This window comes from Phaeobacter cretensis (genome assembly GCF_047372505.1).
In the GTDB taxonomy this organism is placed as follows: domain Bacteria; phylum Pseudomonadota; class Alphaproteobacteria; order Rhodobacterales; family Rhodobacteraceae; genus Phaeobacter; species Phaeobacter cretensis.
This window is the reverse complement of record NZ_JBKBEU010000001.1, coordinates 3072752-3127821: the sequence shown is the minus strand read 5'-3', so window position 1 is coordinate 3127821 and position 55070 is coordinate 3072752. Positions and strand designations below refer to the sequence as shown.

Genomic DNA, 55070 nt, shown 5'->3' with positions numbered 1-55070 from the left:
ATATGCGTGTCGCCATGGATGCGGTCGTTGAATCAGGCAAGATCTGTGAAGGAACAATCTGCTACACGGGTGACATCCTCGATCCTAGCCGTGCGAAATACGACCTGAAGTACTATGTCAGCATGGCCAAAGAGCTGGAAGCCGCAGGGGCGCATATACTGGGCCTCAAGGACATGGCGGGTCTGTTGAAACCTGCAGCTGCCCGCCAACTGGTGAAAGCACTAAAGGAAGAGGTCGGCTTGCCCGTCCATTTCCACACCCATGACACATCCGGCATTGCGGGGGCCACCATTCTGGCGGCCGCAGATGCGGGTGTAGATGCGGTTGATGCAGCGATGGACGCCTTCAGTGGCGGCACGTCGCAGCCCTGCCTTGGCTCAATTGTCGAAGGCCTGCGAAATACCGATCGCGACACCGGACTGGATATCGCCAAAGTACGCGAGATTTCGGACTACTGGGAACAGGTGCGGATGCAATATGCCGCATTCGAATCCGGCCTGCAAGCACCCGCCTCAGAGGTATATCTGCATGAAATGCCCGGTGGTCAGTTCACCAACCTCAAGGCGCAAGCGCGGTCCCTAGGACTGGAAGATCGCTGGCATGAGGTGGCCCAGACCTATTCGGACGTCAACCAGATGTTCGGCGATATTGTGAAGGTGACGCCATCATCCAAGGTGGTTGGCGACATGGCACTGATGATGGTCAGCCAGGGGCTGACGCGGACTGAGGTCGAAGACCCCTCCACAGATGTTGCCTTCCCGGATTCGGTGGTCGACATGATGCGCGGCAATCTGGGCCAGCCTCCCGGTGGGTTCCCCGAAAGCATCGTCGCCAAGGTGTTGAAGGGTGATGCGCCAAATCTGGAGCGCCCCGGTGCCCATCTCGCCCCTGTGGATCTAGAAGCAACCCGTGCAGAAGTGTCCAAAGAACTGGAAGGTAAAGAGGTCGATGACGAGGATCTGAACGGCTATCTGATGTATCCAAAGGTGTTCTTGGATTACATGGGCCGCCACCGTCAATATGGCCCGGTGCGCAGCCTGCCCACCCGCGCCTTCTTCTACGGCATGGAACCGGGTGAAGAAATCACGGCGGAAATCGATCCCGGCAAGACTCTGGAAATCCGCCTGCAGGCCATCGGTGATACCGACGACATGGGAGAGGTCAAAGTCTTCTTCGAGCTGAACGGCCAACCGCGTGTGATCCGCGTGCCAAACCGTTTGGTTAAAGCCACCACCCAAGCCAACCCAAAGGCTGAACAGGGCAACCTGAACCACATCGGCGCTCCTATGCCTGGTGTTGTGGCAACTGTTGCGGTTCAACCCGGACAACAGGTGCATGAAGGTGACATGTTGCTGACCATCGAAGCCATGAAGATGGAAACCGGCATCCATGCGGAACGCGATGCAGTGGTTAAGGCAGTAAACGTACAGCCCGGTGGCCAGATTGATGCCAAAGACCTGCTGATCGAATTGGAGTGATCTGGCTTACTTAAGATTAAAAGGCCCTGCCCAAGCGGGGCCTTTTATGTGTTTTGGGAACGAATGCCCCAGCAAGGCCACTAGTGACTTGTCCCTTATTTTCATGCTCTACCTGTTGCTAGATTGCATTTGTTGGCCAAAGGGAATCCCATGGACTTCACTTTCACCCCTCTCAGCGCTGCTGCGTTGGTGCCGCTCTATATTTGGATGACCTTTCGCATCGTGAATCATCGCAGGAGCGAGAAAATCAGCTTTGGCGATGGCGAAGACCAAGACCTGCTGCGAAAAATGCGCGCCCATGGCAATTTTGCGGAATATGCCCCTTTGGGATTGGTTTTATTGGCTCTAATGGAGATTTGCGGCACGCCAAATCTCATCATGGCGCTCTTGATGGGGATGTTGGTGGTTGGGCGCTACGCGCACGCTTATTCATTTATTAGACAACCGATGAATTTTCGCGCCCGTGTGTTCGGCATGTTTTTAACCATTGCTACAATGGGTATTTGCGCCTTTGGGCTTCTGATCCATGCGACTATTTAGGGGGTGAAATGAGAAAAGTTTCACTTTCTTTACTGAGCCCTCTTGCGGCTCAAATACAGTAGGTTTATATCCGCCCTCACCCAAGGAAGCGGGCGTAGCTCAGGGGTAGAGCATAACCTTGCCAAGGTTAGGGTCGGGCGTTCGAATCGCCTCGCCCGCTCCATTTGGACACATGAAAAGGCCACCGATTGCAGACGCAACGGTGGCCTTTCGTGTTTCTCAGATCCGGCATAGCCTCTGGCTTGCGTGGAATCATTTGAGCGCCTAAGAACAGAGCGAGAACGGCTGCATCGGCAGCACTAGAATAGGTGATACGGCAGTATGCTCACATCGGTAGAACTCTGCGCTGGCGCAGGCGGCCAGGCGCTCGGGCTGGAGAACGCCGGTTTTGACCACACTGCGCTGGTAGAGATCGACAAACATTGCTGCGCCACATTGCGCCATAACAGGCCACAGTGGAACGTGCTGGAAGAGGATGTGCGCGCCTTCAAAGAAGATGCCGACGCCTATCACGGTATTGATCTTCTGGCGGGAGGCCTTCCCTGCCCACCGTTCTCCGTAGCAGGCAAACAACTGGGCGAAAAGGACGAGCGCAATCTCTTTGACGATGCGATCGAAATCGTCGCCGCAACCCGTCCCCGTGCAGTTATGATCGAAAACGTGCGTGGATTTCTGGATGCGGTCTTTCATGACTACCGCGAGAAGTTGAAAACACAACTGGCCAAGCTTGGTTATGAGACCGACTGGAGGCTGCTGAATGCCTCCGACTTTGGTGTGCCTCAGTTGCGGCCGCGTGTGGCTATCGTTGCCCTGCGCAAGGAATTCTCCGGTCAGTTCAGCTGGCCCGAACCGCTGCCGCATAATCCGCGCAATGTGGGTGAAACACTGCTGGACCTGATGAAGGAACGAGGCTGGCGCGGTGCTGAAGACTGGGCTGCCAAGGCGGATGAGATTGCGCCAACCATCGTGGGCGGTTCGAAGAAACACGGCGGACCCGACCTGGGCCCCACTCGTGCACGGCGGGCCTGGGCCGCATTGGGCGTCGAAGGGCGCACCATCGCCTATGAGGCACCTGACCCGTTCCATAATGACATGCCACGCCTGACGGTGCGGATGGTCGCGCGCATTCAGGGCTTCCCCGACAACTGGCATTTCACTGGCGCAAAGACCAATGCCTATCGCCAGGTTGGCAACGCATTCCCGCCACCTGTGGCCGAGGCGGTCGCGCGCCAGATCCGTCAGGCCATCGCCCGACCAAGCCTGCGGGTTGTCTCAACCCCGGCCTCCAGGCGTTGATGTGCTGCTAGGGATCAAAACCCGCGCCATTGAAGCACGCCTCGCATCGGCAGCCGTCCAAAGGCGCTCAAATTCCCAGATCATCCGAACGCAGGGCATGCAATGAAACAAAAACTGCCGCCCGACCTTATCTGTCCCGGTCATCCTGATCATCCGTTGCTAAGCAGCCTTGCACAGGACATCACCACCCGCGCCGGTGGTATGTTTGAGCTGGCAGACAGGTTCCCGGCCATGCTGCGCAATTGCATCGACGATGTGATCCTGACCGCCAAGACCGGTCGACGCGCCTATGAGGATCTGGAAAAGACCGAAAAAACCTACATCGGCACCCGCGTAGAGATTGAACTGCGCGCGATGCTGCGCTTGCCGAAGGGGCGATTAGACACTGAAATTCTTGGCCATGATGTGGATATCAAGCACACCATGGGTAGCAACTGGATGATCCCGACCGAAGCCGTGGATCAGCCCTGTATACTGGTCGCCGCTGATGAACCGCGTGCGCGTTGCTATCTTGGTCTGATCGTCGCGCGGCAAGCCTATCTGACAGCAGGTCAGAACAAGGATGCCAAGCGCTCAGTCTCGGCTGAGGGGTTTGGCCATATCCTCTGGCTGCTTTGTGATCAGCCCTACCCGGCCAATTTTTGGCGCTTGCTTCCAGAGGCTACGGTGGCGCGTATTTTTTCAGGCGACAGTGGTAACGCGCGCATGGCATCCCTGTTCAAGGAGATCCAGCGTCAGCCGATCCCCCGTGACGTTGTTGAGGCGGTGGCCGCACAGAAGGATTTCATGCGCAGGATTCGTTCAGACGGGGGGCATGGCACGCGAGACCTACTTGCCAAGACCGGCATTGTGATCCTCGAAGGACGCAAGGACGCTCAGCTGATGCGCGCATTGAACCTACCTCACTGCAGTGGATCCGAGTTTATTTCCACACAGCTGAACACAACAGAAGAGATGCGGCTGGCCTCGAGTGCCGGCCACGCGGTGAGCGAAGATTTTTTTGATCCGGAGTAAAATACCGTTGTTTTTCTGTTGCAGCCATCGGCGCAATTGCCTATTGACCGCTTCACCGGATGGTAGCGCGGGCGTAGCTCAGGGGTAGAGCATAACCTTGCCAAGGTTAGGGTCGGGCGTTCGAATCGCCTCGCCCGCTCCATCAGGACAAGAAAGGCCGCTCTTTTGAGCGGCTTTTTCTTTTTCTACTGAAACCATTGGCTTACCAGGAATACTCCGGGTGTGTTTCGTATATATTGCCCGTACCCAGGACCGGATACCACGGCGAAACCTTGAAGGTTTTTCTTCCAAATACCGTTCTTTTTCCTCTTGCAGGCCGAGTGGCAATTTCCTAAACACCGCTTCACCAAATGGCAGCGCGGGCGTAGCTCAGGGGTAGAGCATAACCTTGCCAAGGTTAGGGTCGGGCGTTCGAATCGCCTCGCCCGCTCCATTTGGACTGCAAAGGCCGCTCTTCTGAGCGGCCTTTTGCGCATCTGGCCTCAAATCATCATCAATGCTGACCCTTCTGTACAGCGCCCGAATATTTGATCAAATTCCTTTGACGCGACTCTCAAAACCCGCCAATGCTGTGCAAAAGGGGTGCAAGCCTCTGGATCAAATGCGCCGATCACATACGGCGCCTCAGCTTACGAGGACATAAGCCCATGGCCCCGGTCATCTATCCAACCACCAATTTCACCGCCACCGAGCAACTCTGCCTTGAGCGGGGCGAAGGCATCTATGTGTTCGACAGTGAGGGGCGCAAATACATCGAAGGGCTGGCGGGTCTATGGTGCACCTCGCTTGGGTACAGCAATACAGAAGTGATGGATGCGATCACTGAGCAGCTGCATAAACTGCCATTCACTCATACTTTCGGCGGGAAAACACACAAACCGATTCAGGATCTAGCGGACAAGCTGGCCGCTATGGTGCCGGTGGAGGATGCCTATGTTTTCTTCGGCAACTCCGGTTCAGACGCCAACGACACGCACTACAAGATGCTGCGCTATTACTTCAACGCCATCGGTAAGCCAGAAAAGCGCAAAATCATCACACGCGAGCGAGGCTATCACGGAGTGACCGTTGCAGCCGGTTCGATGACTTCTTTGCCTGCGAATCTCGCCCATTTTGATGCTCCGCTTGAGGCGTTGAGCATCCTGCGCGCTGACTCGCCGCATTACTACACCGCCCGCAAGGGGAACGAGACCGAAGCACAATTTGTCGAGCGAATTCTGCATAACCTAGAAGATCTGATCCTGGCCGAAGATCCCGATACGATTGCGGCAATGATCGTCGAGCCGATTACCGGCGCGTCGGGCGTCATCGTACCGCCCGAAGGCTATTATGAGGGACTACAGGCGCTGCTCCGCAAATACGGGATCCTGATCTGGGCGGATGAGGTGATCTGTGGCTTTGGTCGCACTGGCGCGGATTTTGGCTGTACCACTATGGGAATCAAGCCGGATCTGATGACCTTTGCCAAACAACTGTCGTCAGCCTATTTCCCGATTTCGGCCTCGGTTATTCCAGGTTGGATGTATGAGGCGATGATCGATCAGACCAACGAAGTTGGTGTGTTTGGCCATGGCTACACCTATTCCGGCCACCCAGCGGCCTGTGCTGCTGCGCTGAAAACACTGGAGATTTATGAGCGCGATAGTCTCTTTGATCATGCTGCCGAGGTCGGCGCCTATTTGCAGAGCCAATTGCGCGAGATTTTCACGGATCACCCACTGGTAGGAGAGGTCCGTGGCAAAGGTCTGATCGCCGCGCTGGAGCTGGTATCGAACAAAACCACCGGTGCCAGTTTCGACAAGGGCATTGCCGGTGCAACCGCGCAGAAGCTTTGTCAGGAGAATGGCTTGATCTTACGAGCCGTGGCCGGGAACGCGGTAGCGCTCTGCCCGCCCCTGATCATCACCAAGGACGAGGCCGATGAGATGCTGCGCCGGTTGAAAACTGCGATCGACGCAAGCTTTGAGCAGCTGAAAGCACAGGGCCACCTCGCCCACTGATACCGGTTGCCTTGGCAGGTATCGCGGAAGCAGCGTCCGTTTCAGGCGCTGCTTTTTGCATGCTGTTGTGACAGCTGTGGAGCACAAGCGGTCCAAATATCCAGTCCAATGCCGCGTCTCAGCGATTATTCCCCGTGAATAAATCAATAATAAAAGTAAATATCGACTAAATCTAAGTCTGCTTTTAGCACTAGATGTTTCCACACTTTCGCGCGCCTATGACCAAATGGTTTCGGGGGGAATCAAATGATCAAAGACCTGCGAGCCAGTGGATCCGGGGACCGCTCTACCCGGGCTCTACCCGGTAGGTCGGGGAAACCGGGGCAGGGAACGGCGCAGCACTGATCGCGCCGTTCCCTGCCGCCGAATTCAGGCTGTCTCTTATCAAAACACCTTGAAAGTCATCGTTGTTAGCGAGCGCTCGATACCGTCAATGTCGAGCAGCTGATCGTTGATATATTTCCCGACGTCCTGATCGCTGGGAATATAGAGCTTCATCAAGAGGTCGAAATCTCCGCTGGTGGAGTAAAGCTCTGAATGAATTTCGCGCAGCGCAATTTCTTCGGCGACCTTGTATGTGGTGCCGGGTTTGCAGCGGATCTGGATAAAGACGCAGGTGGACATTGAGCCCCTCAAAGGTTGGAAATGCGAATGTTGCCTGCCAAGCTGACACGCAGCGCGCGGCGAGGCAATCCCCGGAAACACCAGCAGTCTGAGGGAGCCGCTGAGGATGACCGGGGCATCGATCAGACATCGCCCGAGAAAATACCGGAAATCAGCCGTCGCACAGGCAACAGTTTTGCGCCAATTGACGCGGCAGGCTTGAGCGCGGGCCCGCCCTGCCCCTATAAGCAGCGCAGGATATCAAGGACATGCCGACCATGCGTACCGCTCAGATCACCCGCCAGACCGCCGAAACCGAGATCACTGTCGAAATCAACCTCGACGGAACCGGCAGCTATGACAATCAAACTGGTGTTGGTTTCTTTGACCATATGCTGGACCAGTTGTCGCGCCATTCGCTGATCGATATGACCATTCGCGCCAAGGGGGATTATCACATTGATGATCACCACACAGTTGAGGACACCGGCATCGCACTGGGCCAGGCGCTAGTGGCTGCACTTGGCGACAAGAAGGGGATCAACCGCTATGGCGCGTGTCACCTGCCAATGGATGACGCTCAGGTGCGCTGTGCGCTGGACCTATCTGCGCGCCCCTTCCTGATTTGGAACGTAGACCTTCCGACGCAGAAGATCGGCGCGTTTGATACCGAGCTGGTGCGGGAATTCTTTCAGGCGCTAAGTACCCATGGCGGCATCACCCTACATATTGACCAGCTGCATGGGTTCAACAGCCACCATATTGCCGAGGCCGCATTCAAAGCTGTCGCGCGCGCCTTGCGTACAGCAGTAGAGACTGATCTGCGCAAGGCAGATGCGATCCCGTCGACCAAGGGCGCGCTCTGAAATGCTGACCGCGATTATTGACTACGAATCCGGCAATTTGCACTCTGCCGAGAAAGCCTTTCAGCGCATGGCCCGAGAGCTGGATGCCGGAGACGTTGTTGTCACATCAGATGCCGACGTCGTGGCGCAGGCCGACCGGTTGGTGCTGCCCGGCGATGGTGCGTTTCCCGCCTGCGCCGAGGAACTCCGTGGCCACCGCGGCATCTACGAGGCAATGGTAGAGGCGGTCGAGCAGAACGGTCGCCCCTTTTTGGGTATCTGTGTCGGCATGCAATTGATGGCCACCGCAGGCCATGAATACCGCGACACGCCAGGTCTTGGCTGGGTCGGCGGCGATGTGGTTAAGATTACACCCGGCGATGACGCACTGAAAGTGCCGCATATGGGATGGAATGATCTGGTTATCGACAATGATCACGCGATTTTTGCGGGCATAACATCGGGTGACCATTGTTATTTTGTCCACTCCTACCATTTTCGCGTTAACAACCCCGCTGAGCGACTGGCCCATGTGGATTATGGGTGCGATGTCACTGCGGTGATCGGGCGCGACACGATACTTGGTATGCAGTTCCACCCAGAAAAAAGCCAAGACATCGGTCTGCGTATGATCGGCAATTTCCTGACCTGGTCCCCCTGAGACGGCGTACCTTCGACAAGCAGTTCAGGCAGCGGCCATGCGCAGAGATACCGGTGCAATGCCGTAAGCTTTCCGGAACGCGCGGGTGAAACCCTCTGGACTGGTGTAGGCATAGCGGCGAGCCACGGATTCGACCCGGTCACCACGCCTAAGGTCCTGATGTGCGAGGGTAAGCCGCCAGCGGCGCAAATAGCCCATCGGGGTTTCCCCGACCTCTGTCCCAAAGAGTTGGGCAAAGCGGGATAGAGACAAGCCCGCCGTCTCAGCGAGATCCCCATTGGTCCAAAGTCTGCCGGGGTGATCGTGCATAGCCACAATGGCACGGCTGAGACGCGAGTCGGCAAGCCCCGCAAGAAGTCCCGGTTCCGTCGCTCCGTTTTGAATCTGGTTACGCAGAAGGCGCACCATTAGCACCTCTCCGAGCCGGTTTATTACTGATTGCGCACCACAATGCTGCCCCTCGGCCTCGTCCCGCATCAGACGAACAAGGCCATGCGCTTCTGGATTGCCAGTGATGTCATACTCCACCACATCCGGCAGGGCGGCGAGGAAAGGGTTCCTGCGCCCCGACCATTCCACACGCGCGGCCCACATAACCGTGGTCGACGGAAGCTCAGGTGCGTTGTCAGTGGTGCAATAGAGAATACGCACCGGTTCTCCTGCCGGATCCTCAAGAGCGATCAGATTGGCCTCACCCGGTCCGGCTGCGCGTACGGCCAACTGGAAGCGATCCATCAATGTGGTCAGACGGTCCATGTTTTCGGTGTTTCCATCAGGTTTTTCGGATTTATAAAACCGTAATCTGCACGATAGTAAGCGGCAAGCCAAAATACATTCTCAGCTCTTAAGGATCCCTATCATGCTTATGCCCCGTCAAAAGACACCAGACCTAACCCTGCCAACATTGGACCACGGACAATTCGACCTAACCTCCGAAGAGAGCCAGCGCGGCACCGTGATCTGCTTTTATCGCGGCCTGCACTGCCCGATCTGTGCGAATTATCTGAAAGAGTTGGAAAAGCGCGTTGCTGATTTTGCGAGCCGGGGTGTGAACTGCATCGCTATCAGCAGCGACGGTGAGGAGCGTACACGTGCCATGGCCGACAAGATCGAAGCCCAAAATCTTCGGTTTGGTTATGATCTACCGTTGAATGTAGCCCGTCAGTGGGGGCTATATCTGTCGACGTCGCGCGGAAAGACGTCCATCGGGATCGAAGAGCCAGCGCTGTTTTCCGAGCCTGGCCTGTTCATGGTGACGCCAGAACAGACCCTGTACTATGGATCCGTACAGACCATGCCATTTGTTCGCCCGCACTTCTCGGAGCTGGTCTCAGCCCTGGATTTTGCTATCGCCAATGACTACCCGGCACGCGGCGAGTACAACGGCGACGTTTGATAACCCTACCCGCTCAAGCAATACCACTCTGGCCGCAGCAATGCTTGCGGCCAGATGTGTCTTCGACCAACCAAAGACCAGAGCAGTCGCGATCGTAGAAACAGGTCGCATGAAAACTGACAGAGAATGGATGGACAGCAGGGATGCACGCGGGCATACACCGCAGACTAAAATATCCCCACCCCGTCTCTTGCAGGTCACCGCCCGGTGCAGATCCGTCTTGAAAAATTCGACTACCACGAAGGTCAGCATCGTTACTGCGTGCTGAACCTAAGCCAGACGTTGTTCGGAGAGTGGTGTGTCGAGCAAACCAACGGTCCATTGGGGGAGCCCGGGGGACAGCTGCGGCGAAGCTATTATTGTTCGCAGGAAACTGCGCTAGCGGCTGCAGAACAACACCGTGACCGCCAGATAAAGCGCGGCTTCGTACCGATCCCGGTACAGCTCGGCCTGTTTTAACTGACCTTGACCCGTACGAAGAGATAAAGGGCAGGCCCGAAGCCCTGCCCCCAAATAGTTACCTGCGTCACCGTTGTCTGTTTCACAGAACGTCGCCTAGCAGTATTAGGCTCACTTGATACGGCTCCACGTCTGCTTGGAGCAGATGAGCCCGCCTGCAACGCACCCGCGCAGAGCCAGCGATCTACCGGACAGGTTCATCTTTCCGGTGTAAATCTTGTTGTTGGACGGGCGCCAGACCTTGCCCGCGTATGAGCCATCGCCATTGGAGACCATATCAATCACCAGCGTTTTGCCGATATTGGGGGATTTATACTCTCCGTCAGCGTTAAACGTCCGGCTGATCTTGCCACACACGGCTGCGCCACAGGGCGCCATGGTAACATGCGCATAGGAGCCGTCATCGGGCTGGGTCTTCCACGTGCCGTGCACAGGGTCCGCTGAGGCCACGCCTGCCAGACCCAATGCAAATGCGATGCCAATTGCCAGTTTCTTCATGTTTCATCCTCCCTTTTGAAGGCAGTCTGGCCGCCAAGAGGTATTTCAGGCAAGGTTGACCTCGGGTCGCGTTGCATTCGTGAGCGGGCTTGTGCAAAAGGGGCCAAACTACGATCTCCCCGCGTTGCAGCTGTGCGCCTTGCACCTGTGACGCGGTCCGAGACCCGGTTTCCGACAGCACTGGCAGTTCTGATAAGGGCACGCGATATGATCCTCTACCCCGCAATCGACCTCAAAGATGGGCAAGCCGTACGCCTGCTGCATGGCGATATGGACAAGACCACCGTCTTTAATGACAACCCAGCCGCACAGGCACTGGAGTTTGTAGAAGCCGGTTGCGAGTGGTTGCATCTGGTGGATCTGAATGGTGCCTTTGCAGGCGAGCCGGTCAATGCCGCCCCGGTTGAAGAGATCCTGAAACAATGCGAGGTGCCTGCACAATTGGGTGGCGGCATTCGAGACATGACAACCATCGCAAACTGGATCGACAAAGGTCTGGCGCGGGTCATTCTAGGCACTGTGGCCGTAGAGAACCCTGATCTGGTCCGTGAAGCCGCGCGTGAATTCCCCGGCAAGGTCGCAGTGGGGATTGATGCCCGCAATGGCCGGGTCGCCACCAAAGGCTGGGCTGAAGAAACCGACGTTATGGTCAGCGACCTGGCAAAATCCTTTGAGGACGCGGGTGTCGCAGCAATTATCTACACCGACATTCTACGCGACGGCGCCATGAAAGGTCCAAATGTCACCGCAACGGCCGATCTGGCAAACGCCGTCAGCATCCCAGTGATCGCCTCCGGCGGCGTGTCTTCTCTGGAGGATCTACAGGCGCTGAAATCCTGCGGTGCAGCACTGAACGGTGCGATTTCAGGCCGCGCGCTGTATGATGGGGCCATCGACCTGCAACAGGCTCTCAAGACGCTAAAAGCGTAACACCCATACCTCCTCTAGTCTGGAGGTATTCGAAGTAGACCACCCGAAAGCCAGAAGGGGGCAGCCCCCCTTCGGCATGATATATTCGCCTTTTTTGCAGGCCCTGTGACTACTGTGTTGCCGCGCCAGTCAGTTTGCCAATCGCGCCTTGCATCTTGGCAATAACAGCGGCGTCTGCCGGAATATCCAACCCACCAAGCATCTCTGCGGGATCTTCATAGGTCAGCCAGACCTGCCCATCAGCATCCTCATAGGCCAGAACCTTGAGAGGTAGATAAAGCCCCGCCCGCGGATCGGCTTGCATTGCCGGCGTGCCCAACTTGGGGTTCCCAAAAATCAACAGCTCCGCATCCCCGAGCTCTAGATCTACCTTCTGTGCACCGGCCGCATGATCGATACGAGCAAAAACGGTCGCACCCGCACGCTCAACAGCGGCCTGCAGCGCATCCATGGTCTCGGCCACGGGTTTCTGGCTAGGTATTTTCATCAGCTCGGCGGCGGCAGGCAGGACAGACATGGCAGCAATGGCTCCAGCGAGGGCAAGGGATTTCAACATAATGACAGCTCCGAACTATGAATGATCCATCCGAGAACAAGCCACCCAAGCCGCGCAGGCAATTCACATCTTTGGCATCGGCAAGGCTGCGCCGCAGTTCTGATAACTTTCGGAAGCGTTAGGTCATTCGGGCAAACACAACACAGAACAGGCGTATTAATACCTGCGGCACCGCGCCCGGTTACATTCTGTCGTTTTTTGACGTTTATTGCGTCGCAATAACGCAGTTGAGCCTTCAGGCTGCGACATCATCAAGGAAGCCACCCCATGCCCCGTGTCAGCAAGATCCGCCTGCCCGATAGCGCCCGATTGTGGCAGATGGTATCGCCGGGCGACTTCGTAGATGGATACGCAGTTGAAAGCCCCCTGTCCCCGCGTGACGCTGCCGACATCGGGCTAAGCCTTCCGGGGTGGGCAGCGGCGCTACTTCGTTTGCGAAATATGATTGTGCGCCCGTTTGGCCTGAAGACAGAGATTAGCGATAGTGGCAAAGGCGCAATCTTCCCTGTCACGTTTGAAGATACCAGAGAGCTGATCCTCGGCGCGGATGACAATCATCTGGATTTCCGCATCACTGTTCTGCGGCACGAGGGGCGCATTCATATGGCAACCTGGGTGCACCGCCACAATCTGATCGGGCGGATTTATCTGGTGTTGGTCATGCCCTTTCACATCCTGATCATGCGCGATAGCATGCGCCGCATCGCGCGGCACCGCCCCACGATTGCATCCAACCCTTCCGCACAGTAAAGACGGGACAACCCCAGCGGCAAAGGGATCCGTTCATGCTGAAAACCCGCATTATCCCCTGTCTCGACGTGGCTGATGGTCGCGTCGTCAAAGGTGTCAATTTTGTTGGTCTGCGCGATGCCGGTGATCCGGTTGAGGCCGCCAAAGCCTATGATGCCGCTGGCGCTGATGAGATCTGCTTTCTCGACATTCATGCGACCCACGAGAACCGTGGCACTATGTTTGACATGGTGCGCCGCACCGCCGAGCAGTGTTTCGTGCCGCTCACCGTGGGGGGAGGCGTTCGTACCAAGGACGATGTGCGCGCGCTTCTGCTGTCTGGCGCTGACAAAGTGTCGTTCAACTCCGCCGCTGTGGCTAACCCGGATGTTATCCGCGAGGCCGCTGATCAGTTTGGAAGCCAGTGTATAGTCTGTGCAATTGACGCCAAGACTGTTGCAACGGGCAAATGGGAGATTTTCACCCATGGTGGGCGGCGCGAAACCGGCATTGATGCGGTAGAATTTGCCCGACTGGTAGTCGCCAAAGGCGCAGGTGAGATCCTGCTGACCTCAATGGATCGTGACGGGACCAAATCAGGATTTAACCTGCCACTTACGCGCGCAATTTCCGACGCAGTTGAGGTACCGGTCATTGCCTCCGGCGGCGTTGGCACGCTTGATCATCTGGTCGAAGGCGTCACCGAAGGTGGAGCCAGCGCGGTTCTGGCGGCGTCGATCTTCCACTTTGGTGAATACAGCGTGCAGGAAGCAAAACAGCATATGGCGGCTGCAGGCATCCCAATGAGGCTGACATGACAATACTGCACGATCTCGAAACCACCATTCAGTCCCGCAAAGGCAGTGATCCGGAGACCAGCTGGACAGCTAAGCTGCTCTCCAAAGGGCCAGAGAAATGCGCTGAGAAATTTGGTGAAGAAGCCATCGAGGCCATTATTGAAGCCGTGAAAGATGACAAGGCCGGTCTTGCATCGGAAGCTGCCGACGTCCTCTATCATTTTCTGGTTATGCTGGCCGCACGCGATGTCGCCTTGGATGATGTGTTGTCAGTTCTGGCAAAACGTCAGGGTCTGAGTGGCCTTGATGAGAAGGCCAGCAGGCCTAAGGGCTAAACCGCCGCGCAAGCGCTGCATAGCGGCGCTTGGCCCAACCAAAGAGGCCATTCTTCAGGATGGCCGATCTGGGAGGGAGCGCATGCTCTTTGCAGCCAAACAGACGTATCCGTTTACAGCTTCGAAGATATGATACCGGTTGCAAAACCGCCCATCCGAAGCTCACCAAAGAGGCGCTGGTATTCAATCTTGGGACAGCGGTTCTGGATCACGGTAATGCCCGCATTTTCCGCACGTGCGGCAGCCTCCACATGTTCCACGCCGATCTGCATCCAAATCGTTTGCAGCCCGTCACACACCCTCAGGGCTTCCTCTACTATTGCCGGAACAGCCTCGGAGCGGCGGAAAATATCCACCATATGAACAGGTTCCTGAATATCGCTGAGGCTGGCGTGGATTGTCTGGCCAAACAGCGTCTTTCCGGCGTGACCTGGGTTGACCGGCAGCACGCGATAGCCCTTAAGCCCCAGATAGCGGGCGACATAATAGCTGGGACGCACCGAGTTGATTGAAACACCAACCACCGCGATGGTCTTGTTGCGTGTCAGCACATCTTTCAGATGCTGGTCGGAATAGTCGGGCATCAATCCTCCGCTTGCGTCTGCGTTTCATCGCCCTGCCCTGATCACAACGCAACCAGCGGGTCGGCTTGAGCGTATCGGCTGATCTGCAAGGCGCAAGGTAAATTGCACGGTATGGCTCTGTACAAACCATATAGCCCTATCCAACCTGGCAGGTTTCGAGAGGCAACATAAAAAAGCGCCCAGGACAGAACCTGGGCGCAAGGTATGGAACGAGGGACAGTGAAAAAGATCTGCGAGGGTTCCAGTTCGCAGTCTGTTAATAATATGGGGCCATCTCCGCGTTTTGAAAGGGAACCTCTCAAATTCGTGACATTTTCGTGCGCGGCCAACTACATGCGGCCAGTTACGTAGACACAGGCGGGCGCGAGCCATTTACCTTTGCAGTCTCGACCAACTAGGACCTCGGCTTTCCAAATCATTTCCGCAACACTGTCGGCCAGTGCCCTTCCGCCACGGAAATCAAGGCCTGCTGCTCAGCTTCCCAAGCGGCCAGGGCTCCGGGATTGTTCAAGAGATAAAGCCGCCCGTCCGATATCACCCAAAGCGTCGGATTTCCGGGAGCCAGATACCCTTGCGACAACGCATAGGCACAATAGCCACCGAACCGGGGAGCATAGGCCCGGGGGTTGGCTTCAAACTGTTCCTGATTTTGCGCTGACGCAAAGCGCCAAATTGCACCACGCCACTGAATTGCATTGTTCTCTCGGCCCAGCACCGCAGCGCCGGTATCAAAAAACGCCACAACATCATGACCGCCAACTGCCATACCACGAGACACCGACACAAGAGCCGGATCAGCCAGTAGCGCTTGCGGGACGAAGGTACCGGCGTAGAGCGCGATCGCACCACTCGCTCCAAACGCTGCAACCACGGCCCTTGCAGCCGCACATACTACCCCCATACCAACCACGGCGCGGGACCAAAGACTGGTATCAGGTGCTTTGCGGGTCATAGCAACGTGGCAGTTCACAGACAAAGGATCCTCTAGGAGCAAATGAGCGTTGCCCCAGTTTGCCCCGCACGCGCACTACTGCAAAGAGCGGATACGCATTTGTGATATGCCTGTGACCCACGACATCCCGATCTTGAGACCAAAGCGAGGCATAGGCATATCCACAATCATTCTTGCCAACGGCTATTCTAGAACAGACCGCGCTGTTTAGCGAGCGATGGAGGCATAGAGTGCAATTGCCGCCGCATTGGACACATTGAGTGAGCCAAATCCACCGGCCGCATCAATCTTTACAAGGTGATCAACGGTTTCCTTGGTTTTCTGCCGCAGGCCCGGCCCCTCTGCCCCTAGTACCAGGGCAACGGGATCGCCCTTGCGACCGTCTAGCACGGTTTCAATCGTCTCTTCCGCCTCGCCGTCCAGCCCTAGAACAAGGAAGCCCATCCGCTGCAATTCAACAATGGTGTCAGAGAGGTTGCGCATCCGCAGATAGGGCTGGCGTTCCAGCGCACCACTTGCGGTTTTTGCCAAAGCACCGGTTTCTGGCGCGGAATTATGCCGCGTACCGATCACAGCACTTGCACCCAGAACCTCGGCCGAGCGTAAGATAGCCCCGACATTATGCGGATCCGTCACCCGGTCGAGCAGCAAGACACGTGGGCGCTCAGCACCGATGCAATTCTCAGCCAGTCCACCCCAGTTGAGCGGCTTGACCTCCATCGCAGCGCCCTGATGGACCGACTGCTTGTCGATGGGCGGGTTGAATTTACGCGGATCAATCACCTCCGCCTCGATTCCCGCTTGCGCGATAGCATCAGCCAGTTTGGTCTCGGCATTTTGGGTGACCATTAGACGCAGTTTTTCGCGATTGGGATTAAGCAGCGCGTCGCGCACAGCATGCAAGCCAAACAGCCATACCGTTTCAGCTGAAGCCGCCCGTTTTGCTTGTTCTTTTTCGACGACCCATTTGGGTTTCTTGGTCATTTCACTCTCCAGCAGAAAGAAATCAGGACCCGCGCGAAAATCTGGTGATTTTCTTGTTGACGCCCCTTTGGCCTGCTTGTAATCACGCCTCCACATCAGGTGCAACATGCAACTGATAGTGGGCGACAGGCCGCAAGGTGTGGCAGGGGACTGTAACTCCCTCGCGGAGACGCACGCCTGGTTCGATTCCAGGGTCGCCCACCATCCTCCTCTTTTCAAGACAAATCAGGCAGATGGTGACGATCGCGAATGGCGATTATAATGCCCTGATAAATCAGAGATATTTTCCCCACCCCCGGGTACGCTCTGGCGCATACTCCTACAGCTGCTCAGTGCTGCAACCCCAAAAAACCCGCAGAAGATCCGATGTGCGAACCGGCACGAGTCTCGTACCGGTCCATTTTTTCCATCGCGGATCTAGACTTCGTTCTGCGCCTTTTTCACGGCTGAATGCACCCAATCTGCCAGCATATCGAGATCAGGTTTAGCCTCCTGTGCCAGCCCTTCCGAGAAGGTCTGGAAGGCCTCGACATTCATTCGATTGACGCCGGAGACCACCACGGCACCACGGGCCAGTGCTTCGCCTATGACAGGCCGCATTCCGCGCCCGTCTGCTTCGTGTTTGCCGAATTTATTGACCAATAGAACCTGCGGCGCGGGGTCCTGCCCGAGCGCTGCAGTAACTTGGCCTACAGCGCGCTCAAGCGCTTCCGGATTCAGGCGGCAGCCTCGAGACTCCGGACCGAGGGATTGCGAGATACGGATCGTCTCACCTTCGGGCAGAACCCGCACATCCATGTCGCACAGTGCATTGTCGTAGCACTCGGTATTGGTCTGAACGATGCCAGCCAAACGCAGCCCGTCCGCTTGCAACCGATCGGCCAATGCAGTCAGCAGTTTGTCGGTCGCGCCGCGTTCTTGGGTCATGACGTAGGTGAGATGCATGGGCTGCCTCGTGCTGTGGCGTTTCGATTTCGCTGCAGGCTAACGGCAAAGCCCGGGAGGAGCCAGAGGGGGAATTGACGCGGTCTGCTGACTGCGTTTCAGCCAGCGTTGTGGTGCATCCAGCCCGCCCGTTAAGCGCGCTTCAGCGCCGCTCTGCCAGCATCAACACCGGATCATAGGTGAGCGTCACACCCTGCGGTGATGAAAAGCGCTGGCAATAGGCCTCTTCAAATTCCGCGAGCCGTGCTCTCGTCCAGCCACCCTGCGCCATACTGTTCACCCCTGTCGCGCGAAGATGCCGCAATACATCCCGCGGTGTCTCGAAATGGAGTGTGATGGCAGCCTGTACCAGCTCCACCAGATGTAACTCTTCTGGCAGCACATCGGCCCAATCCCCACAGTCCATGTAATTTGGCGCTGCAGCACCCGACCCCAAGGCAGTCAACTCGCGAAAATGGCTGCGGCCATAGCCCGACAACGCAAGCCAGCCACCGGGCTGCAAGGCCGTCGCGCAGCCCTGCATAAGCATCGGCATATCACGCACCCATTGTACCACCGACGAGGCCGCGATCAGGTCGACATCGTGAGGCAAGGCGCAGCTTTCCACCATCCCTGAGGTGAAAGTTGCCGTGCGCCCATGGCCACCAACAAGCTTATGCAATGCGGGTTCGGCCTCCCCCACAAGATCATTGAGCGTAAGCTGATCAATTTCAAACCGCTGCAGCAGAGCCTCTGTCAGGTGTCCAGTGCCCGCGCCAAATTCAAAAACATGCTCGAACCGGCGATCGCCCACAGATTTTTGCAACAGATCAGCAAGATCCATCGCAACGATGGCCTGTGCCGTCGCCTGCCTATGATAGCTGTCCAACCCACGGCGAAAGCTGTTCGCCACACGCCGACTTCCGGTTGGGCATGGTGCGAGGTCCTTCATGTCAACACCTCTTGCCAAGTGCTGAAAGTGGCAAAAGGTGCGTGAGGGGCCTCTCGCTCGCGTACAGTCTGCCCCGCCCAGGCGCGGCGTTGATTTTCGGCAGGGAAGATCCGATCCTGTGCAGAAATCCAGACAAGATCAAAATCCGTATCAGGCCCCGCGCCGCGCATAGCGACAGCCTGCAATTCCGCCCGCCGTGCTGTGACGTCGATGTCTATTGGCGCTTGTCGTGCATTAAAGGCCCGACGCAAAAACTGAGAAAAGCTCGCGCTACTAAGGGTTTCGGCGGTTTTCTCCATGACCTGAACAGGAATCCCAAGGGCATCATCAACAGGTGTCAACGTTCCGTTGACAGCTACTTTACGATGGAAAGGGTCGTCGCGACCGGCCTGCCAATGACCATAGGACGCCACGCCAAAAGACCACGCAAGCAGCGAAACCTCCCTGTATCCGGAGAGATCAGGTAACTCTGCATCGATTTCTGTGTAATCGTTGACAAACACGACGTCCTGCAGGCCATCAAGATGCGGAAACACCTCCGGGCCAATGGCCCAGCCGCCAAAGACGACAATGACGTCAGCGGCGTTGTTTCGTTTCAGCCATCGAATGTCCACCGCTCAAAGCTCCCGTGCCAACCGCAGCATGCCTGCGGTGATTTGGCTCAGCTGATCCGGCGACGTAATGAATGGCGGCATGGTATAGATGTTCTTGCCAAAGGGGCGCAGGAACACCCCCATCTGATGTGCCCGGGCGTGCGCTTCGTCTGCAGAGACCGTATGTGTCATCTCAATAACGCCAATCGCACCCAACACCCGTACATCTGCGACATTGGGCAAATCGCGCGCCGGTGCTAGCTCTGCCTGCATTTGCTCATCAATGGCAGACACTTTGCTACGCCAGTCCTGAGCAGTGAGCAGATCCAGCGAAGCTTTGGCCGCGGCGCAGGCCAGCGGGTTGGCCATGTAGGTTGGCCCATGCATGAAAATGCCGGGATTGCCGTTGCCAACGCCTGTCGCAACCCGGTCATTGGTGATGGTGCAGGCAAAAGAGATATGACCGCCCGTCAACCCTTTACCAAGACAGATGATGTCCGGCTCAATTGCGCAGAGGTCGGTCGCAAACAGTGCGCCTGTGCGGCCGAAACCGGTGGCAATCTCATCAAAGATCAGCAGGATACCAAGTTCATCACAGATGGCACGCGCGTGGTTCAGATACTCCGGGTGGTAGAAATACATACCTCCGGTGCCCTGCACGACAGGTTCCAGTATGAAGCCGGCGATTTCACCCGCATTTGCCTCCAGTGCTCCCCTAAGTTCCGCCAGTCCGTTCTGTGCCGGATCGTCTATCCAGTCTTCGCCGATACGGATCGGCGGGCGCGAGACAAAATGCTGAACACTGAGCGCCCCCTGAAACAAATGGTGCATACCAGTATCTGGGTCACAGACACTCATCGCCTTCCAGGTATCGCCGTGATAGCCGGAACGGATGGTGGCAAACGCCTTGCGGCCCGGCTGGCCAATGGCGTGCTGGTACTGCACCGCCATTTTCATCGCGACTTCGACTGACACCGATCCGCTGTCGCAATAAAAGATGCGGGTCAGGCTGTCAGGCGTAGTGTCCAGCAGCTTGCGGCCAAGATCGATTGCGGGATCGTGGGTCAACCCGCCGAACATCACATGCGGGAGCCTGTCGAGCTGCGCGTGAATTGCCGATGTAATCGCCGGGTTCTTGTGGCCGTGCATCATACACCACCAGGATGACATCGCATCAATCAGCCTTGTGCCGTCATCCAGCGTGATATGCACGCCTTCGCTTTCTTTCACCACGAATGTCGGGCCCGGTTTGGCGACATTGGTGTAGGGATGCCAGAGATGTTGCTGGTCGAATTCGAGCTGGGTGAGATCTGCTGCGCTCATGCCAAAACTTCCTGACCAAGGGCCTGCGTTATGAGGTCCAGCTTAATGTGGTTGGCAAAGGCCTGCGACAGTGGTGCGGACCCTGCTTCGCCGATGGAACCTGGCCCCGTGTTCAATTCTTCGATGATAGGGAGCCGCCCCAGATGAGCGATCTTGCCAAACTGGCAGATTGTCTCCTCCACCTCAGGCTCTGGATCTCCGACGAAGGCGACGCCCACAACGAGACAGCCCGCACCACGCAGCGCATTCAGCGACAAAAGCGTGTGGTTGATCGTACCCAGTTGCGTGCGTGCGCACAGGATCACTGGCGCACCCCAGTGGGCAAAGAGGTCCAGGTACAGAACCTGACGATTGAGAGGGACCATAAGGCCACCCGCCCCTTCCGCGATAAGAACACCCTCAACCTCGGGCAACTGCAACGCATCCGGGTCTATCTCCACACCTTCCGCTTCCGCCGATAGATGGGGTGATGCGGGCAGTTGCAGCAGGTACCTCTCCGGCAACGCGGGGCGGCCCGACAAACGCGACACGATCTGGCTGTCGGTTTCCTCTTCCATTCCGGACTGCACCGGCTTCCAATAAGTCGCCCCCAGTGCCTGAACCAAACCAGCCGAAAAGATGGTTTTCCCAATGCCAGTGTCAGTTCCCGTGATAATCAGCGCAGTCATGACGCACTCTCCATTTCCCGGGCGAGATCTTCGAACATCGCTGTGATGATCACCGGGCCGGTGTTCAACGTGATCGACAACCGCAGCCGCGAGGTGCCACGGGGCACGGTCGGAGGACGGATCCCGCGAATGTCATACCCGTAGTCCTGCATCCGCGCCTCAAGAGCCATGGTGTGTTTGTCATCACCGATCACCACCGGCAGAATCTGACTATGGAACCCCTCCAGCCCGCAGAGGCGTCTGGCTTCAGATTGTGCATGTTCGACACCTTCGCGCGCCTTTTCACGCCTCGCTGGGTTCTGCTGCAACTCCTGCAGAGCCGCCCGCACCAAAGCCGCGTTCAAAGGCGAAGGTGCGGTCGCATAGATAAATCCACGCGCCTTATTGATCAGCGTTTCGATCAGCACCTTTTGGCCGCAGATCAGTGCTCCTGAAGTGCCAAGCGCCTTGCCGCATGTATGCAAGGACAGAACATTCGGACGATGCGCAATCTCACCTGCCAATCCGCGACCACTGTCGCCGAATACGCCTGTTGAATGCGCTTCATCCACCACCAGAACCGCCCCTTGTGCATCCGCGAGTTCCATCAGACTATCCAACGGGGCCAGATCACCGTCCATGGAGTAGACCGCTTCAACCGAGATCCAGATCTGGCCAGCACCGCCCTCGCTACGCCATACGTTCAGCTCGCGTAATGCATCGGCTGTATCACTATGGGCAAAGCTACGGGTTTCCGCCCTGCCGAGCCGCATCCCATCATGGGTGCTGGCATGGATCAGCGCATCATAAAGGACTAGGTCCCCCTTCTGAGGAAGGGTCGAGAAAATCGCCTGATTGGCGTTGAAACCACCCCCCATGAACAGCGCAGATTCTGTTCCGAAGAAGTCCGCCGCCTCGGCTTCCAAGACCTGATGCTCGGCGTCATTGCCGCGCAGCAGACGCGAGCCACCTGCGCCAACTGGCACCCCGCGTGCCAGTGCATCCGCAGCGGCGGCACGCAGAACATCGCTGCCCGCCAACCCAAGGTAGTCGTTTGAGGCAAAGTCATGCCCACCCCGCGGCCGTAGCTGCCGGTAGCGCCCCCGGCTGCGCAGCGCGTCCAGCGATGCCTCATGCCTCGGGAATACGGCTGTCATCAGCGACTGCCGTCACATCCTACCGCCATTGCGGTAATTCCGAGACGATCAAACAGCTGCTGATCCTTGTCCTCTTCAGGGTTGTCTGCCGTCAGCAGCGTATCCCCTACGAAGATTGAATTGGCACCCGCAAATATGCACATCGCCTGCATTTCATCCGACATGTTGGTCCGACCTGCTGACAAGCGCACATGGGATTTTGGCATCAGAATTCGGGCCAGCGCCACGGTGCGGACAAATTCAATCGGATCCAGCGGCTTTACATCCGCCAGCGGCGTATCCGCGATCGGGATCAACATATTGACGGGCACTGAATCGGGATGTTCCTCCAAAGTGGCGAGTGCCAGAAGCATATCGATACGGTCCATCTTCTGTTCACCCATACCGACGATACCGCCGGCACAAACTTTGATCCCTGCCTCGCGCACGCGGTTCAGCGTCTCGATCCGGTCGGCAAAGGTGCGGGTCGTTATTATCTCAGAATAGTACCGCTCGGAGGTGTCGATGTTGTGGTTGTAGTAGTCCAGTCCGGCATCGCGCAGACGGAACACTTGATCGTCCTCCAACATGCCAAGCGTCATGCAGGTTTCCATTCCAAGATCCTTGACCCCCTGCACCATCGCTTCGAGTGCGGCCATATCGCGATCCTTGGGCGAGCGCCAAGCAGCCCCCATGCAATAGCGCGTCGCGCCGCCTTCCTTGGCTTTCTTCGCTTCAGCAATGACCCGCTGCACCTCGATCAGCTTAGACGCCGAAAGCTGCGCCCCATTGCGCGCCGATTGGGAGCAATAGGCGCAGTCTTCGGCGCAGCCACCGGTCTTGATGCTGAGCAGTTTGGATTTCTGCACTTGATTGGGATCGAAGTTCTCACGGTGAATGGTCTGGGCCTGAAACAGGAGATCCATCAGTGGTTGCTTGTAGAGGGCTTCCGCTTCGCTTCGGGTCCAGTCAGTACGGATCGGCGTGGCATCCAGCATGGGAACTCCATTTTATAGATAAAAATACAGGTTCGGCACCTGAAGTTGGCAAATTAATAGATATTAACCCGGTGCACTTGCAAGTGTTTTCGCCAAGCGGTCAAAATCGGGAAGCAATCCAACCTAATACACTGTTACTAAAAGATTAAAAAACTAATCGCGTAGGGTTTGAAATTACAGGTTGACGTTTCAGCCTTACCTCCCCTACCACTAAAGCCACGCAGGGGAGTCCCGCCAAGGGGACTGAGAGGCTGAAATGGCACAGTATCGTGCCGGTGATGCGACCCTTAGAACCTGACCCAGTTGATACTGGCGTAGGAAGCTAGAGCAGGCGCATCATCTTCTATTGGATGAGACTTACGCCCTGTTTCGAACCGGCAGCACCGGTGCATTCGCCCCACTAAGGCCAATGCATACTGCCTGTTTTCCTCCGACCCGGCTCAACTGGTGTTTTTGACCCGTCGACCCGGAGGAACACCAGATGAACGTCCCCAACCCCAAGATTACCACGGGCGCATTGCCTGCATCACGCAAGATTTACATAAATGGCGAAGTTCATGCCGATATTCGCGTACCGATGCGGGAAATCTCAACTCACCCCACCGCCGGAGAACCGCCGCTACCGGTCTATGACAGCTCTGGTCCCTACACGGACCCGGATATCCTAACCGACATCCGCCAAGGGTTACCGCAACTGCGCAAGCGATGGATCGAAGCCCGCGGTGATGTTGAAAGCTACAACGGTCGCGATGTAAAACCCGAAGACAATGGGTTCGTAGCAGGCGACCGGCTGACACCTGAGTTCCCGGTGAAGCCCGCCCCCAAGCGTGGCAAGGATGGCAGTGCACCAACCCAACTCGCCTATGCACGAGCTGGCATAATCACGGCTGAAATGGAATTTGTAGCCATCCGCGAAAACCAACTGCGCGAACTGTCGCCCTGCCATGACAAACGCGACGGTCATGATTTTGGCGCAAATATCCCCGACTACGTGACGCCTGAATTTGTGCGCAGTGAGATCGCCGCCGGCCGCGCTATTATTCCGGCAAACATCAATCACCCCGAAATCGAGCCGATGATCATCGGCCGCAACTTCCTGGTGAAGATCAACGCCAATATGGGGACCTCTGCCGTAACGTCATCGATGGAGGAAGAGGTCGATAAGCTGGTTTGGTCGATCCGCTGGGGCGCCGATACCGTGATGGATCTATCCACGGGCCGAAACATCCACAACACCCGCGAATGGATCATCCGCAACAGTCCGGTGCCGATTGGCACCGTGCCGCTGTATCAAGCGCTGGAAAAGGTCAACGGCATCGCCGAGGACCTGACCTGGGAAGTGTTCCGAGACACGCTGATCGAGCAAGCCGAACAAGGCGTGGACTACTTCACCATCCACGCGGGTGTGCGGCTGCACATGGTGCCAATGACCGTTGAACGCGTAACCGGGATTGTCTCGCGTGGCGGCTCCATTATGGCCAAATGGTGCCTGCATCATCACAAAGAGAGCTTCCTCTACGAGCATTTTGAAGAAATCTGCGATATCTGCCGCCAGTACGATGTCAGCTTCTCGCTGGGGGACGGCTTGCGCCCCGGTTCCATCGCGGATGCCAATGACGAGGCACAGTTTGCCGAGCTCGAAACGCTGGGTGAACTGACCAAGATCGCCTGGGCCAAGGATTGCCAGGTCATGATCGAGGGGCCGGGCCATGTCGCCATGCATAAGATCAAGGAAAACATGGATAAGCAGCTGGAGTGCTGCCATGAGGCGCCATTTTATACTCTCGGCCCTCTGACCACAGATATCGCGCCCGGTTACGACCACATCACCTCGGGCATTGGGGCGGCGATGATCGGTTGGTTTGGCTGCGCCATGCTGTGCTACGTGACACCAAAGGAACACCTTGGCTTACCAGACCGCGACGACGTTAAGGTCGGCGTGATCACCTACAAGATCGCCGCACATGCGGCAGATTTGGCAAAAGGCTTACCCGGTGCGCAACGTCGCGATGATGCGCTAAGCCGTGCGCGTTTTGAATTCCGCTGGGAGGATCAGTTCAACCTGTCTCTGGACCCCGATACAGCCCGCGAATTCCACGATCAGACCTTGCCGAAAGAAGCCCATAAGGTCGCGCATTTTTGCTCCATGTGCGGGCCTAAGTTCTGCTCCATGCGGATCAGCCACGACATCCGCGCCGAGGCCCAGAAAGAAGGCATGGAGGCGATGGCTGCCAAGTTCCGCGAGGGCGGTGAGCTGTATGTGCCTGCACCCGAGAAGGTGGAACCGGCAGAATGATCACCATCGCAGGCGCAGGTCTTGCTGGCCTCGCCTGCGCCTACGAGCTGGCGCAGCGCGGGGCCGAGGTCACGGTATATGAACAAAGTGCAGCAATCGGCGTGACCAGCGCCTCACGCTATGCAGGGGGAATGCTGGCACCATGGTGTGAACGCGAAAGCGCCGAGGAAGACGTGATCACCCTTGGGCGCTGCGCCGCTGACTGGTGGGCCAATGTCACTCCGGTGCACAGTCGCGGCACGCTAGTGGTCGCCCCACCGCGCGACCGCGCAGAGCTGACACGCTTTGCGCGCCGCACCTATGGCCATCGCACCGTGAGCGGAGATGAAATCGCGGCTCTGGAGCCTGATCTTGCCGGGCGTTTCAGCACCGGGTTATTCTTTGCAGACGAGGCACATCTCGATCCACGAAAGGCGATCTGTGATCTGGCCGATGCCGTGAGCGCATGTGGCGCTGACATTCGTCTTGGCGAGAGGGCTCCGCAACAGGTCGATCTGGATTGTCGCGGTATGGCGGCGGCGGATCGCCTTCCTGATCTGCGACCTGTGCGCGGTGAAATGGCTATTCTGCATTGCCCAGAGGTAGAGATCAGCCGGACTATGCGCCTGCTACATCCGCGCATGCCATTATATCTCGTGCCCCGTGGGGATGGGGTTTTCATGATTGGCGGCACCATGATCGAGAGCAGCGCTGACCGTCAGGTCACCCTAAGATCGCTTACCGAACTGCTGAGCGCTGCCTTTGCCCTGCACCCAGCGTTTGCAGAGGCCAGCGTAGTTGAAACAGGCGCAGGCCTTCGCCCCGCATTTACCGACAATCTGCCCCGCCTGGTTCAGAAAACCAGCACGCTTTTTCTCAACGGCCTATTTCGGCACGGCTTCTTGTTGGCACCGGCGCTGGCCTCGCAGGCCGCGCAGCATCTGTTATCGGAGACACCGCATGAACATCACAGTCAACGCCAAACCGCATGAATTGTCGGCCCAGACACTGGACAAGGCACTGCTGCAACTTGGCTATACCAGTTCCGCGATTGCAACCGCAGTAAATGGCCAGTTTATCGCCCGTACAGCGCGCAGCCAGACACGGCTAACTGACGGGGATCGACTTGAGATCCTCACCCCGATGCAGGGAGGCTGATCGATGCAGCTATACGGGATTGAAATCACCAACCGGCTGCTGCTTGGCACCGCGCAATACCCCTCGCCCGCTATACTGCAGGAGGCCATCAGTGCTAGCGGCTGCGAGGTTCTGACGGTTTCCCTGCGCCGCGAAACCGCCCAGGGCAGCGGGGATGCGTTTTGGAGGTTATTGCGCGCCAGCGGCTGCCGCATCCTGCCCAACACCGCCGGGTGCCACAGCGTCCATGACGCAGTAACAACGGCACAAATGGCACGCGATCTGTTTGAAACCAACTGGATCAAGCTTGAGGTCATCGGCCATGGTGACACCTTGCAGCCCGATGTTTTCGCCTTGGTCGAGGCCGCCCGCCTGCTTTCAGACGATGGGTTTCAGATCTTTCCGTACACCACCGAAGACCTGATCGTGGGTGAGAGATTGCTAGAAGCCGGTTGCGAAGTCCTGATGCCTTGGGGCGCGCCGATAGGATCCGGCCAAGGGCTGCGCAACAAAGATGGGCTGCGGGCCATGCGCGCCCATTTTCCAGACACTCCGTTGATTGTCGATGCCGGCATCGGTCGCCCCTCCGATGCGACGCAGGCGATGGAACTGGGCATGGACGCAGTGTTGTTGAACACCGCAGTGGCAAAGGCTGGCGATCCCGTAGTGATGGCCGACGCCATGGCACAGGCGGTGATCGCCGGACAGCTTGGTCATGCCGCCGACCCAATGGAACCGCGCGACATGGCAGTGCCCTCAACCCCGACGCTTGGCCTTGCTCATCTTACCGCATTGGAGCCGTCCTGATGGAACGTTTTTACCTGATTGTCAGCCATGTCAGCGCATTGGAGCTGTTGGTTCCACAAGGCGTGAAACTGATACAGCTGCGCCTAAAAGATCTGCCTGAGGCAGAAATTCGACGCCAGATAGCACGCGCGCGCGATGTTTGCGCCGTGCACCGCTGCCAACTGGTGGTTAATGATCACTGGCAAGCCGCGCTCGATCTCAACTGCGGCTTTGTCCACCTTGGTCAGGAAGACATGGATAGAGCCGACATAGCAGCGCTGCGCCGTTGCGGCGTGCGCCTCGGCCTGTCCACACATGATGAAGATGAACTCGATCGGGCGTTATCACATGGTCCGGACTATGTGGCTTTGGGACCGGTCTATCCAACCGTCCTGAAGAAAATGAAATGGGCTCCGCAGGGGTTGGATCGCCTGTCACGCTGGAAAAATATAGTCGGCGCGACACCGTTGGTGGCCATCGGTGGCCTGACAACCGACCGCCTCCCCGGTGTCTTCGCAGCTGGCGCAGACAGCGCGGCGGTGGTCTCTGATATTCAACTCGCTGCGGACCCAGAGGCCCGGACCCGTGAATGGCTGGAGGCCTGCGCCTGATGTCGCGTTTTGATCGTCAGATCAGCCTGCCGGAGATTGGTCAGATCGGTCAGCAGAAACTGGCCGACGCCCATGTGTTGGTGGTCGGCGCTGGCGGGCTTGGGTGTCCGGTGCTGCAATATCTCGTCGGAGCGGGCATCGGGGAGATCACCCTCATGGATGGCGACACGGTCGAGCTGAGCAATCTGGCCCGCCAACCACTATACGCCCCCGCCGATTGCGGGCGCTACAAAGTCGAGGCGGCGCGTCGACAACTGGTTCGTACCGCGCCAGAGCTCCGCCTGCATCCCCATGCGCGGGATCTTACACCGGACAATGTGGCGGCCGCTGTTGCGCCCGCCGATGTGGTGATTGATGCGGCAGACAGCTACGCGGCGTCCTACACACTCTCTGATTGCTGTCGCCGCCTGGAACGTCCACTGATAAGCGCCTCAGCCTTGGGCCAATCCGGATATGTCGGCGCGTTTTGCGGCGGTGGCCCCTCCTTGCGCGCAGTGTTTCCTGATCCACCAGGCAATGGTGTAACATGCGCCAGCAGCGGGATCATGGGACCGGTTGTTGGGATGATTGGCGCTTTTCAGGCGCAGCTTGCGCTTAAACTGCTGCTTGATCACCAGCCATCGCCACTCGGACGTCTGTTCAGTTTTGACTTCGCCACACTCCAGATGGGTGGGTTCGATTTCAGCACTGCATCTGAGCCCCTTCAAACCTTGCCTTTTGTTGGCACGCAGGCGCTGACGCCAGATGACTATGTGGTGGATTTTAGACCTGAAAGCGAGGCACCCAAACCTGCGACTGAAACGGCCATTCGTATCTTGGCAGAAGCGTTGAATGTCGAAGACCTGCCGATCGATCGCCGCGTGATTTTTGCCTGCCAAAGCGGATTGAGAGCATGGCGCATGGCAGCAGAGATCGCACCCCGATTTGCCGGAGATCTTGCTATCCTGGCAGTGGAACGCGGCGGATGAGCGCGCTGTTGATCATTGCAGGCACTGATAGCAGCGGCGGTGCCGGGCTGACACGCGACGTGGCTGCTGCTACGGAAATGGCAAACACTTGGCCAGTGCTATCGGGACAGACGCTTAACCTGCGGCCTGTTGTGACAGCGGTGACGGTGCAGACGGATCAGGCCCTGCAGCAGATACACCCAATTCCGGTTGAAGCGATCAGAGACCAAATACAGGCCGCAGTAGATACTGGCCCGATCGGAGCGGTAAAAATTGGCATGGTCGGCAGTGCCGCCGCAACCCTGGCAATTGCACGAGCACTTGAAACGCTGCTGCCAAACACTTGTCCTGTGGTGCTGGATCCGGTCCTACGTAGCAGTTCAGGCGGCCAGTTGATGTCACCCCTCGACCTTGCTCCATTGCTTGTGCGGGTGGATCTTATCACCCCCAACATCCCAGAAGCGTCCAAACTATGCCCTGTTCGCTCTGACGACGGCCAACCCGAGCTGGTCACATACGCACGTCAACTGCAGGATACCGGTGTTGGTGCCGTTTTGATCAAGGGCGGGCATGGCACGGGCGCGATGTCAGTAGACCATCTCTTTCAGGGGCGCGGCCATGTTGCCTTCGAACGACCTCGGCTGCCGCAGAGCAAGCGCGGAACCGGCTGCAGTCTGGCAACCGCCATCGCAGTTCAGCTAATGGGCGGCGAAACATTAGAAACAGCCTGCATCCGTGCGGGTGATTTTGTGCATAACTGGTTGAAAGAAGCCGTGGCCTGACCAAGGCGAAGTCTTCGCTTAGGGGCGTAGGGAATGACGCTCAAACGTCCAAGTCCAAAGCAATCTGCCGCCCCAGCATGGTGCGGCGCGGCAGATATTGAGTGATTTGACCGGCCCTAGTTGGGTCGGCGGGATTAGAAGTCCTGCCAGATGTCCTTTGCAGCGCTGCCGTTTGTGGCGGCGCTTGCTGTGGCAGGGGCAGGTTTTGGCGTGACAGCGTCGATATCCCAATCATCGCCATGTGCGCTTGGGGCCGCTGGTGCGGGTTCGCTGTTGGCAGCCGGGCGCGGTGCCGCAGCTGGTGCCGGTGGTGCTTTGCGGGCAGGTGCCGTGGATTGCGCACCACCTGCGGCGACGCGAAAGTGGGCAACGAGCTCGCCGAGTTTGCTGGCATCTGCATTGAGCATGTGACCAGCTGCAGTGGCTTCCTCGACCATCGCAGCATTCTGCTGGGTCACCTGATCCAATTGGGTCACACCGGTGTTGATCTCATGCAGGCCGGTTGACTGTTCTCCGGCACCCGTGGCGATACCAGACACCAATTTTGAGATATGACCAACCCGTTCGACGATGCTTTGCAGCGCGTCGCCGGTCTTGCCAACAAGATCCACCCCGCGCTCCACCTGTTTGGTGCTGTCGCCGATCAGGGTTTTGATCTCCATCGCGGCATCTGACGAGCGCTGCGCGAGGGCACGGACTTCGCTGGCAACCACGGCAAAGCCTTTACCGGCTTCGCCAGCGCGTGCGGCCTCGACTCCGGCGTTCAGCGCCAGAAGGTTGGTCTGGAAGGCGATGTCATCAATCACACCGATAATCTGGGAGATATGGGTCGAGGATTGCTCGATCTCGGTCATCGCAGAAACGGCGCTTTGAACCACCGTGCCGCTGGTTTCGGCCTCTTCCTTGGCCTCTTGCATGATGCTTTCGACACTGCGCGCGCCTTCAGCTGCAGATTTAACGCTCGCGGTCATCTCATCCAAAGCAGCCGCGGTTTCTTCCAACGTGGCGGCCTGGCTCTCGGTGCGGTTCGACAGATCATCCGACGCTTGGCTGATCTCTCCCGCTCCACTGCGGATGCTTTCCGCTGTGTCGATAACCTGCGTCACAGTGGCCCCCAGGGTTTGTGCCGTCTGATTGAAGTCTCGTTGCAGCTGGGCATAGTCTTCTGGCAGTTTCTCATTGATACGTACCGTGAGGTCACCCTTGGACAGCGCAGCCAGCCTGCCCGAGATAATGGACACGACATCTGCACGTTCAGAATCGCGCGTTTCCTGCTGTTCCTTAAGTGCTTCTTGCTGTTGTAGCTTCCCACGGAAGGCCTCCAGCGTGCGGGCCATTTCGCCGATCTCACTGCGGGCGCGTGTGTAAGGCACATCAGTAGCTGTATCGCCATCCGCCATTGAGGACATCCGGGACATCAAGCCATTGATAGGGCCCGTAACGCTACGCAGAAGAACCGTAGAGGCAATCATCAAGAGTACCAGGCTCACCCCCAACGTAATCATCGATTCCATCCGCATCTTGGCAAGATCAGCCTGAATATCAGAGACATAAGACCCAGTCCCGATAACCCAACCCCAAGGCTCAAACGCTTGTACATAGCCGATTTTCTGCTCAGGCGTGGTCTGACCCGGTTTCTGGAACCAATAGCGAACTGATCCGGCGCCTTGCGTGGCTGCTACTTTTCCCAGTTCTTGGAAAACCTTGATGCCTTTGACGTCTTCAAAACCTGATCGGTCGGTGCCAACCCAATCCGGCACTATCGGATGCGCTGTAACAACCAGATTCTGATCGAAAGCAAAGAGATACCCGGAGGTTTCGAAGCGGATTTTCTCAATCACTTCGCGGCCTTCGGCACGTGCCTCTTCGGCTGTCAGTTGGCCGGATTTTACTTGGGATTCCAGATCAGCTAGCAGGCTGATGGAAGTATCGATGATGTTATTTAACTCGCGGTCGCGCATGGCATAGGCATTGTCAACCGCCCGCGATAGCAGCAAGACAGTTAAGAGTACGGAGAGCGCGAGCGCCATCGCCACCACAGCATAAATTCGGATGGGAAGACGGTAAAATATGGACGGCATCGTTTACTTTGTCCTTTGTGGAATATGCCTCCAGACAATATGTCCGCGCGCCTAACAAACAGTTACGTAAGCCCCTCCAGTTACCGTTTTAACAGCCTGCTTTCGTGGCGTTCCAACCGACTTTCTTAGGGCTTTGAAAACGCTATGCCTCTACAGCGCATCCGGGACCGGCACGCGAATCCGAACGCACATCCGGGCAAACGAAAAACGGCCCCCGGAGGGGCCGTTTTACCAAAGAAATCAGCGATGTTTATGCAGAGTTAGTTGCTAACCAACATTCCCTTTTCGGAGGCCAGTTCGCGCATCTTTTTCTGCAGCTTCTCGAACGCGCGCACTTCGATCTGCCTGATACGTTCGCGGCTGACACCGTATTGCGTGCTCAGATCCTCCAGCGTCTTGGCTTGATCTGCCAATCGGCGCTGGGTCAAAATGTCCTTTTCACGGTCATTCAGCACCGCAAGGGCATTGGCGAGCAGTTCGCGGCGCGCCTCAAGCTCATCACGAGCTTCATAGTCGCTTGCTTGATCAGCGTCCTCATCCTCCAGCCAGTCCTGCCACTGCATAGAGCCTTCGCCCTCGCTGCCGACTGTTGCATTCAGCGACGCATCACCACCGGACATGCGCCGGTTCATAGATATCACTTCGGTTTCGGTCACGCCGAGGTCAGTTGCGATCTTCTTGACGCTATCTGGATGCAGATCCCCTTCTTCCAAAGCGCCAATGCGGGCCTTGGCTTTGCGGAGGTTAAAGAACAGTTTTTTCTGCGCCGAAGTCGTACCCAGTTTCACCAGCGACCATGAGCGAAGGATATATTCCTGGATCGAGGCGCGGATCCACCACATGGCATAGGTCGCGAGGCGGAAGCCTTTTTCGGGATCAAAGCGTTTGACCGCCTGCATCAGACCAACGTTGGCTTCCGAGATAACCTCGGCCTGCGGCAGACCGTAGCCGCGATACCCCATGGCGATTTTCGCCGCGAGACGCAGATGAGATGTGACCATCTTATGGGCCGAGGCGCTGTCTTGCTCTTCGACCCAACGCTTTGCCAGCATATATTCCTGCTCCGGTTCCAGCAGCGGGAACTTACGGATTTCCTGAAGATACCGGTTCAGCCCGCCTTCGGGTGTCGGTGCGGGCAGGTTTGCATAATTCGCCATTCTCTGTGTCCCTCCCAATGTATAAGGACTTAACATCTTGTCATATGGGTAACCGCACAACTCGGTTCAAGAGCTGTTAAGTTTATCTCTTTTAGGAATCGTAAAGAAAACGGTCTGTGACGAAGTTCACAGCTAACTGCAGCAAAGAAACACATTCCTGAGAGGCAGCGTGCATCCTGAACGGTCTTAGTAATTCAATATGTTAGGTGGAATCCTGCGAAGCTACGCCGCAGGATCGCTAAGCGCTGCCAGCAAATGAGCCATATCAACTGGCAACGGAGCCTCAAATCGCATGGCGTCACCCGTTACCGGATGAATAAACCCCAGAACAGCCGCATGCAGCGCCTGCCGCGGGAAAGACTGGATTGCGGCGGCGGTTTCAACCGGCAACGATTTGGCCCCCAGCTTGCGCTTGCCACCGTAAACCGGGTCTCCAACCAATCCATGGCCGGCATGCGCCATATGCACACGGATCTGATGGGTGCGACCGGTTTCCAACCAGCATTCGATCAACGCAACAACGGGTGGTGTTCCATAACTCTCGACGATGCGGGCACGGGTGATGGCATGACGCCCCCCCTGAAACAGAACCGCCTGGCGCTGGCGATCGGTTTTATGACGCGCCAATTGCGTCGTCAGTTTCAGGATATTTCCGGTTTCAAAGCTGGTCCCCTTCACCCCGCGCAAACGCGGGTCATTGGCATCCGGCACACCGTAGCAAATGGCCCGGTAATAGCGTTCAACAGTGTGTTTTTCAAACTGCGCAGCCAAGCCCTGATGTGCAACGTCTGATTTTGCCACCACCAATAGACCACTGGTTTCCTTGTCGATACGATGCACAATTCCGGGGCGTTTGATCCCACCGACACCAGACAGATTGTCACCGCAATGATGCAGCAGCGCATTGACCAAAGTGCCCGATGGGGTTCCGGGAGCGGGATGCACCACCATACCGGTGGGCTTGTTGATGACGATCAGATCGTCATCCTCAAAAATCACCTCAAGCGGGATGTCTTCTGGCCCGATATGGCTGTCCTCAGCCTCCTCAATCGTAATCTCGATCAACGCGCCTTCGTCTACCTTTGCCTTGGCATCAGTAACCGCGACACCGTTCACCTGCAGCTGTCCTGCTTCAATCAGACGTGCCAACCGGGTGCGCGACAGCGTGGCTTCCTCTGGCACATCGCGCGAAACCGCTTTATCAAGCCGTTTAGGCGGGTTTTCCGCAATGACAAACTCGATCCGGCGGCGGGCCATGACACATCCTTCTGAAACAGAACATAATAGTGAACCGCCACAGCTGGTGTTTCTGCGACGGATGGTGACCACATTGACCGTGATCATGATTTGCGGGTTCTTAGTGGTTCTGACCCTGCTTGTCATCCGTTTGTCTTCGTCCGGCCCAAACCTACCTGATGCGGTCTCCCTGCCTGACGGGGTCAGCGCGCGCGCTGTGACCTTTGGCGAGGGCTGGATCGCTGTCGTGACGGATGACGACGAGATTTTGATCCTTAACAATCTAAGCGGTGCGATCGAACAGAGGTTGACGATTCAGCCCCTGAAGTGACAGGTTTCATGCCTTACCTAAATAAACCGGTATGTCGTCATCTATCTGAAAATCTACCACAAAATAGAAAATCAGCGGCTCAGCGCAAGCCATCGTTCAATCTCTATTCATGTGAAAAGTGGTACCACCTCCCCGGCTCGAACGGGGGACCTCCTGATCCACAATCAGGCGCTCTAACCTACTGAGCTAAGGCGGCACTAAGGGCGATTTAATACAGGGGCGTTGAGAGCGCAAGAGGAAAGCCGCAAGTTTTTTACCCGCAATGTGAAGAGATTTATCGCCAGCCTCGCAGCCCTCTCCCTGCCCCCGACGCGCCATCTGGAGGCGGCGGGCGCTTGCCTTTAGAGTAGTAGCAGGCTAGCAGAACCAGTCAACGGAAGCACCACGACGGGAGTGCATTATGAGCATCAACACTGAGCGCGACATCGAAGCCAATATGCAGATCGGCCCCACCGACGCTGGCATGGTCCGCATCTTCATCGAAGCAGATGGGGTCGAAATCCCGATGGATTTTGATCCTGATGAGGCCAACGAGATCGCAGAAGAGATCATGGCCGCGGCTCAAGCCGCGCGCAGCCTAAACACATAAGCACACAAAGCCGTCGTCTGGCCCGCACGCCATAAGGTGTGCGATACCGACATCTAGGTTATTCGGGTCTACGGGGCGTTATGCCCCCAGGCCCCATCTGATCCCGGCTGCGGGTCGCGCAGTCGATGTAGTCGGCTGGCGGCATCCATAGCAAATTTCTGGATCAGCTTTTTGCGGCGCGCACCCGGTAGTTTTTGCTCCGGCGCCATGCGCACAATCTCGGCATCATAGTCATCTGCGATGATCAATCCGCTGTCATCAGGTAGTAACTCATTCGGAAACGCCAGATCCACCGCCCAGAAATAGCGATCGCACCACTCCAGGTAGCCTTCCCATTTGTTGTCGGACTGAAAATCAGCGCGGCTGGACTTACATTCCACAACCCATAATTCGCCTTTCGGGCCGAGAGCCATAACATCGACTCGCAAGCCACGGGTCGGTGTAAACTCCTCAACTGTAACGAAGCCAAGCGCTGCCATATGGCGGGCTACGCCGCGCGCAAGGCGTTGGCCGGGGGCGAGGTCATGAATCATTCGCTCAATGTGAACAATTCATGAACATATAGCAAGTCCTAGCCCGTTCTACCCGCTTGGCCCTTTCAGTTTTCGCAGACCTTTCAGTTTTCGCAGACAAGATACCTGCAGAACCGGGCCATTGCGAAAAGACTGCTCCCGCCCCCTTGTCTCTGACCTGCGTGCCCCCTAGTTAGGACAAAGGCGGGTTCTGCCCTTCTTGTGACAGGTAGCATTCCAGTGGCCTTAAGCAATTCCGAGGGAGCTGGCTCTGTTAGGACCCTGGTCTTTTTATCTGGCCCCCACCTGTACATACAGGTCCTCGGGAATCAAAACCGCACGGTTGACTGGTGGTCCCGCCGCATTCCACCACATTCGAGCCTCCAGTTCAGGCTCTACAAAACAAAATGCCGCCCCCCGAAAGGCACAGCATTGGCTTTGGTGTCAGAACCAATCTAACCGGATCAGCGACGTATTTGTTTCCTGGTGGATGTCTTAGCTGGGACCCGCACTGGAACCATTTCAGGTTTTATAATGGGCGTGATCCACATCCCACGACGCGGCGCAGTATCGTTGCCAGTCAATGACATTGACGCATGACCAAACTGCGAACCTGCAAAAACGATGCCAAACATGAACCACAGAAGCCCAACAGCAAACAGGCCGCTGTCCGATGTGCTAACGAGATGCCACAGGTTCATCACATTAAACCACAACAGCATCCCGACAAAAACTGCGGCTATGCCAGAACCGATCACCGCGCTCTGGATATAGAGTATTACCCGCTTCGGCATAAATTGCCCTCCTGTGTTGATATAAAGGCTAGCACTCCCTGCATCCCCGTCCAGCGACAAACAGGGGATCGGCAGGATTTGACCTATGCCTCTCCCGACCAGATAGACGCCAGACCAAAGCAAAAAAGCGCGCCGATATGGCACGCTTTTGTATCAACGGGATGCGCAGTCAGACACTGACCTCGACCGCGGCTGGTCCTAGACATTCAGCAAATCAAAACGCTTCAGGCTTCGCCTCGCGTGCCATGTGATCCAGCACGGCGTTTACGAATTTCGGCTCTTTGCCCTCAGGGAAGAAGGCACGCGCAATGTCAACAAACTCGTTGATGACCACCTTTGGTGGCGTCTTGCCGACAATCATCTCGGCCCCGGAGGCCCGGAACAGGGCGCGCAACGTAGGATCAATCCGCCCGATCGGCCACTTTGCCACCAGCGCACGGTCCGTCATCTGGTCAATCTGCGCCTGATGGCTCACCGCATCCTCTACAAGCTTCCGAAAGCTCTTGGTGTCACCCTCGGCCATCTCATCCCCATCATAGATGGCACCAAACCGGTGGTCTTCGAACTCAATGATCACCTTGTCAAAGGTCAGATTGCTGTGTTCCATCTGAAACAGCGCCTGCACGGCATAAAGCCGGGACGCTGATTTCATCTTGTGTTTGTCACTGCCCTTACGAGCGGCGCCCTGACTGTCCGAAGTGGTCATGCGGTGGTGGGTCCATTATCTGAGGCGGCCAGTTTATAGGCCTCGGAAGGGGCCTTGAAGCCGACTCCCTTGGTTTGGGCGCCCCATTTACGCGTCAGCGCGATCAGATGCAAGGCCGCAGCGGCTGCGCCACCACCCTTGTTCTGATCTTTGGTGTCTGCGCGGACCTCCGCCTGCTTTCGATTTTCCACTGTCAGGATGCCATTGCCGATGCAAAGCCCCTGCAACCCCATCAGCTGAATGGCCCGACTGCTGTCATTGCAGACCGTCTCATAATGCGTCGTCTCACCGCGGATCACGCAGCCAAGCGCCACATATCCATCGAAGTTAGAGCTGCGGTCAGCAATCGCGATGGCGGTTGGTACTTCCAATGCGCCGGGTACCTCGATCAGATCGCATGTCCCACCTGCAGCTTCGATCTCTGCCCGGGCCCCAGCTACCAGATTATCGGCGATATCCTTATAATAGGGCGCGACAACAATCAGCAGCTTGACCGGTTTGTCGAAGCTCGGACGGTCCAGCGTGTAGTGAGTTTCATGTGCAGCCATATCAAGCGTCCTTTAGCAGAGGTTTGGTGCCGACAATGGTCAGCCCGTAAGCGTCCAACCCAACATAGGTGGTCGAAGGCGAATCTGTCAGCAACACCAATTCCTGCAGGCCCATTTTGGAGAGGATCTGCGCGCCAAGACCGGTTTCTTTTATGGTACGCGGACCATCCTCATCCTGAGCATAGAGCGCATTGCGGGGCTGTCGGAACAGACAGACGACACCACGTCCTTCAGCGGCGATCAGCTCCATCGCCTGAGGCAGCTGCTGCGCAGACTTAGGCCCAAGCCCCAACAGATCGGTCGCTTCATGCAGCGCATGTGTACGGGTCAGAACAGGCTCAGACGTGGTGATATCGCCCTTGATCATCACCACATGCTCAATCCCGTGGGTCTGGTCGGTAAACAAGCGCATTTCCCACTTGCCGCCAATCTCTGCGGTGACCATCTCACGTGAGGTTTCCACAACCAGATTGTCGTTACGCGCCCGGTAAGCAATGAGATCGCTGATCGTGCCGATTTTCAAACCATGAGCTCGGCCAAAACTAACCAGCTCTGGCAAGCGCGACATGGTCCCATCATCGTTCATGATCTCGCAAATCACACCAGACGCGTTCAGCCCAGCCAATCGCGAAATATCAACAGCGGCCTCGGTATGGCCGGCACGCACCAGAACGCCGCCCTTCTTCGCACGCAACGGGAAGACATGGCCGGGTGTCGCCAGCGCAGTCATGTCGTTGTCTTCATTGATAGCAGTTGCCACCGTCAGCGCCCGGTCGGCAGCCGAAATCCCGGTTGAGACACCCTCACGGGCTTCGATCGACACGGTGAAAGCTGTTTCGTGGCGCGATGAGTTGTTGACCGCCATCATTGGCAGGCCCAATTCATCGACCCGCTCCGCAGTCATTGGCAGACAGATCAGGCCGCGCCCGTAAGTCGCCATAAAGTTGATTGCTGCCGCATCGGCAAATTCGGCAGCAATCACCAGATCGCCTTCGTTTTCACGATCTTCATGATCGACAAGGATAAACATCCGCCCCTGACGGGCCTCTTCGATGATCTCTTCAATAGGGCTGATGGCGTCACGCAGTTCGGCTTCGACGGGACCGGGCGTTTCATAGCTCATGGGCGGCAGACCTTTCGCGGCATAGGATGCGCGGACGGAAAGGCCCTCCCGCGCCAAGGCTTTGCCAGCGGAGATAGACCACGAGGGGGGCAAATACCAGCCCTGGAAGCGGCAAACGCAAGAACGTCTGCGGCAAAAAGCCAGCCTTGACCTACAGGCAACCTGCGCGTCACTGCACAGGCCTTCGGGCTGACGAGAAGACGGAGCCCTCCCGGAGAGGTTGAGCCCTACCAAGTCTGCACATGACAGAGCACAAGAGGCAGCACCTCCGATGCCGCTCAATTAAAGGTGGCAATGCTCCGATGATTCTTTGGCAAAGCCTATTTGGTGGAGGTCGTTCTCACCGGGCGTCGTTCCATCCTCCAAAATACTCTGCTGCGCTCAGATAAGCCGCCGCACGGCCAGCCGCGCTCCACTCCTGTTCCAAGGGGGCATCTCCGATCACCAACACCGAAGCCGCAGGCAATCCCTGCTTGCGGATCACGGCCTGAACACGCATGCGTATCTGATCCCAGCCTTCCGTAAAGACCGGCGCGGGCCCGACAACATCAAGAAACGGATTTGTCTCTGCAACCCGCACAGGCATGAGCGGGCGATGGACCAGCGCCAAACGTCCCGCTCCGACGACCTGCGCCAACACGGCCCCTTCCGGCCTTGGGACGTCAGGGCTGCCAAACAATCGCAAAGCGTTGGAGGAAAACAGCAGGCCCAGAACGTCCTGCCCCGACGTCTGTCGAACCTTGGCATAGGTCTTATAGTCCATGCCAAGTTCTGCGGCCCGTTTCAGCCGCATCTGCAGCACTAGCTTGGGAATGGTGTTGGGCATCAACTTCTTCTGTGCCGACCGCCAGGCATGTATGCGCCAGGCCCGGCCAGGCTCCATACTGGGCCCACCATTGTGCCCCACCCCCGCAACCGCCATTTCAGAGGCTCTCCTGCAGCCGCGCCACATAACGTGCCAGGGTATCGATCTCTAAATTGATGGAATCGCCAAGGGCCACATCCCCCCAGGTTGTAACTTCTTTGGTGTGCGGAATGAAATTGATCCCAAAATCGCAGCCATCAACATCGTTCACAGTTAGCGACGTGCCATTTAGTGCAACCGAACCTTTGGGAGCAATGAACCGCGCCAGATCCTGTGGTGCGCGCAGTGTGACGCGCGTGCTATCGCCCTCGTCGCGGAGATCGACGACCTCAGCCACACCATCGACATGCCCGGACACAATATGACCGCCCAGCTCATCTCCGACCTTCAGGGCGCGCTCCAGATTAACGCGCTTGCCTACAGTCCAGCCGTTGCCGCCTATATTGGTCTTGGACACTGTCTCTGCCGAAATCTGCACGTCGTACCAGTTGCCACCCAAGGCAATCACTGTCAGACAGACACCGTCGGAGGCAATCGATGCGCCAATATCAATTGATGAGATGTCATAACTGGTTTTGATCCGCGCCCGCAGATCGCCTTGCTGCTCCAGCTCGGTGATGATGCCGATATCGGTGACGATGCCTGTAAACATGGGCGAACTCCTGCAAATGCTGTTATGGCCGTCTCGATCGGCCGGCGCCTCTCTGGTAGCCACTGGTTCACCGCGCGGCAAGCCCTGCTGTTGCTGGATTAACGCGACCAATCGTCAAGACACCTACACATCCGGCTACGGCCTTGCATCGCCATGCCTGATAACTCTACTTTCGCTCTAAAGATGGTTAAACCTCGTTAGTAAGTTAAGCCATTGTTTGTACAGTCGGGATATATACTGCCCATTATGCACAACGCTCATGACCCCAAACGCACATTTCTGTTCCTGCAGGGCCCTCATGGCCCGTTCTTCTCCAGCTTGGCAGAGATGCTGCGCGCGGCAGGTTGCGATGTATGGCGGGTCGGCTTCAACGCCGGAGACAAGGCATTCTGGCATGACCGGAGCAGCTACCTGCCCTACCGTGGCACCCCGGACGAGTGGCCTTTCCATCTCGAACAGCTTCTGGAAGGCCGCCAGGTTACTGATCTCGTGCTTTACGGCGACACACGCCCCATCCATGCCAAGGCTGTCGCCGCTGCGAAGGCCCGCGGCATCCGCGTTCACGTATTCGAGGAGGGGTATCTGCGCCCCTATTGGGTCACATATGAGCGTGACGGTTCCAACGGGCATTCGCGGCTGATGGACATGCCGGTGAGCGCGATGGCCGAAGCCCTTGCCCTATCGGATATGGAAGCACCGCTGCCGCCCTCGCATTGGGGGGACACCCGCCAGCATGTTTTCTATGGTGCGCTTTACCATGGCTGCGTGATGTTTCTAAATCGGGGATACCGTCAGTTCCGCCCCCATAGGGCATTGCCGGTCACCCGCGAATTTCAGCTCTATCTGCGCCGACTTGTGCTGATGCCATTGCAGGCACTAGAACGCCGCCTTGCCACACTGCGTATCCGCAATGGCGGTTTTCCCTATCACTTGGCCTTGCTGCAGCTGGAACATGACAGTGCCTTTCAGGAGCATTCGCCCTTCGACAGTTTAACGGATTTCCTGACGGACGTATTTCGGGACTTTGCCAAAGGTGCCCCGCGCCATCATCATTTGGTCGTCAAGGCTCATCCGCTGGAGGATGGCCGCGTACCAATCCGCTATACCGTGCGACAACTGGCCAAACGCTACGGCCTTGAACGCCGGGTACACTATGTCCGCGGTGGCAAGCTGGCCACCTTGCTGAACGAAGCACGGACTGCGGTCACCGTAAATTCGACCGCAGGCCAGCAAGTGCTCTGGCGCGGCATTCCACTAAAAGTGTTTGGCAAAGCGGTCTATGACAAACCTGAATTTGTTTCGAACCAACCCCTGCCCGACTTCTTTGCGGCCCCGGCACGTCCGGACAATCGTGCCTACAAGGACTATCGTCGTTATTTGCTCGAAACCTCGCAACTGCCTGGCGGATTTTATTCACGCAAAGGCCGCCGCCAGTTGCTTCGGCAGGTGGTCGATATGATGCTCGCATCAGAGGACCCATATGAGGCGCTCCTGCAAGGCACAGCGGCACCCCGGCAACAGTTGCGTGTAGTGAGCTAAACGATCACACGCCCAAGGCTGGATTTCTCCAAGACACTGCGGTAGCTTCACTTCAAAACTTGAGGCAGAACAATAAAACAATAATAGGTCGAGGAGACCGAGCAGTGAAAACCGTTCCCTTTCAATGGGCGCGACCGGTTGCGATGATGGCCGCACTGACGCTGGCAGCGTCCTGTGGCCTGCCGCAGGTTGGTCCAAATAAGCGTCAAATCTACGCAGGCTCCGTGCAAAAAGAGGGCGATGCCTTCGTTGTATCGGTTAATGATCGTGTAACCCGCGCCACCGCCGTGGTACCGGCGCTTGGGTTCTCTGACAGTTTCCGCAATGCCGGAAAACTGACGTCTGACGTGATCCGTCCAGGCGACGTTCTGGGCCTAACAGTCTGGGAAAACGTCGATGATGGCTTGCTGGCGGCAGAAACGACCAATTCCACCATACTGGAAGAAGTGCAGGTCGACAGCGGTGGCTTCATCTTTGTTCCCTACGCCGGCCGACTGCGCGCTTCGGGCAATACGCCTGACCAACTGCGTCGCACCATTACCAAAAAACTCGAAGACCAGACCCCCGATCCGCAGGTTCAGGTCCGCCGCCTTGCAGGCGATGGGGCAACTGTCAGCCTGACAGGGGCCGTTGGTGGGCAGGGCGTCTATCCCATCGAACGCCCGACCCGTACCCTGGCGACCATGCTCGCCCAAGCTGGCGGTGTCGCGATTGAGCCGGAAAACGCTCAAGTGACCATCATTCGGGGCAGTCAACGTGGCACAATCTGGTTCCAGGATCTCTTCAAACACCCCTCGCTGGATATTGCGTTGCGCGGCGGCGACAAGATTCTGGTCGAAGAAGACAGCCGCTCCTTTACCGCACTTGGGGCGACCAGCTCACAAGCACGTGTCCCATTTGAAAGCCAGAACCTGTCCGCACTTGAAGCCATCGCACAGGTTGGCGGACTTGTGTCCACCGCATCAGACCCAACTGGCGTCTTCGTGCTGCGCAATGAGCCTGCCGAGATTGCCAACCAGGTACTGGGGCGCAGTGATCTGATCGGTGCTCAACGCCTAGTCTACGTTCTGAATCTCACCAAACCCAACGGTCTGTTTGTGGCCCGCGACTTTGTGATCCGCGATTCAGACACGCTCTATGTGACAGAAGCACCCTACGCTCAGTGGGTCAAAACGATTTCCCTCCTTGCCAGCCCGCTGGCGCCCATCTCCAGCCTCCGGAGTTTAGGCAGCAGCGGCTGATAGCATGATAGAAACACACCTAACGACAAAAGCCGGGGGCGAACGCTCCCGGCTTTTCTATTTCAACGCTGGTTTTCTGCGCCAACGACGGCTGCGGCGTATCCTGTCACTGGCAGGGTATGAGCTGAAGCTAGGCAAACCTGAGCCCGACGACCTCATTGCGGTTTGGGGCAATGCAGATACCGCACATCGGGCCCATTCGGTTGCAGCAGCGCAGGGTTGCAACCTGTTGCGGGTCGAAGACGCATTTCTGCGCTCTATCCATCCCGGCCGGGACGGAGAACCGCCGTTGGGGCTATTGCTGGACCGGTCCGGTCTGCATTTTGATCCCGAAACGCCCTCAGATTTGGAGCGACTGCTCGCGACCCATCCTCTCGATGACAGCGCGCTGATGCGCCGCGCCCGGAGGGCCATAGCCCGGCTACAAGACGCACATCTGAGCAAATACAACGCCTATTCGCCCGATGCCCCGGCACCGGATCCCGGCTATGTTCTCGTCATTGATCAGGCACGCGGCGATGCTTCGGTTCGTGCCTCTACCCCGTTTGAAGGCACCGATCGCGCGCGATTTCAAGAAATGTTGTTTTACGCGCAGGACGAACATCCCGGCGCACGCATAATCATCAAATCTCACCCCGAGGGCCGCGCAGGCCATCGTCACGGCTACTACACAGAGGCAGATGCGCAAGGCCGAGTAGAGATCCTTGATGCCCCAGTGTCACCATGGGCGCTCCTTGAAGGCGCAATCGCCGTCTACACGGTGTCGTCACAAATGGGGTTCGAAGCAATCCTATGCGGCCACAAGCCGCGAATCTTTGGCCAGCCATTTTATGCCGGATGGGGCCTCAGCGAGGATGAGTTTCCCGTTACTCGCCGCCAGCGACGCCTGACACGCGCGCAATTGTTTGCCGCCGCCATGATCCTCTACCCGACCTGGTACAGCCCCTATAATGACCGCCTTTGCGAACTCGAAGAGGTCATAGACGCGCTAGAGTCTGAAACCCGCGCTTGGCGTCAGGATCGTGCTGGCTGGATTGCCTCCGGAATGAGATTGTGGAAACGGCGCCCGCTGCAGCAGTTTTTTGGTCGGCACCGGCGCATGCGATTCAGCGACAGTCCGAAAACAGCACGGTCCAGCGGCCGCAATTGGATGATCTGGGCTGGGCGGGTCAGTACCGGACAGTCTCCAGGCGCGCATCGTGTTGAAGACGGGTTCCTGCGCTCCCGCGGTTTGGGGGCCGATCTCGTGCCGGCCTTATCCTTGGTCGTGGACAGGCAAGGAATCTACTATGACCCGCACCAGCCCAGCGATCTCGAAGATCTGATCGCTGCTCGGGTCACACTCTCACCAGAGCAAACACGACGCGCCGAAGATTTGACCCGGCGATTGGTGCGAGACAGCCTGTCAAAATACAATCTCGGCGGTTCGGTGCCGGATCTCCCGGAGGGACACCGCGTACTTGTAGTGGGCCAGGTCGCGGATGATGCCTCTGTTCGTCTAGGCTGTGAGAAAATCGCGACCAATGCCGATCTGCTGCGCGCAGCACGCGCAGCGAATCCTGATGCTGTGCTCATTTACAAGCCACACCCGGATGTCGAAGCAGGCCTGCGAGATGGCACTCTTGTTGCAGACCAACTCGCCGATGTCGTGGTCCCGGACAGTGATCCGATGGCGCTGTTGGATATGGTACATGAGGTCTGGACAATGACCTCGCTATTGGGGTTTGAGGCCCTTTTGCGCGGGGTCAAGGTCACCACGGTCGGTGCGCCCTTCTATGCCGGTTGGGGATTGACCAAAGACCTCGGAGCCGTACCCATCGCCAGACGTCGCGCGCGCCCGTCGCTGGTCGGTTTGGTTCATGCAACGCTGATTGACTATCCGCGCTATGTCGACCCGGTTAGTGGCTTACCTTGTCAGGTAGAGCTGGTGGTTGAGCGGCTTGCCAAAGGCGACATTCCTACGCCCGGCACAGTGAATAGAACCCTCGCCAAGCTTCAGGGGCTGCTGTCCACCTACGCCCACATCTGGCGCTAAATTGCGGCACAAATAGAGGCTAACCCAGAGACCGCGCCCACCGGTGCTGAATATCCGCACCAACCGGGCGTACATCGATCAGGTCAAAGCGCGGCGCATCTCCCAGTGCCTCCAGCCCAAGGCTGCCGATAGACGAGAGCCCATCGCCGCCCATACCCAGCCCGGCAGTAAAGCCGACCAGCTCATCGACAAGGTCTTGCGCCAGAAGAGAGGCCGCAAGGGCGCTGCCACCCTCGCAGAAGACCCGCGTCAATCCAGCCTGCCCCAGCTGCTGCAGGACGTCTCCGGCGTCTAGTTGCATTTCATCCTCAGCACAGGACAAGAGTGTCGCCCCTACTCCCTCCCAAGCGCGCAGACGCTCAGCATCTGCACCGGCACCATGGCAGATCCAAAGTGGAATATCGCGGGCACTGCGCGCCAGCTTGCCCATCAATGGCAAATCCAGATGGCGCGAAATCACCACCCGCACCGGCTGCCGCTCCATACCGAGGTCACGCACAGTCAGAGACGGGTCATCCACCCGCGCTGTGCCACCGCCCACCATCACCGCATCATGGCGTGCCCTCATGGCATGAACTGTGCGCCGGGATTGTGGCCCAGTGATCCATTTACTTTCACCACTCGCGGTGGCGATCCGGCCATCAAAACTGCTGGCAAGCTTTAACGTCACAAATGGGCGCCCCTGTTCTGTTCTCAGAAAGAACCCAGCGTGATCCCGTGCGGCATCATCCGAGCAAACCCCGCTGACAACTTCGATCCCGGCATCTCGCAGCATGGTAAACCCATGCCCGGATACACGAGGGTCGCTATCTTCGATCGCTGCGACAACCCGCGCGACACCAGCATCAATCAGTGCTTGGGCACAAGGCGGTGTCTTACCGGTATGGGAGCAGGGTTCGAGAGAGACATAAGCCGTAGCCCCCCGTGCCAGCTTACCGGCCTGACGCAGTGCCACGGGCTCTGCATGGGGGCGACCGCCGGGTTGTGTCCAACCTCTACCAATAATGCGGCCGGCGCTCACAATCACACAACCAACCGCAGGGTTGGGCCAGCATTGCCCCTGCCCCCGCCGCCCGAGCGAAAGGGCAAGCGACATGTATCGCGTATCCTCGGGCCGTACCCGTCCGATGTGGCTCACTCTTCAGGCATCACATCAGGGCGCAACTCGTGGACGAAATCCTCGAAGTCATCTGCCGCCTGGAAGTTTTTATAAACACTGGCAAAGCGCACGTAGGCAACGGTATCGATCCGGGCAAGCGCTTCCATCACGATCTCGCCGATCTTGCTTGATTGAATATCAGTCTCGCCCATGCTTTCCAACCGACGCACGATCCCGGAAATCATCTGATCGATGCGATCTGGCTCAATCGGGCGTTTTTGCATCGAAATTCGGATCGAGCGCTCCAGCTTATCGCGATCAAAATCTTCGCGTTTGCCGTTGGTCTTAATCACAACAAGATCCCGCAGCTGCACGCGTTCATAGGTTGTGAACCGACCTCCGCAGGCAGGACAAAACCGACGCCGCCGGATCGAAACATGATCCTCAGCAGGGCGCGAGTCCTTTACTTGGGTATCGATATTTCCGCAAAACGGGCATCGCATCAGCTGTCCCCCCTGTTCCAGTCCGCCGTTCAACCAGACGCCGAAGCACCCTTATCCACAACTATATGGCAGCCTCTAGGGTTTGGGTAGAGGCGATTTGGAACCACAAGATACCGGGGTCAGACCAAATGTGCGATCAACCTTCGACAATGCTGCGCGTCACGATGCTCGAAGAGATAGATGCCCTGCCATGTGCCCAAAGCAGGGCGGGAGCCGACCACAGGGATCGTCAGACTGACGGGTAATATGGCTGCCTTGATATGTGCCGGCATGTCATCCGGACCCTCATAGGTATGACGCAGATAGGACATGGACGGATCTGATGCAGGCGGAACCAAGCGCGAGAAATAAGCCAATAGATCATCCTTGACCTCCGGGTCGGCATTTTCCTGGATCAGCAAAGAGCAAGAGGTGTGTTGAACGAACAGGGTCAAAACACCAACGTCGACATCTGCCTCCCGCACCCAACTAACTATCTGATCTGTGATTTCATACAGCCCCTGACCGCGGGTGCTAACCGTGAACTGCGCGTGCATGAACAACCTCTGTATATGTGGGTTTGCCTATATGTGGCCAGGCAAATCAACTATCAGTCGCGGCTACGAAAGGGAAAGATCCAATCTTCGCATTTTCCAAAAGCGGAATTAGTGCGCAGCGCATACCCCGGTGTCAGAATGTTCCCTGTCCAGCTCCCGACAAAAGGCGTTACGCCTGCAGCAGCTGGATCCAAAGTGAACCGCACCGCAGAGCGTGCGCCTGTTGTGGTGCCCGCTCCTATGTCTGCTACGGCATAGATCTTCGTCTGCCAAGGCAGCCCCAAGGATTTGCGGACATAGTCACCAGCGGCACACCAATAATCTGATTTCAACGCACCAGCCCGACCGATGACCTCAAACTGACCAGCCGCAGCGGGTACCACCTGAAGACGGTTGATAGCGCGATAGGCAAACACCGGGTTCGATAGAGCTGCGAGGAAAAGGCCAGTCACCAGCGCGATAAGCATCGAGTGACGCCGTTTGACGTCTCCAAATGCGATCAAACGGGAACTGAAAGAAAGAGCGCAGGTCATAACCAAGCCTTCAATTTGTAAAGATGCCTCTTAGAAACGGATAAAGGCGCTGTTGCACTGATAATCAGCCTCTTGGACAGTAAGGTGATCGCCGATGCGATAAGCATTGGTGCGCTTCAACCAGCTCTCACCTTTGTCACTTCCAACCGGGGTCAGCGTGAAATGCACGGTAGATTTGCGGTCTACTGCGACCCCTTTGCCCAAACCCCGTGCGACGTAAATATCCTGCCTCCATCCAGCGCCGAGTGTGCGACGGGCATAGTCGGCAGCGCCACACCAAAAAGCAGAACGCACCGCCCCCTGTCGCGGGGCTACTTCAAAGCCGCCATCGGACAGAGCAAAAACACGGGCGCCATCCACAGTGACATGACTGTTCGGGGCTGCCTCAGCGCAAGCAGATAGCGTCAGCGCCGCCGCGAGGGTCATAGAAAATAGTCGCATGTGCCAATCCCTGATGAGTAATCTGCGAGCAAACACGGCTCTCTGAGGCGGATTGCGCCCACCTAGCGCCCCCGTGGGAGCATGAGTTCCGTGATTTACAGATAGAGAGTCATAGCCAGAATTCCAGATCCAGACGAAAGAAGCTAATCACAACCGTTCACATTCATCTCTGTGACGTAAGTTAAACATCTCTGGAAGTTATGCTGTCGATACCGCGTTAAGCTCCAAATCCTCCTTGGAAAGGAGGTCTCTTCGGCAGCCCTAAAAACACGTTGATCGCCGTCACCCTCATGGATGGCGCAGCGTCAGACCATACCAATACAGCCCGGCCAGACCGTGAATACAGCCTGGCAGGTTTTCTCTGAGCAATGTCCGATGCCGGAACGCGTTGGTTGTCTATTGGTGACGCTCAGAAGGGAACGGAATGACTTCAGCCGTTCGCCCGTCCGTAAGCGAACCCGCCAACACCTCAAGAACATCCGGGTCGGCAGCCTCCCCAGCAGTTTCACCAAATGCCAGGCGCGCGCGTTTCATCAGCATCGCACGAACATCATCGGCCCCCATGTGCTCAAGCAGCGCACGATCTTTGCGCAAAATTTCGACCAGAAAGGAATTCGCCTTTGCCAGCGTGCCCAATGAGCGGAGTTTGTCATCCAACACATTCAGTGCATCGCTCAAGTTCGACTTATGCGGCATTGGGTCCCCTCCAAATTTGCGGAATTAATATGTTGGTAAGATAAGAGTTCGAGGTACGAAAACAAATGCCGACCATACGAAATGGTTAACGAAGCGACCGAAGTGGAAAAGCATATCTAAGAGGATTTGGCGGCAGTACCTAGTGGCGTTGTGTCCGGCAACGTAACCGGTCCAAATAAAAAGGCGCCCCACTGGAGCGCCTTTTATCTGTCTGTGCATGCCAGTCTTATTGGTCGAGGAAAGACCGCAGCTTACGCGACCGGCTTGGGTGCTTCAGCTTGCGCAGCGCCTTGGCTTCAATCTGACGGATCCGCTCACGTGTCACGCTGAACTGCTGACCGACCTCTTCCAATGTGTGGTCGGTGTTCATGCCGATGCCAAAGCGCATCCGCAGAACACGTTCTTCACGTGGCGTAAGTGAAGCCAGAACCCTGGTCGTGGTTTCTTTGAGGTTTTCCTGAATGGCGCTGTCCAGGGGCAGCACGGCATTCTTATCCTCGATGAAATCGCCCAGCTGGCTGTCTTCCTCATCACCGATTGGTGTCTCGAGGCTGATCGGTTCCTTGGCGATTTTCATCACCTTGCGGACTTTCTCAAGCGGCATTTGCAGCTTTTCTGCCAGTTCTTCAGGCGTCGGCTCTCGACCGATCTCGTGAAGCATTTGGCGACCAGTACGAACCAGTTTGTTGATCGTCTCGATCATATGCACAGGGATACGGATCGTCCGCGCCTGATCCGCAATCGAGCGTGTTATCGCCTGACGGATCCACCATGTGGCGTAGGTCGAGAATTTATAGCCGCGACGGTATTCGAATTTGTCCACAGCCTTCATCAGGCCGATGTTGCCTTCCTGAATGAGATCGAGGAACTGCAAGCCGCGGTTGGTGTATTTCTTGGCGATGGAGATCACGAGACGCAAGTTCGCCTCGACCATTTCCTTCTTGGCCTGACGGGCTTCTTTCTCGCCTTTTTGAACCTGCTGCACGATGCGGCGGAATTCCGAGATATCCAAACCGACATATTGGCCCACCTGCGCCATATCGGCGCGCAGCTCTTCGACCTTGTCGGTGGAACGCTCAACAAACATCTGCCAGCCACGGCCGGGCTTATCGCCCATATCGGTTAGCCAGTTCGGATCCAGCTCGCGGCCACGATACGCGTCGACAAACTCGCGTCGGTTGATACGGGCCTGATCGGCTAGTTTCACCATCGAGCTGTCAATCGACATAACACGGCGGTTGATACCGTAAAGCTGGTCAATCAGCGCTTCAATACGATTGTTGTGCAGATGCAGTTCGTTCACCAGCAGCACGATTTCAGCGCGTAGCGATTGGTAGACCTGTTCATCACGTTCGCTGAAGGAGCCATCTTCGTTCAGAGTTGCCGAAATTCGGCTGTCCTGCATTTCGCTCAGCTGTGCATAATCAGACGAAATCTGCTCAAGCGTGGTCAGCACCTTGTCCTTCAGCGCGGCTTCCATCGCGGCAAGGGACATATTGGCCTGATCGTCTTCATCATCCTCGTCGTCTTGCGCGATCGGATTGCCATCGGCGTCCAGCTCCGGGCCGGTATCCTTGGCCACAGGCTTGTTAGAAGCCACGGCAGAAGTATCCACCACCGGCTCACTCACTTCGCCATCTTCGTCCAGCTGATTGCCAAACGTCGCCTCAAGATCAATCACATCACGCAGCAGGATGTCTTCGGACAGAAGTTCGTCATGCCAGATGGTGATCGCCTGAAACGTCAGCGGGCTTTCACACAGCCCGGCGATCATCGTATTGCGGCCAGCTTCGATCCGCTTGGCAATCGCGATTTCGCCCTCACGGCTCAGCAGTTCGACAGAGCCCATTTCGCGCAGGTACATGCGCACAGGGTCATCAGTACGGTCCAGCTTCTCAGCTGCCGCCCCGGCTACCGCGACTTCGCGGTTGCTCTCGGTCGTGACCAGATCAGTTGAGCCCTTCTGCTCTTCCTCTTCGGCTTCCTCGTCCTCGATGATGTTGATGCCCATTTCGGAGAGCATGGACATCACATCCTCGATCTGCTCCGAGCTTACCTGATCCGGCGGCAGGACCTGATTGAGCTGATCATAGGTGATGTAACCCTTCTCACGCGCTTCGGCGATCATCTTCTTGACCTGAGTCTGGCTCATGTCGAGAGAGATTTCGGGTTCCTGATCGTCAGGTTTACGGTCGTCGGTATCTTTGGCGGCCATTCAATGCTCCTCGTAGGGGCTGGGCGATTCGGTTTCGCGAATCATTATCCGAATCCTCTGATTCGTCACCCGGTTTACCCGTTTTTCTTTTGCTCTTCCTTAGCAAAACGACTCACTGCGGCGCAGCGGTCACTTCTTGGAGTAGCCAATTCGTTCCAATAGGGCTCCGAAAGCGTCGCGTTCATCACGATTTAGGCGCGCGCCGTTTTCTCCCACATCATATTGTGCTCGGTCTTCGTTTTCGCTGCGCACGGCTTTGTTGCGGGCTTCTGCAGCCTGCCCCAATCGCCATGTCACGGCTTCGTCCGCAAGCCCGTCCAAATCTTCCTCTGCCTCAGCCAACTCCGCATCGAGACCCCGGCTGGCCTCCAACTTTGCGAATTCCTCAGCGAGGGTCAGGCTGGCGGTCTCCACATCGCCGGGGCGACGCAGACAGGGGCTGATTGCCACATGGCGAAGCGCAAAGAGGTTTTCAAGGGCATGTGCCCCGGCAACATTCGCAATTTCGTCTTTCAGCTGCTCCGGCGCATCAACGCCGTAGCGCAGCACGAGATCGCGCAGCACCGCGTGGTCAGAGCCAATGCAGGCCATGCGCTCCAAATTGACCTCATATTTGGTGATAACAGCCGGTGTGGTGATCACCGTCGCCAAAATGACCGCCTCGCGGACACGAACCAACGACTCATCGCTGCCACCCGCAAGCAGCGAATTCCGAGTGGTCTCGAGTGGCTGCGGTGGAGCGTTCTTGCCCCGCCAGGGCATCCGTGCCCCGTCGCGAAAGCCCCCGCTTTTGCGAGATTTGCCAGCCGAGTAACCACCCTGAATTTTGCCATAACCCTGGCCGCCGGACGGTGACGTTGTCCCTGAGGTTCCGGCCGGAATTTTGTCATACCCCGGATCAAATCCACGATCATAGCCAGGGTCAAACCCACTGTCTGACCCGACATCATAACCAGCGTCAAAACCTGTGTCATAGCCAGGATCACCTGCCGGAGCGAAACCCGCGTCAAAGCTCGGCCCAGGATCAAACCCGGGATCCGGCGCCGGATCAAGGTCGACGCCCAGACCGCCCCCTGCCGCATCGTCACGGCTTCGCCCGCCACGAAACAGCTGCCAACGCAGATCCTGCAAATCCTCGCCGTAATGGCGTCGGATCGACGGGTCGCGGATCAGTCGGACTTTCTCGCGCAAGGCCTTATCCAGTGCCGCCTTACGTTCCGGACTGTCAAAAACCTTACCCTCTGTTTCGCGTTGCCACAGCAACCGCACCATCGGCATGGCCTGATCCAACACGGCCTGCACCGCCTCGGGTCCGTCAGAACGGATCAGATCGTCCGGATCCTTACCTTCCGGCATCACTGCAAAGCGGAGCGATTTCCCCGCTTCCAATAGTGGCAATGCCAGATCAATCAGCCGCATAGCAGCACGTAGGCCAGCCGTATCGCCATCCAGCGCGATGATCGGCTCATCCGCGATGCGCCAGAGCATCTGCAACTGGTTTTCGGTGATCGCCGTGCCCAGGGGGGCAACCGCCGCATCAAAGCCACCCTCGGCCAGCGCGATCACATCCATATAGCCCTCTGCGACGAGCAGTTGGCCAGATTTGCCTGATGCTGTGCGTGCCGGGCCGTGATTGTAGAGGCTGCGCCCCTTGTCAAACAGCGCCGTCTCCGGCGAGTTCAAATACTTCGCATTATCGCGCGGATCCATTGCGCGGCCACCAAATGCAATCGCCCGTCCCCGCGCATCGCGGATCGGGAACATAATCCGATTGCGAAACGTGTCGTATGGTTTGCCACCCTTGTTGGATGGTTTGGCGAGCCCCGCCCCCATAATCAACTCTTCCGGCACACCCTTACCGCGCAGCGCGTCCCAGAGGTTCTGCCAGCCTTCCGGCGCAAAGCCGATCTCCCAACGTTCCAGCGCCGGACCACTCAGGCCCCGTCGTGCAAGATAGCTCCGCGCGCCCTCCCCGGCCCGGGTGTTGAGCTGCAGGCGAAAAAACCGAACCGCCTGTTCCATGACCTCAGCCAGCTGTGTCCGGTGATCTTGTTTTTGTTGAGCCTTGGGATCACGAGCAGGCATTTCCATTCCGGCCTCTTGGGCCAGAATCTGCACGGCTTCCATGAAGCCGACATTCTCGGTTTCCTGCACGAACTTCAGCGCATCGCCTTTGGCGTGGCAGCCAAAACAATAATAGAACCCTTTGCGATCATCGACATGAAAGCTTGCAGATTTTTCGTGATGGAAGGGGCAAGGCGCCCACATGTCGCCTTTGCCTTGGTTCGATTTCCGCTGGTCCCACATGACTTTGCGCCCGACAACCTGCGTGAGACTGACGCGCGTACGCAATTCATCAAGAAAACCGGGGGGGAGCGACATATCAGTTGCTCTGCAGTTGCTTTTTCATGTTCTGAATCTGATCCCAATTGGCCAGGCATTGCTGCTCCAGCAACGCGCCAAAGTCATTGTTTCGCAGATCGCGCTTACGCAGGCTATAAACATGCGCCGTGAGCTGTGGGATCGCCTTATTGTACTGTTCGGGCCAGACCGGCTCGCTGTCCAGAATCGTCTGGGCGACATCTGCCTGCTTGATCTTGTCGAGCCGAGCCTGCTGGACAGCCGCCATGACCTGCCCTTGATATTTGCAGCTTTTTTCTTTCTTTTCAGCCGCATAGGCTGGTGCTGCCAGCAATGCTGCAACAAGGGCAAGACGGATCATACACTTGGTTCCCGGAATCAGTTGGTGATCCAGAGAGATTACCCTCGTGCCGCGACAGCTTCCATCGCTGTTTTCATATCTTCCACAAGTGTTTCCGCAAGCGAGCGAAATACCATGATCTGCAAAGTCTTTGGCCCCAGACGTGTGATCGAAGCCGACATGTGTTTCAACTCGCAACGAACAGTATGGCCACGTTTGAAAACAGCAGGCCGTAAATCCACCGGACAAAGCCGAGCCAGGACATCGTCGCCTTGCACGCCTTCAAGCCGGACAACGGCCCAGCCATCGCTCTGATCCGTCAGGGCTGCGTGCTCCGCGAGGGCCGCATCCGGCTGGACTCCGGTCAGCAGCGCCATGGTGCGACCAAACCAGGCAATCCGCGCCCCGGCCTTGGAATGGCTACGGTTTGGCGCGGGCCAACGCAGCCCATGGGCCTCGCCCAGCAGCTCTGACAGCGCTTGCTCCTGCCCGGCATAAGGCGCCAGCGTGGTCATCAGGCCAGGCTCAACCTCGCTCAGCTCCATTTCCCCCACTTTGCAGGGCAAAATGTCGGCACAGGGTGTCTTCGCAATCAGTTCAATCACGGGCTCGCTCTCCTTCGGGATCAAAGAACACCGGCTCCACGATCTCGCAGAGCGTATCAAGACCTGCCGTGTGATCAACCATGCGGATCGGATCGCCGATCCGGTCAGGACCGTCCTTGATCAATGCCAGTCCAATCATATGCCCCAGCGTGGGGGAATAGCAGACAGAGGTGACATAGCCCTGATCATGCACGCGCTCGACTGAATCCTGCGGATCAAAGAGATGCGCCCCGGCCGTCAGCTGCTGCACCGCACCGCTAGGCCTGATCCCCACGAGCCGCATCCGCGTCTTGTCGGTCAACCCTTCGCGTAGCGCCATTTCGCGACCAACGCAGGAATTGCCAGATTTCAGCATTCCGCCAAAGCCCAGATCATGCAGCGTCGCGGTGCCGTTGATCTCGGCATGGGTTAGAAACCCCTTCTCGATCCGCAGCACATTCAGCGCTTCCAGCCCGTACGCCCCGCCGCCAAGCCCCTCGGCCCGGCGCAACAACTCACCAAACAAGCTCTCTCCATAGCGCGCGGGAACGGCCAGTTCATAAGCTTCCTCGCCAGAGAAAGAGA

The 55070-nt window shown here is 57.2% G+C and carries 60 protein-coding genes, 5 tRNA genes and 1 riboswitch (2 of these 66 running past the window's edge); of the genes, 29 read left to right on the top strand and 36 right to left on the bottom strand.

The features are described 5' to 3' along the window. From ACEWZM_RS14880 to ACEWZM_RS14845, 8 genes are all read left to right on the top strand, one after another. Positions 1–1478 carry the 3' portion of a pyruvate carboxylase gene (locus ACEWZM_RS14880; RefSeq protein WP_414007176.1) on the top strand. Its footprint begins 1963 nt before the window's first position, so 1478 of the gene's 3441 nt are visible here — the last part of the coding sequence; its start codon lies beyond the left edge, outside the window; it ends in the stop codon at positions 1476–1478. A 150-nt stretch (positions 1479–1628) separates the two neighbouring features. Beyond that, on the top strand, positions 1629–2018 hold the full coding sequence (locus ACEWZM_RS14875) for an MAPEG family protein (RefSeq protein WP_414007175.1): 390 nt from the start codon (positions 1629–1631) through the stop codon (positions 2016–2018). An 88-nt stretch (positions 2019–2106) separates the two neighbouring features. Beyond that, a tRNA-Gly gene (locus tag ACEWZM_RS14870) sits at positions 2107–2181 on the top strand. 158 nt (positions 2182–2339) lie between these two features. Continuing rightward, positions 2340–3314, top strand: a complete 975-nt coding sequence (locus ACEWZM_RS14865; RefSeq protein WP_414007174.1) for a DNA cytosine methyltransferase — start codon at positions 2340–2342, stop codon at positions 3312–3314. A gap of 102 nt (positions 3315–3416) precedes the next feature. After that, a complete protein-coding gene (locus ACEWZM_RS14860; protein WP_414007173.1) occupies positions 3417–4328 on the top strand; it encodes a NaeI family type II restriction endonuclease in 912 nt (303 codons plus the stop codon). Between the two features lie 67 nt (positions 4329–4395). Further along, a tRNA-Gly gene (locus ACEWZM_RS14855) sits at positions 4396–4470 on the top strand. A gap of 216 nt (positions 4471–4686) precedes the next feature. Then, positions 4687–4761: transfer RNA gene (locus ACEWZM_RS14850), tRNA-Gly, on the top strand. Between the two features lie 214 nt (positions 4762–4975). After that, on the top strand, positions 4976–6328 hold the full coding sequence (locus tag ACEWZM_RS14845; RefSeq protein WP_414007172.1) for an aminotransferase: 1353 nt from the start codon (positions 4976–4978) through the stop codon (positions 6326–6328). 384 nt (positions 6329–6712) lie between these two features. Here the strand turns inward: ACEWZM_RS14845 and ACEWZM_RS14840 are convergent, their stop codons facing one another. Next, positions 6713–6952 carry an Lrp/AsnC family transcriptional regulator gene (locus ACEWZM_RS14840; RefSeq protein WP_414007171.1) on the bottom strand — a complete coding sequence of 80 codons (240 nt, stop codon included), beginning with the start codon at positions 6950–6952 and terminating at the stop codon, positions 6713–6715. Positions 6953–7209: 257 nt separating this feature from the next. Here ACEWZM_RS14840 and hisB point away from each other — a divergent pair, with 257 nt between their 5' ends. Continuing rightward, the gene (gene hisB / locus ACEWZM_RS14835; RefSeq protein ID WP_414008050.1) at positions 7210–7797 is read left to right on the top strand and encodes an imidazoleglycerol-phosphate dehydratase HisB; all 588 of its coding nucleotides are present in this window, start codon (positions 7210–7212) and stop codon (positions 7795–7797) included. 1 nt (position 7798) lies between these two features. Beyond that, positions 7799–8437, top strand: coding sequence for an imidazole glycerol phosphate synthase subunit HisH (gene hisH / locus ACEWZM_RS14830; RefSeq protein ID WP_414007170.1), 639 nt, complete (start codon positions 7799–7801; stop codon positions 8435–8437). Between the two features lie 24 nt (positions 8438–8461). Here the strand turns inward: hisH and ACEWZM_RS14825 are convergent, their stop codons facing one another. Then, positions 8462–9193: a helix-turn-helix transcriptional regulator gene (locus ACEWZM_RS14825; RefSeq protein WP_414007169.1), complete on the bottom strand. Its 732-nt coding sequence runs from the start codon at positions 9191–9193 to the stop codon at positions 8462–8464. 103 nt (positions 9194–9296) lie between these two features. Between ACEWZM_RS14825 and ACEWZM_RS14820 the strand changes: the two genes are divergently transcribed. Both ACEWZM_RS14820 and ACEWZM_RS14815 read left to right on the top strand, forming a co-directional pair. Beyond that, positions 9297–9833 (top strand): peroxiredoxin-like family protein, encoded by a 537-nt coding sequence (locus tag ACEWZM_RS14820; protein WP_414007168.1) that lies wholly within the window; start codon positions 9297–9299, stop codon positions 9831–9833. Between the two features lie 207 nt (positions 9834–10040). Next, the gene (locus tag ACEWZM_RS14815) at positions 10041–10292 is read left to right on the top strand and encodes a WGR domain-containing protein (protein ID WP_414007167.1); all 252 of its coding nucleotides are present in this window, start codon (positions 10041–10043) and stop codon (positions 10290–10292) included. Positions 10293–10403: 111 nt separating this feature from the next. Here the strand turns inward: ACEWZM_RS14815 and ACEWZM_RS14810 are convergent, their stop codons facing one another. Continuing rightward, positions 10404–10790 (bottom strand): DUF2147 domain-containing protein, encoded by a 387-nt coding sequence (locus ACEWZM_RS14810; protein ID WP_414007166.1) that lies wholly within the window; start codon positions 10788–10790, stop codon positions 10404–10406. Positions 10791–10997: 207 nt separating this feature from the next. On the opposite strand from ACEWZM_RS14810, the gene hisA reads away from it, so the two are divergent. After that, a complete protein-coding gene (gene hisA, locus ACEWZM_RS14805) occupies positions 10998–11720 on the top strand; it encodes a 1-(5-phosphoribosyl)-5-[(5-phosphoribosylamino)methylideneamino]imidazole-4-carboxamide isomerase (RefSeq protein WP_414007165.1) in 723 nt (240 codons plus the stop codon). A 109-nt stretch (positions 11721–11829) separates the two neighbouring features. Here the strand turns inward: hisA and ACEWZM_RS14800 are convergent, their stop codons facing one another. After that, a complete protein-coding gene (locus tag ACEWZM_RS14800; RefSeq protein WP_414007164.1) occupies positions 11830–12276 on the bottom strand; it encodes a DUF302 domain-containing protein in 447 nt (148 codons plus the stop codon). Between the two features lie 267 nt (positions 12277–12543). On the opposite strand from ACEWZM_RS14800, the gene ACEWZM_RS14795 reads away from it, so the two are divergent. Genes ACEWZM_RS14795 through ACEWZM_RS14785 form a run of 3 tightly spaced genes read left to right on the top strand, consistent with a single transcriptional unit; the run spans position 12544 to position 14137 of the window. After that, the gene (locus ACEWZM_RS14795; protein WP_414007163.1) at positions 12544–13026 is read left to right on the top strand and encodes a DUF2867 domain-containing protein; all 483 of its coding nucleotides are present in this window, start codon (positions 12544–12546) and stop codon (positions 13024–13026) included. 35 nt (positions 13027–13061) lie between these two features. After that, positions 13062–13823 carry an imidazole glycerol phosphate synthase subunit HisF gene (gene hisF, locus ACEWZM_RS14790; protein WP_414007162.1) on the top strand — a complete coding sequence of 254 codons (762 nt, stop codon included), beginning with the start codon at positions 13062–13064 and terminating at the stop codon, positions 13821–13823. Continuing rightward, a complete protein-coding gene (locus ACEWZM_RS14785) occupies positions 13820–14137 on the top strand; it encodes a phosphoribosyl-ATP diphosphatase (protein ID WP_414007161.1) in 318 nt (105 codons plus the stop codon). Before hisF ends, ACEWZM_RS14785 begins: the two co-directional genes overlap by 4 nt. Positions 14138–14250: 113 nt before the next feature. Here the strand turns inward: ACEWZM_RS14785 and ACEWZM_RS14780 are convergent, their stop codons facing one another. The 3 genes from ACEWZM_RS14780 to rlmB form a co-directional block, all read right to left on the bottom strand. Then, a complete protein-coding gene (locus ACEWZM_RS14780) occupies positions 14251–14721 on the bottom strand; it encodes a CoA-binding protein (RefSeq protein WP_414007160.1) in 471 nt (156 codons plus the stop codon). Between the two features lie 415 nt (positions 14722–15136). Next, on the bottom strand, positions 15137–15673 hold the full coding sequence (locus tag ACEWZM_RS14775; protein WP_414007159.1) for a YHS domain-containing (seleno)protein: 537 nt from the start codon (positions 15671–15673) through the stop codon (positions 15137–15139). 207 nt (positions 15674–15880) lie between these two features. Beyond that, complete coding sequence (gene rlmB / locus ACEWZM_RS14770; RefSeq protein WP_414007158.1) at positions 15881–16657, bottom strand: 23S rRNA (guanosine(2251)-2'-O)-methyltransferase RlmB; 777 nt, start codon at positions 16655–16657, stop codon at positions 15881–15883. Between the two features lie 120 nt (positions 16658–16777). Here rlmB and ACEWZM_RS14765 point away from each other — a divergent pair. Continuing rightward, positions 16778–16861: transfer RNA gene (locus ACEWZM_RS14765), tRNA-Tyr, on the top strand. Positions 16862–17074: 213 nt separating this feature from the next. On the opposite strand, the gene ACEWZM_RS14760 is transcribed toward ACEWZM_RS14765, so the two are convergent. From ACEWZM_RS14760 to bioB, 7 genes are all read right to left on the bottom strand, one after another. Further along, positions 17075–17602 carry a DUF2478 domain-containing protein gene (locus ACEWZM_RS14760; RefSeq protein WP_414007157.1) on the bottom strand — a complete coding sequence of 176 codons (528 nt, stop codon included), beginning with the start codon at positions 17600–17602 and terminating at the stop codon, positions 17075–17077. 142 nt (positions 17603–17744) lie between these two features. After that, on the bottom strand, positions 17745–18533 hold the full coding sequence (locus ACEWZM_RS14755) for a methyltransferase (protein WP_414007156.1): 789 nt from the start codon (positions 18531–18533) through the stop codon (positions 17745–17747). Then, complete coding sequence (locus tag ACEWZM_RS14750; protein ID WP_414007155.1) at positions 18530–19147, bottom strand: pimeloyl-ACP methyl esterase BioG family protein; 618 nt, start codon at positions 19145–19147, stop codon at positions 18530–18532. The genes ACEWZM_RS14755 and ACEWZM_RS14750 overlap by 4 nt, the downstream gene beginning before the upstream one ends. 3 nt (positions 19148–19150) lie before the next feature. Then, positions 19151–20449 (bottom strand): adenosylmethionine--8-amino-7-oxononanoate transaminase, encoded by a 1299-nt coding sequence (bioA, locus tag ACEWZM_RS14745; protein ID WP_414007154.1) that lies wholly within the window; start codon positions 20447–20449, stop codon positions 19151–19153. Further along, positions 20446–21117 (bottom strand): dethiobiotin synthase, encoded by a 672-nt coding sequence (gene bioD / locus ACEWZM_RS14740; protein WP_414007153.1) that lies wholly within the window; start codon positions 21115–21117, stop codon positions 20446–20448. Before bioD ends, bioA begins: the two co-directional genes overlap by 4 nt. Further along, positions 21114–22253 carry an 8-amino-7-oxononanoate synthase gene (locus ACEWZM_RS14735; RefSeq protein ID WP_414007152.1) on the bottom strand — a complete coding sequence of 380 codons (1140 nt, stop codon included), beginning with the start codon at positions 22251–22253 and terminating at the stop codon, positions 21114–21116. Before ACEWZM_RS14735 ends, bioD begins: the two co-directional genes overlap by 4 nt. Then, the gene (bioB, locus tag ACEWZM_RS14730) at positions 22253–23230 is read right to left on the bottom strand and encodes a biotin synthase BioB (RefSeq protein ID WP_414007151.1); all 978 of its coding nucleotides are present in this window, start codon (positions 23228–23230) and stop codon (positions 22253–22255) included. Before bioB ends, ACEWZM_RS14735 begins: the two co-directional genes overlap by 1 nt. 212 nt (positions 23231–23442) lie before the next feature. After that, positions 23443–23568: riboswitch (TPP riboswitch) on the top strand. Positions 23569–23711: 143 nt separating this feature from the next. On the opposite strand from bioB, the gene thiC reads away from it, so the two are divergent. The 7 genes from thiC to thiD are packed head-to-tail and all read left to right on the top strand — an operon-like array spanning position 23712 to position 29768. Further along, on the top strand, positions 23712–25526 hold the full coding sequence (gene thiC / locus ACEWZM_RS14725) for a phosphomethylpyrimidine synthase ThiC (RefSeq protein WP_414007150.1): 1815 nt from the start codon (positions 23712–23714) through the stop codon (positions 25524–25526). Beyond that, the gene (locus ACEWZM_RS14720; protein WP_414007149.1) at positions 25523–26497 is read left to right on the top strand and encodes an FAD-dependent oxidoreductase; all 975 of its coding nucleotides are present in this window, start codon (positions 25523–25525) and stop codon (positions 26495–26497) included. Before thiC ends, ACEWZM_RS14720 begins: the two co-directional genes overlap by 4 nt. After that, positions 26466–26663, top strand: coding sequence for a sulfur carrier protein ThiS (gene thiS, locus ACEWZM_RS14715; protein ID WP_414007148.1), 198 nt, complete (start codon positions 26466–26468; stop codon positions 26661–26663). The genes ACEWZM_RS14720 and thiS overlap by 32 nt, the downstream gene beginning before the upstream one ends. Positions 26664–26666: 3 nt before the next feature. Further along, on the top strand, positions 26667–27449 hold the full coding sequence (locus ACEWZM_RS14710) for a thiazole synthase (RefSeq protein WP_414007147.1): 783 nt from the start codon (positions 26667–26669) through the stop codon (positions 27447–27449). Next, complete coding sequence (locus tag ACEWZM_RS14705) at positions 27449–28039, top strand: thiamine phosphate synthase (protein ID WP_414007146.1); 591 nt, start codon at positions 27449–27451, stop codon at positions 28037–28039. Before ACEWZM_RS14710 ends, ACEWZM_RS14705 begins: the two co-directional genes overlap by 1 nt. Then, entirely contained in the window at positions 28018–29007 is a 990-nt protein-coding gene (locus tag ACEWZM_RS14700; RefSeq protein ID WP_414007145.1) for a ThiF family adenylyltransferase, read from the top strand. The genes ACEWZM_RS14705 and ACEWZM_RS14700 overlap by 22 nt, the downstream gene beginning before the upstream one ends. Continuing rightward, positions 29004–29768, top strand: a complete 765-nt coding sequence (gene thiD, locus ACEWZM_RS14695) for a bifunctional hydroxymethylpyrimidine kinase/phosphomethylpyrimidine kinase (protein WP_414007144.1) — start codon at positions 29004–29006, stop codon at positions 29766–29768. Before ACEWZM_RS14700 ends, thiD begins: the two co-directional genes overlap by 4 nt. A gap of 134 nt (positions 29769–29902) precedes the next feature. Here the strand turns inward: thiD and ACEWZM_RS14690 are convergent, their stop codons facing one another. The 3 genes from ACEWZM_RS14690 to ACEWZM_RS14680 all read right to left on the bottom strand — a co-directional run bounded on the left by ACEWZM_RS14690 (position 29903) and on the right by ACEWZM_RS14680 (position 34263). Continuing rightward, entirely contained in the window at positions 29903–31849 is a 1947-nt protein-coding gene (locus ACEWZM_RS14690; RefSeq protein WP_414007143.1) for a methyl-accepting chemotaxis protein, read from the bottom strand. 260 nt (positions 31850–32109) lie between these two features. Then, a complete protein-coding gene (rpoH, locus tag ACEWZM_RS14685; protein WP_414007142.1) occupies positions 32110–33006 on the bottom strand; it encodes an RNA polymerase sigma factor RpoH in 897 nt (298 codons plus the stop codon). Positions 33007–33228: 222 nt separating this feature from the next. Next, positions 33229–34263, bottom strand: a complete 1035-nt coding sequence (locus ACEWZM_RS14680; RefSeq protein WP_414007141.1) for an RluA family pseudouridine synthase — start codon at positions 34261–34263, stop codon at positions 33229–33231. Here ACEWZM_RS14680 and ACEWZM_RS14675 point away from each other — a divergent pair. Next, positions 34262–34573, top strand: a complete 312-nt coding sequence (locus ACEWZM_RS14675) for a DUF6476 family protein (RefSeq protein ID WP_414007140.1) — start codon at positions 34262–34264, stop codon at positions 34571–34573. The genes ACEWZM_RS14680 and ACEWZM_RS14675 overlap by 2 nt on opposite strands. Positions 34574–34692: 119 nt before the next feature. Here ACEWZM_RS14675 and ACEWZM_RS14670 read toward each other — a convergent pair. Next, positions 34693–34769, bottom strand: a tRNA-His gene (locus ACEWZM_RS14670). Between the two features lie 204 nt (positions 34770–34973). Here ACEWZM_RS14670 and ACEWZM_RS14665 point away from each other — a divergent pair. Then, positions 34974–35162: a DUF6324 family protein gene (locus ACEWZM_RS14665; protein ID WP_414007139.1), complete on the top strand. Its 189-nt coding sequence runs from the start codon at positions 34974–34976 to the stop codon at positions 35160–35162. 68 nt (positions 35163–35230) lie between these two features. Here the strand turns inward: ACEWZM_RS14665 and ACEWZM_RS14660 are convergent, their stop codons facing one another. The 7 genes from ACEWZM_RS14660 to ACEWZM_RS14630 form a co-directional block, all read right to left on the bottom strand. Further along, positions 35231–35695 carry an MmcB family DNA repair protein gene (locus tag ACEWZM_RS14660; RefSeq protein WP_414007138.1) on the bottom strand — a complete coding sequence of 155 codons (465 nt, stop codon included), beginning with the start codon at positions 35693–35695 and terminating at the stop codon, positions 35231–35233. Between the two features lie 443 nt (positions 35696–36138). Beyond that, entirely contained in the window at positions 36139–36468 is a 330-nt protein-coding gene (locus tag ACEWZM_RS14655; RefSeq protein WP_414007137.1) for a hypothetical protein, read from the bottom strand. A gap of 214 nt (positions 36469–36682) precedes the next feature. After that, positions 36683–37174, bottom strand: coding sequence for a transcription antitermination factor NusB (nusB, locus tag ACEWZM_RS14650; protein ID WP_414007136.1), 492 nt, complete (start codon positions 37172–37174; stop codon positions 36683–36685). Next, a complete protein-coding gene (locus ACEWZM_RS14645) occupies positions 37171–37722 on the bottom strand; it encodes a 6,7-dimethyl-8-ribityllumazine synthase (protein WP_414007135.1) in 552 nt (183 codons plus the stop codon). Before ACEWZM_RS14645 ends, nusB begins: the two co-directional genes overlap by 4 nt. 1 nt (position 37723) lies before the next feature. Next, positions 37724–38845 (bottom strand): 3,4-dihydroxy-2-butanone-4-phosphate synthase, encoded by a 1122-nt coding sequence (ribB, locus tag ACEWZM_RS14640; RefSeq protein ID WP_414007134.1) that lies wholly within the window; start codon positions 38843–38845, stop codon positions 37724–37726. A 340-nt stretch (positions 38846–39185) separates the two neighbouring features. Continuing rightward, positions 39186–39671 (bottom strand): hypothetical protein, encoded by a 486-nt coding sequence (locus ACEWZM_RS14635; RefSeq protein ID WP_414007133.1) that lies wholly within the window; start codon positions 39669–39671, stop codon positions 39186–39188. Between the two features lie 97 nt (positions 39672–39768). Further along, a complete protein-coding gene (locus tag ACEWZM_RS14630; RefSeq protein ID WP_414007132.1) occupies positions 39769–40362 on the bottom strand; it encodes a riboflavin synthase in 594 nt (197 codons plus the stop codon). Positions 40363–40608: 246 nt separating this feature from the next. Between ACEWZM_RS14630 and ACEWZM_RS14625 the strand changes: the two genes are divergently transcribed. The 3 genes from ACEWZM_RS14625 to ACEWZM_RS14615 all read left to right on the top strand — a co-directional run bounded on the left by ACEWZM_RS14625 (position 40609) and on the right by ACEWZM_RS14615 (position 45177). Next, the gene (locus ACEWZM_RS14625; RefSeq protein ID WP_414007131.1) at positions 40609–41901 is read left to right on the top strand and encodes a capsule biosynthesis protein; all 1293 of its coding nucleotides are present in this window, start codon (positions 40609–40611) and stop codon (positions 41899–41901) included. Between the two features lie 104 nt (positions 41902–42005). Next, positions 42006–43142 carry a polysaccharide biosynthesis/export family protein gene (locus ACEWZM_RS14620; protein WP_414007130.1) on the top strand — a complete coding sequence of 379 codons (1137 nt, stop codon included), beginning with the start codon at positions 42006–42008 and terminating at the stop codon, positions 43140–43142. 4 nt (positions 43143–43146) lie between these two features. After that, positions 43147–45177, top strand: coding sequence for a capsular polysaccharide biosynthesis protein (locus tag ACEWZM_RS14615; RefSeq protein WP_414007129.1), 2031 nt, complete (start codon positions 43147–43149; stop codon positions 45175–45177). A 19-nt stretch (positions 45178–45196) separates the two neighbouring features. Here ACEWZM_RS14615 and ribD read toward each other — a convergent pair whose 3' ends face one another. From ribD to ACEWZM_RS14560, 11 genes are all read right to left on the bottom strand, one after another. Further along, positions 45197–46306, bottom strand: coding sequence for a bifunctional diaminohydroxyphosphoribosylaminopyrimidine deaminase/5-amino-6-(5-phosphoribosylamino)uracil reductase RibD (gene ribD, locus ACEWZM_RS14610; RefSeq protein ID WP_414008049.1), 1110 nt, complete (start codon positions 46304–46306; stop codon positions 45197–45199). Between the two features lie 5 nt (positions 46307–46311). Continuing rightward, on the bottom strand, positions 46312–46779 hold the full coding sequence (gene nrdR / locus ACEWZM_RS14605; RefSeq protein ID WP_414007128.1) for a transcriptional regulator NrdR: 468 nt from the start codon (positions 46777–46779) through the stop codon (positions 46312–46314). A 119-nt stretch (positions 46780–46898) separates the two neighbouring features. Further along, positions 46899–47315, bottom strand: a complete 417-nt coding sequence (locus tag ACEWZM_RS14600; protein WP_414007127.1) for a secondary thiamine-phosphate synthase enzyme YjbQ — start codon at positions 47313–47315, stop codon at positions 46899–46901. Positions 47316–47368: 53 nt separating this feature from the next. Then, positions 47369–47782, bottom strand: a complete 414-nt coding sequence (locus ACEWZM_RS14595) for a hypothetical protein (protein ID WP_414007126.1) — start codon at positions 47780–47782, stop codon at positions 47369–47371. A gap of 96 nt (positions 47783–47878) precedes the next feature. Further along, the gene (locus ACEWZM_RS14590) at positions 47879–48289 is read right to left on the bottom strand and encodes a hypothetical protein (RefSeq protein WP_414007125.1); all 411 of its coding nucleotides are present in this window, start codon (positions 48287–48289) and stop codon (positions 47879–47881) included. A 396-nt stretch (positions 48290–48685) separates the two neighbouring features. Next, complete coding sequence (locus ACEWZM_RS14585; RefSeq protein ID WP_414007124.1) at positions 48686–48985, bottom strand: hypothetical protein; 300 nt, start codon at positions 48983–48985, stop codon at positions 48686–48688. 226 nt (positions 48986–49211) lie between these two features. Next, positions 49212–51200 (bottom strand): RNA polymerase sigma factor RpoD, encoded by a 1989-nt coding sequence (gene rpoD, locus ACEWZM_RS14580; protein ID WP_414007123.1) that lies wholly within the window; start codon positions 51198–51200, stop codon positions 49212–49214. Between the two features lie 129 nt (positions 51201–51329). Further along, the gene (gene dnaG, locus ACEWZM_RS14575; RefSeq protein ID WP_414007122.1) at positions 51330–53582 is read right to left on the bottom strand and encodes a DNA primase; all 2253 of its coding nucleotides are present in this window, start codon (positions 53580–53582) and stop codon (positions 51330–51332) included. 1 nt (position 53583) lies between these two features. Beyond that, complete coding sequence (locus ACEWZM_RS14570) at positions 53584–53922, bottom strand: hypothetical protein (RefSeq protein WP_414007121.1); 339 nt, start codon at positions 53920–53922, stop codon at positions 53584–53586. Between the two features lie 38 nt (positions 53923–53960). Then, positions 53961–54506, bottom strand: coding sequence for a sarcosine oxidase subunit gamma (locus ACEWZM_RS14565; protein ID WP_414007120.1), 546 nt, complete (start codon positions 54504–54506; stop codon positions 53961–53963). Beyond that, positions 54499–55070: the 3' end of a sarcosine oxidase subunit alpha family protein gene (locus ACEWZM_RS14560; RefSeq protein ID WP_414007119.1), read on the bottom strand. Its footprint extends 2353 nt past the window's final position; 572 of the gene's 2925 nt are visible here — the last part of the coding sequence; its start codon lies off the right edge, out of view — the gene reads right to left on this strand; it ends in the stop codon at positions 54499–54501. Before ACEWZM_RS14560 ends, ACEWZM_RS14565 begins: the two co-directional genes overlap by 8 nt.

Coding starts and splice junctions, on each gene's coding strand:
- ACEWZM_RS14875 (WP_414007175.1), top strand. CDS start 1,629: ATGGACTTCACTTTCACCCCTCTCAGCGCTGCTGCGTTGGTGCCGCTC.
- ACEWZM_RS14865 (WP_414007174.1), top strand. CDS start 2,340: ATGCTCACATCGGTAGAACTCTGCGCTGGCGCAGGCGGCCAGGCGCTC.
- ACEWZM_RS14860 (WP_414007173.1), top strand. CDS start 3,417: ATGAAACAAAAACTGCCGCCCGACCTTATCTGTCCCGGTCATCCTGAT.
- ACEWZM_RS14845 (WP_414007172.1), top strand. CDS start 4,976: ATGGCCCCGGTCATCTATCCAACCACCAATTTCACCGCCACCGAGCAA.
- ACEWZM_RS14840 (WP_414007171.1), bottom strand. CDS start 6,952: ATGTCCACCTGCGTCTTTATCCAGATCCGCTGCAAACCCGGCACCACA.
- hisB (WP_414008050.1), top strand. CDS start 7,210: ATGCGTACCGCTCAGATCACCCGCCAGACCGCCGAAACCGAGATCACT.
- hisH (WP_414007170.1), top strand. CDS start 7,799: ATGCTGACCGCGATTATTGACTACGAATCCGGCAATTTGCACTCTGCC.
- ACEWZM_RS14825 (WP_414007169.1), bottom strand. CDS start 9,193: ATGGACCGTCTGACCACATTGATGGATCGCTTCCAGTTGGCCGTACGC.
- ACEWZM_RS14820 (WP_414007168.1), top strand. CDS start 9,297: ATGCTTATGCCCCGTCAAAAGACACCAGACCTAACCCTGCCAACATTG.
- ACEWZM_RS14810 (WP_414007166.1), bottom strand. CDS start 10,790: ATGAAGAAACTGGCAATTGGCATCGCATTTGCATTGGGTCTGGCAGGC.
- hisA (WP_414007165.1), top strand. CDS start 10,998: ATGATCCTCTACCCCGCAATCGACCTCAAAGATGGGCAAGCCGTACGC.
- ACEWZM_RS14800 (WP_414007164.1), bottom strand. CDS start 12,276: ATGTTGAAATCCCTTGCCCTCGCTGGAGCCATTGCTGCCATGTCTGTC.
- ACEWZM_RS14795 (WP_414007163.1), top strand. CDS start 12,544: ATGCCCCGTGTCAGCAAGATCCGCCTGCCCGATAGCGCCCGATTGTGG.
- hisF (WP_414007162.1), top strand. CDS start 13,062: ATGCTGAAAACCCGCATTATCCCCTGTCTCGACGTGGCTGATGGTCGC.
- ACEWZM_RS14785 (WP_414007161.1), top strand. CDS start 13,820: ATGACAATACTGCACGATCTCGAAACCACCATTCAGTCCCGCAAAGGC.
- ACEWZM_RS14780 (WP_414007160.1), bottom strand. CDS start 14,721: ATGCCCGACTATTCCGACCAGCATCTGAAAGATGTGCTGACACGCAAC.
- ACEWZM_RS14775 (WP_414007159.1), bottom strand. CDS start 15,673: ATGACCCGCAAAGCACCTGATACCAGTCTTTGGTCCCGCGCCGTGGTT.
- rlmB (WP_414007158.1), bottom strand. CDS start 16,657: ATGACCAAGAAACCCAAATGGGTCGTCGAAAAAGAACAAGCAAAACGG.
- ACEWZM_RS14760 (WP_414007157.1), bottom strand. CDS start 17,602: ATGCATCTCACCTACGTCATGACCCAAGAACGCGGCGCGACCGACAAA.
- ACEWZM_RS14755 (WP_414007156.1), bottom strand. CDS start 18,533: ATGAAGGACCTCGCACCATGCCCAACCGGAAGTCGGCGTGTGGCGAAC.
- bioA (WP_414007154.1), bottom strand. CDS start 20,449: ATGAGCGCAGCAGATCTCACCCAGCTCGAATTCGACCAGCAACATCTC.
- bioD (WP_414007153.1), bottom strand. CDS start 21,117: ATGACTGCGCTGATTATCACGGGAACTGACACTGGCATTGGGAAAACC.
- ACEWZM_RS14735 (WP_414007152.1), bottom strand. CDS start 22,253: ATGACAGCCGTATTCCCGAGGCATGAGGCATCGCTGGACGCGCTGCGC.
- bioB (WP_414007151.1), bottom strand. CDS start 23,230: ATGCTGGATGCCACGCCGATCCGTACTGACTGGACCCGAAGCGAAGCG.
- thiC (WP_414007150.1), top strand. CDS start 23,712: ATGAACGTCCCCAACCCCAAGATTACCACGGGCGCATTGCCTGCATCA.
- ACEWZM_RS14720 (WP_414007149.1), top strand. CDS start 25,523: ATGATCACCATCGCAGGCGCAGGTCTTGCTGGCCTCGCCTGCGCCTAC.
- thiS (WP_414007148.1), top strand. CDS start 26,466: ATGAACATCACAGTCAACGCCAAACCGCATGAATTGTCGGCCCAGACA.
- ACEWZM_RS14710 (WP_414007147.1), top strand. CDS start 26,667: ATGCAGCTATACGGGATTGAAATCACCAACCGGCTGCTGCTTGGCACC.
- ACEWZM_RS14705 (WP_414007146.1), top strand. CDS start 27,449: ATGGAACGTTTTTACCTGATTGTCAGCCATGTCAGCGCATTGGAGCTG.
- ACEWZM_RS14700 (WP_414007145.1), top strand. CDS start 28,018: ATGGCTGGAGGCCTGCGCCTGATGTCGCGTTTTGATCGTCAGATCAGC.
- thiD (WP_414007144.1), top strand. CDS start 29,004: ATGAGCGCGCTGTTGATCATTGCAGGCACTGATAGCAGCGGCGGTGCC.
- ACEWZM_RS14690 (WP_414007143.1), bottom strand. CDS start 31,849: ATGCCGTCCATATTTTACCGTCTTCCCATCCGAATTTATGCTGTGGTG.
- rpoH (WP_414007142.1), bottom strand. CDS start 33,006: ATGGCGAATTATGCAAACCTGCCCGCACCGACACCCGAAGGCGGGCTG.
- ACEWZM_RS14675 (WP_414007140.1), top strand. CDS start 34,262: ATGACACATCCTTCTGAAACAGAACATAATAGTGAACCGCCACAGCTG.
- ACEWZM_RS14680 (WP_414007141.1), bottom strand. CDS start 34,263: ATGGCCCGCCGCCGGATCGAGTTTGTCATTGCGGAAAACCCGCCTAAA.
- ACEWZM_RS14665 (WP_414007139.1), top strand. CDS start 34,974: ATGAGCATCAACACTGAGCGCGACATCGAAGCCAATATGCAGATCGGC.
- ACEWZM_RS14660 (WP_414007138.1), bottom strand. CDS start 35,695: ATGATTCATGACCTCGCCCCCGGCCAACGCCTTGCGCGCGGCGTAGCC.
- ACEWZM_RS14655 (WP_414007137.1), bottom strand. CDS start 36,468: ATGCCGAAGCGGGTAATACTCTATATCCAGAGCGCGGTGATCGGTTCT.
- nusB (WP_414007136.1), bottom strand. CDS start 37,174: ATGACCACTTCGGACAGTCAGGGCGCCGCTCGTAAGGGCAGTGACAAA.
- ACEWZM_RS14645 (WP_414007135.1), bottom strand. CDS start 37,722: ATGGCTGCACATGAAACTCACTACACGCTGGACCGTCCGAGCTTCGAC.
- ribB (WP_414007134.1), bottom strand. CDS start 38,845: ATGAGCTATGAAACGCCCGGTCCCGTCGAAGCCGAACTGCGTGACGCC.
- ACEWZM_RS14635 (WP_414007133.1), bottom strand. CDS start 39,671: ATGCCCAACACCATTCCCAAGCTAGTGCTGCAGATGCGGCTGAAACGG.
- ACEWZM_RS14630 (WP_414007132.1), bottom strand. CDS start 40,362: ATGTTTACAGGCATCGTCACCGATATCGGCATCATCACCGAGCTGGAG.
- ACEWZM_RS14625 (WP_414007131.1), top strand. CDS start 40,609: ATGCACAACGCTCATGACCCCAAACGCACATTTCTGTTCCTGCAGGGC.
- ACEWZM_RS14615 (WP_414007129.1), top strand. CDS start 43,147: ATGATAGAAACACACCTAACGACAAAAGCCGGGGGCGAACGCTCCCGG.
- nrdR (WP_414007128.1), bottom strand. CDS start 46,779: ATGCGATGCCCGTTTTGCGGAAATATCGATACCCAAGTAAAGGACTCG.
- ACEWZM_RS14600 (WP_414007127.1), bottom strand. CDS start 47,315: ATGCACGCGCAGTTCACGGTTAGCACCCGCGGTCAGGGGCTGTATGAA.
- ACEWZM_RS14595 (WP_414007126.1), bottom strand. CDS start 47,782: ATGCTTATCGCGCTGGTGACTGGCCTTTTCCTCGCAGCTCTATCGAAC.
- ACEWZM_RS14590 (WP_414007125.1), bottom strand. CDS start 48,289: ATGCGACTATTTTCTATGACCCTCGCGGCGGCGCTGACGCTATCTGCT.
- ACEWZM_RS14585 (WP_414007124.1), bottom strand. CDS start 48,985: ATGCCGCATAAGTCGAACTTGAGCGATGCACTGAATGTGTTGGATGAC.
- rpoD (WP_414007123.1), bottom strand. CDS start 51,200: ATGGCCGCCAAAGATACCGACGACCGTAAACCTGACGATCAGGAACCC.
- dnaG (WP_414007122.1), bottom strand. CDS start 53,582: ATGTCGCTCCCCCCCGGTTTTCTTGATGAATTGCGTACGCGCGTCAGT.
- ACEWZM_RS14570 (WP_414007121.1), bottom strand. CDS start 53,922: ATGATCCGTCTTGCCCTTGTTGCAGCATTGCTGGCAGCACCAGCCTAT.